Below are 56,351 nucleotides of genomic sequence, written 5' to 3'. Positions count from 1 at the left end.
TCGCCCGAATATCCGGGTTCGCCTCGAATTCCGACCGCGCAGCAGAAATGCGCTCATGCACGTCAAGTGACAGGCAATTGAATTTCTCGGGGCGGGCAAGTTCGATGATGCCGGTGTTGCCCTCGGAAGTGACGAGGATGGGGCCGCTCATTTGGCGGCTCCCTTCGCCTTCTTGTCATACTGCAGCGCCATGCGACCGACCTTCTCGCGGGCGATCACCAGCTTCTGGATCTGCGCGGTCCCGTCACCGATCTGCAAGCCGAGCACATCGTTGTAGCGCTGGTGGTGGGGCAGGTCGGTGGTGTAGCCGTAATGTCCGTGCAGGATCAGGCACTGGTGCAGGATCTCGCAGGCGGTTTTGGGCAGGTACCATTTGCACATGGCGGCCTGAGAGGTGTGGGGCAGGCCACGGTCGCGCAGGTCCAGCGTGTAATAGCAAAGCTGGCGCATCATGGTAAGTTGGGTCTCGGCCTCGGCCAAGGGAAAGCTGACACCCTGATACTGCACGATTGGGGCCCCGAATGCCTCGCGCTCCTGAACGTAGGCCCAGGTTTCATCCACCGACGCTTGCGCGGCCCCCAGGCACTCCAGCCCGATCAGTGCGCGGGAATAGTCGAAGCCCGCCATGATCGTGCCAAAGGCACGGTCCTGTTCCGCCATCATGTTTTCAGCCGGCACGAAAACATCGTCAAAGAAAACCGAGCCGCGCCCGACAGGCTTGGTGCCGATGTCGTCAAAATGGGTGCGCTTGATGCCTTCCTGGTTCAGATCGACGAAAAAGGCGCTGACCCCGCGTGAGCCGCCGTCAGGATCGCCGGTACGGGCAAAGACGACCGCCGCATCCGCCTGACTGGCAAAACTCATGGATGTCTTTTCACCGTTCAGCCGCCAGCCGTTGCCGGATTTCTCGGCCCTCAGAATCAGGTTCGCCGCATCCGAACCGCCGCGCGGCTCTGTCAGGCCCAGGCCAATGACAGCATCACCCGAAACAACCTTGGGCACCCATTCCGACGCGATGTCCTTGGAGGCATGTTTGGCAACCATTCCGCCCATGAGAGAGCCCAGAAGCTGCACGTAACTTGCGTTGAAATCAGCATAGGCGATCTCTTCGACGATCAGCCCTGACGTGACAGAGCTTTCGCCGAGTCCCCCGAATTCCTCGGGCAGATCGGCCCCGATCAGCCCCAGTGCGCCCATCTCCTTGATCAGCGCACGGTCGAATGTATGGCCGCTGGCGCGTTCTTGATATGTGGGCGCAAGTCTTTCAGTTGCGAAGCGCTTTGCGGTCTCGCGAAACGCCTTCTGATCGTCTGTAGGCTGGAATTGCATCGGTGCTCCTCCCCATGAGCGAAAATCTTCTTTCCAAAAAAATCTAACAAATGTTAGATTGTAGATCAAGTGCAGTTTTGAGGAGGAGAACCGAAGTGAAAAATAGACCAGATGGAAGCTTTGAAACCATGCTCTCGCCCATCCGCGCAGGCCAACATACATTGCGAAATCGTGTCATCATGGGGTCGATGCACACGCGGTTGGAAACCGAGCCTGACGGCATAGCCAAACAGATCGCGTTTTACGCCGAGCGTGCGCGGGGGGAGGCGGCGATTCTGGTCACCGGCGGGTTTTCGCCCAATGCCGAGGGCATATTCGATCCAGAAGGTCCGCGAATCGATGGCCCGGAAGAAGCGCTTGACCTGCGCCCGATCTGCGAGGCGGTGCAGGCCGAAGGCAGCCTGATCTGCGCGCAACTCCTCCACGCCGGGCGCTATGCCAAGATCGAAGGCTGTGTCGCCCCGTCGCCGATCCGCGCTCCGATCAACCGTTTCATCCCGCGTGAAATGACCGAAGCCGACATTCTCCGTACCATCGAGGATTTTGCCGTGGCGGCCGCCAATGCGCAGGCCGCAGGCTTTGATGGCGTCGAGATCATGGGGTCCGAGGGATACCTGATCAACGAATTCACCGTCACCCATACCAACAAGCGCCAAGACGACTGGGGCGGCAGCGCCGCGAACCGCCACCGATTCCCGGTCGAGATCGTGCGCGCGGTGCGCGAACGTTGCGGCCCCGACTTTCTGGTCATCTACCGGATTTCGGCGGCCGATCTGATCGAGGGCGGCGCGCCCGCCGATGAAATTGCCGCACTGGCCCGCAAGATCGAGGCCGCAGGTGCGGATATTCTGAACACCGGCATCGGCTGGCACGAGGCCCGCGTGCCGACGATCGCCTATCCGGTGCCGCGCGGTGCCTGGCGCAAGGCGGCAGCCAACGTGAAAGCGGCCGTGTCGATCCCGGTGGTCGCCTCGAACCGGATCAACACACCCCAGCTTGCCGAAGACATACTTGCCTCTGGCGATGCGGACATGATCTCGATGGCGCGCCCGTTTCTGGCCGATCCGCATTTCGTGAAAAAGGCGCGAGAGGGCCGCGCGGACGAGATCAACACCTGCATCGCCTGCAACCAGGCCTGTCTGGATTTCATCTTTTCTGACCGTCCGGTCGGATGTCTGGTCAATCCAAAGGCCGGGCGTGAAACGGAATTCCGGGATACGCCAGCCGACACGCCAAAGAAAGTGGCCGTCGTTGGCGGTGGTGCCGCGGGCATGGCCACAGCCGCCGAGGCGGCGCGGCTGGGCCATGCTGTCACGCTGTTCGAGGCGCAGGACAAGCTGGGCGGTCAGCTGAATCTGGCCCGCGCCGCACCGGGCAAGGACGAATTCGACGAAACCCTTCGGTATTATGCCGGTCAGATGCAAAAACACGGGGTCACGCAGCGTCTGCGGCAGCGTGCTGACGTGAGCGATCTTGAAGGCTTCGACCATGTGGTTATCGCCACCGGGGTCATGCCGCGCATTCCCGACCTGCCGGGTATCGACCATCACAGCGTCGCGACTTACGCCGAAATTCTGTCCGGCGACCGTCTGGCGGGCGACCGTGTCGTCGTGATGGGGGCAGGGGGCATCGGTCATGATGTGGCCGAGTTCTTGGTGACCGAACCCGCCAAGACTGCCAACTCCGACGTCTTTTGCGAAACCTGGGGTGTGGACCCCGAATTTGTATCGTCGGGTGCCCTGGCGGGCGACCCTCTGGCACCGAAACCGTCGCGCCGCAAGGTCGTTATGCTGCAACGCAAGACGGCCAAACCGGGCGCGGGGCTTGGTGTTTCGACAGGGTGGATCCTGCGCAACGCGCTGCGCAAACATGGGGTCGAGGCAATGGGCGGCGTGACCTATGAACGTATCGACGATGCGGGACTGCATATCGTCGCGGACGGAATGCCAAAGGTCATTGCGGCCGATACAATTGTGCTATGCACCGGTCAGGAACCGGAACGGACCCTGGCCCAAGAGCTTGCCGCGCGCGGCGTCCCGGTTACGATGATCGGCGGGGCAAAAGAGGCCGCTGAACTGGATGCGCTGCGCGCCATTGATGAGGGCGTGCGCCTGGCGCAGGGTCTCTGAACCGAAGGCCGGGCAAGGGGTAAACCATGCTGACCGACGTCATCCGCGCGGGGCGCGCTGATCTGTATTCGATCTTTCGAACCCGCGCGCAAGACTGCGCCCGCGCCCTGGCCATCGAGGACGGCAGCAGGAAATTGACCTATGCCGAGCTGCTGGAGCGGGTCGATCGTCTGGCTGCCGTGTTTCTGGCCAGGGGCGTTGCGCCGGGCGACAGGATTGCGATCCTGTCGCACAACCGCTCTGAATACCTGGAGGTCGAACTCGCCGCAGCGGGAATCGGCGCGATCGTCGCCTGTCTGAACTGGCGGCTTGCTTCCGATGAACTGCGGCACTGCATAGATCTGGTCGCGCCGGTTCTCGCGGTCGTCGAACCGGACCTTTCAGAAGCTTACCGGGCCGTCGCGGCAACGCCCTGTCTGATTATCGGGCCGGATTTGGAAACGGCCATTGCCGCGGCCGGACCGGACCCGCGCATCGGAACCATGGTCGACGATCCAGAGGCTGGTCTGACGATCCTTTATACCTCAGGGACCACGGGCCTGCCCAAGGGCGCGCTCATCAGCCACCGCGCGCATATCGCCAGATCCATGGCTTTTGCGGCGCAGCTGGCGCTGGACCCCGGCGACGGGTTTATCGCCTGGGCGCCAATGTTCCACATGGCGTCCACCGATCATGGGTTGGCGACGGTCCTGCGGGGCGGAACCGTGGTGATGGTTGACGGTTTGCAGCCTGCGGTCATCAACGAGGCTCTGTCGCGCCACCGGATCGGCTGGTTCGTGATGATGCCCGGTGCGCTGGACGCCTTTATCGCAGAACGACGCGCCAACCCTTTGCCGCTGAAGGGTATCAAAGTTTGCGGCGCCATGGCCGATCTGGTGCCGCCGCATCAGATCGCGGAACTGACAGCCCTTCTCCACACGCCCTATCTGAATTCCTTCGGCGCAACCGAAACCGGCCTGCCGCCGGGGTCCGCCGATCTAATTGCGCCAGGTGTGACTCCGGACCGCCTTTCCAAGCGCATCAGCGCACTTTGCGAGGTTCGGCTCGTCGATCCCGACGACCAAGAAGTGACGGATGGAACGCCAGGCGAAATGGCTGTGCGGGGTCCGACATTGTTTTCAGGGTACTGGAACGCGGACGACGCCAATGCCCATGACTTTCGCAACGGCTTTTTCCACATGGGCGACTTGTTCCGGCGCAATGCGGACGGAACCATCGACTTTGTGGACCGGGCCAAATACTTGATCAAGACCGGCGGCGAGAACGTCTATCCTGCGGAGATCGAGCGTGTTCTTCTATCTCATCCCGGGGTGGTCGATGCCGCAGTCGTACGGGCATTTGACGTGAAATGGGGCGAAAGTCCGGTGGCCTTTGTCGCCCGCGGCAAGGACGGGCCGGATGCCGAAGCGCTGATGAATTTGTGCCGCGACAACCTCGCAGGCTACAAACGGCCGCGCGAAATTCGCTTCATCGCGTTCGAGGATTTTCCCAGATCGACCAGCGGAAAGGTCCAGCGGCATGTCCTAGAAGCGCGGCTCGCAGATTAATTATTGCTCCGACCCGATCGTCACCCCGCCACGCCCGTTCGCCCCACTAGCGAAATAAGCGTTCCTGTCATCGTTGCGACGAGCTTCTCATCCCCGCCCTTTGGAGTAGCCCCCTGAAAGTGGTCCACCAACCGGGATAGATTGACCCGCGATTGACGTGCTGCCCTCTGTCGGACCACACGGCTGGAGTTTTCCCGGGGGTTTGAGCTCAGGCGGATTCTTCGATCCCTGAGCCATTCATCAGCGCGATCGGTGGTTTGTTCCCGGTTGCGCTGTGGGGGCAGCAGGTCACCCGGCGCTTCGCACGGACGGGCATGGAATGCCGGCAAGTGCCGGTTGGGGCTGCTGCGGGCCTTCAAGGGAAAGTCGGCGACTATCCGATGTGCGGGACAGAGCGGGTATTCACCAAGCGAACTCAAACGTCCGGTTCTGCACTGCGGCCCGACAGAACGATATCAAGTGATCGGCGATCAGCCGATTGCACCTGTGTAACAGTCTTCTTCGGCCCTCCTGTCTGCATGATCTGGGACAGGTAAGAATTGCGCCGTCTGATGAAGTCACGCAGAAGAGTCGGGTAGTCTTCACTGACGGCACTCTTCACAGAAACCCGACGCTCCAGTTCATATCGCCAGGCCCTTACACGGGCAAGCCCTGTGAAGACGCCAAACTCTCCGATGGCGTCAAAAACGTCGAAATAGCGGAAGACCGGGCCGAATACGACATCGACGAGGCTGAACTGGTGGCCGTCGAACCATGGTCCCTCCCCAAGCTCCGCGTCCAGCCGAAGGAATTTTGCGCGGAGCGCCGCGACTTTTGCTTCCAACGCTTTATCGTTCGGCGCCGAGTAGAACCCCGCAATGTCGTTCAAGACAGCAGATCCAAATTCAATCCAGGCACGGTGGCGGGCGCGATCGAGAGCGTCGTGCGGATGAAGTGCGTGGGGTTGTGTATCCTCAAGATATTCGAGGATAACCGCAGATTCGAAAATCGGCGTCCCGTTCACAACCAGGACAGGCGTCTTGCCCAGCGGAGATATGGCAAGAAACCAGTCGGGCTTGTTCGAAAGATCGATGTGAGTTCTCTCGAACGTGACACCTTTCTCAGTGAGCGAGATCGCTGCGCGCTGCACATATGGGCAGAGCGCATGGCTAATGAGGTGGAGGCTCATGTTGTCTCTCCCTCCATCTGCACGTTGCCGGGCGCGAAGGAGGGGCTGAGGGCGAAACGGCCGTCGCCCAGAAGTCCTTGCACGACGGCAAGCAGCGTCAGATAGGCCGGGTATTCCCACCCGCCGTTCTCGTATCCGAACATCCAGCCGTTTCCTGAGTGAGCCCAGGTTGCTCCGGCCAAGATGGGCACGGTCGCCGACGCGACCCACCGAGCCTGTACGCCGAGGACCAAAAGGGCACCGGCAATCGCCTCGACTGCAAAGATCATATAGGCAAACCAGCCGGGCAGCCCGATCGAAACGAAGAACTGCGCCGTTCCGGGAAGTGTGAAAATGAAGAGCTTGAGAAACAGGCTGTGCGCCAGGAACATGATACCGAGTGCTATACGGAGCAGGAATATCCCAAATTCTGTGAGGTGCGATTGTGACATGATATGATCCCATATGTCGATGCATTTGCATCTATATATAGCGCGTCACATGCGACGTCAAGGTTGATGCACTTACATGTATATGATATGTGCTGGATATGAACGAGATTGACCATGCTACTGAGGCCGCCTGGACAGCCCTCATGACTAAAAGCCGCGTTTTGCTTGAGGCTGTCGAATCGTCTCTGAAATCGGCAGGATACCCGCCACTTGCATGGTATGACGCGCTTCTCGAACTCGAGAAGGCAGGCCCGGACGGACTCCGTCCATTCGAACTCAAAGACCGGATTTTGTTACCCCAATACGGTACATCGCGGTTGCTGGACCGCATGGTGAAAGCAGGGCTGGTGGACCGACGGAACTGCTCGGAAGATGGGCGAGGTCAAAACATTTCTATCTCTGAAAAGGGTAAATCTGTCAGGAGGGCGATGTGGCCGATCTATGAACGGGTTCTGTCGGAAAGGATCGGCGCAAAGCTGAAACCCAAAGACGCCGCTCAATTGGCCACGCTACTCTCAAGGCTCTGAAGTCTCGGTCGACTGACGCGAAACCTGTCTGTGACTTTCCACGCTAAGTGGCCCTGATTTTTTTCACGTTAATTGGCCGACAGTTGCCTATGTCGGTGTGCGAAGGGTGTTTCGGGCTGTTCCGACGTCCTTTCGCATCCAACAGACTTCTGCGTGATCGTTGATAAATCCCATGGCCTGCATGAATGCATATACGGTGGTCGGTCCCACGAATTTGAAGCCAAGCTTTCGTAGATCTTTGGACAGGGTCTCGGACGCTGGTGATTTGGACCGCATTTGTGGCAGTGCGTCGTCCTTGGCAGGTTCATATAGCCAGATGAATGCAGCGAAGGAGCCTTCCTCTTGGACGACCTCGAAAGTACGGCGAGCGTTGTTGATCACGGCTTCGATCTTGCCTCGATAGCGAACAATTCCTTCATCGGCAAGTAGGCGCTCAATGTCGTTGTCGTCAAAGTTCGCAACTCCCGAAAGTCGAACCCGGCGAAGGCAGCACGAAAATTCTCGCGCTTGGCCAGAATGGTGCGCCAGCTCAGCCCTGACTGGAAACTCCGGCGTGACGGCAGCCCATCGGCACCGTGGGCGTCCATCCGTTCCAATTACGGTTGCAGCATCAGGCCGCTGCAGCATAAACTTGAACAGAAACCGAACCAGATCCTCCGTTACGATACAGTCTCAGCTCTCCGAAAAACCCTGACGACGGACAATCGGCGACCGCACTGCTAAAGGCTAACATTACCGCTTGGCAGGTCTGAACCTGCTGGCGGCGATCTGGATACCGCGCGAGCCTACGGGAAACGGTTGGCCGAGGTCGCGAGCCGCTGGAACAGCTGATCCAGCTGTCTGAATAATCGGCCCGGCCGCCCGGATCGGATGTGCTGCGGCCGGGTTGCGCTCAGTCCGCGACCCCCGCCCGCCCGATCAGCGCCATGAGCGTTCCGGTCATCGTTGCGACGAGCTTTTCATCCTGGCCCTTCACGGCATAGGCACGCGCCTCGCATATGGTCAGCGTCCTGCCTGGTTTCACCACGTCAGCGACGAAGCGAAACCGTGCGCCGTCCGCCGGGTTGAGTAGGTTGATCTTGAATTCGGCCGTCAACACTGCCGCGTCCGCTGGCATCAGCGAAAAGGCCGCGTATCCGCAGGCGCTGTCCAGCGCTGTCGACACGATTCCGGCATGCAAAAACCCATGCTGCTGGGTCAGTGCAACCTGATGTGCCATTTCCAGAACGATGCGGCCGGGTAACAACTCGGCAATGCTGATCCCCAACGTGTTCATTGCCTTCTGGCGATCGAAACTGTTGCGCACGCGTGCGTCATAGTCGGGGTTTTTCGGTTTGAATTGTGTCATGGCGGGTCTTCCTCTTCGATTTCATTCGTCAATGACCAATCTTAGGCGGTCTTTGAGGCGCGTATCTTGTAGCAAAAGGTCAAAACGACGCGGAATAGACAGAGCGCGCAACGCGCCGGGCGGTTTGCCGGCGAAGATCCGGCAAGCGGCGGACAAGTGAGATTGATCGTAATATCCGGCGTCCAGCGCCAGATCGCTCAGCGGCAGGGTCTTTGACGCAAGCTGCCCGAGAGCCCGGCGAAAGCGTCGCAAGGTCGCAAGCCGCCGCCGCGACACGCCGGTTTCCGCCCGCACCTTTCGACGTTTGGTCCGGTCGCTGTAAGCTCCGGTTGGTGCGGCAAAGCGCAGGTCTCTCGCAAGGCCGTCAAGCACCGCGATGAGCGCAGGCAGGTCATCGTCCCCGGTCTGAATCCGGGCCAGTTCTGAGGCCAGCATGTCCAGCCCTGTGGAGTCGGGAAATCGCTGCGGTCGTGACGACAGTCGCAGCCCGGCCACGACACCCTGGAATGGCCTTGGGCGGGGCGAAAAATAGGGGCGCGGTTCTGCCAGCGATACGCGCCCGCCGCCGCTGTCGTCGCGCGTTACCGAAAGGGTAAAGAGGTCGGTTGCGAACCGCCCGCGTCCACCACCGCTCAGCACACCGGTATCGCGGAACACGAACAAATGGTCGATCTGTTTGGCCGCTTCCTCAGTCGGCGCCAGTTCGAGATAAAGCGGCGGCGCCATCAGGTTACTTGACGAAAGCATCCCGGTTCTCGGCGACGAAATCGGCAAATCGGCGCGCCGGGCGTCCCATCACATCGCTGACCGTGGTCTCGATGCCGGCAAGGTAGCCCTTGGGCGCGATGGAAGCCAATTCGACCATGGCTCTGGCGACCTCGTCCTGCATTCCGCCAGCCACCATGCCCGCCTTGGCATTTTCGGCCGACAGGGGTGCGCAGGTGACAGTGCGCCCGGTCACCCTGGACAGGAGGGCGGCGATATCTTCTCCGGTAAGAGCTTCGGGCCCGGTCAGACCAAGAGCCTTGCCTTCGTACCCCGGAGCGGTCAGCGCCTCGGCGGCGACATCCGCGATGTCGCGGGCGTCGACCCAGGCCACAGGGCCGCCCAGATCGTCGTAATAGACCCCATCTTTTGCAATATTGCCGGCCTGCCAGAGCAGGTTCTGCATGAAATAGGTCGGCTGGACGAAGGTCCAGTCAAGGCCGCTTTGCTTCAGCAGTTCCTGGGTTTCGGAATGCCATTTCCCAAATGTCAGCCCCGCCTTGGGCGAGGCGCCAAGCCCGGTGGCCACGACAACATGGCGCACCCCCGCGGTCTTGGCCGCCGCGATCACATTCGCCTTCCACTGACGCATGTCCAGATGGGCAGGCGTGACCAGGTATATCTTTTCTGCCCCGTCACAGGCCCGCGCCAGCGCGGCAGGGTCCGTGAAATTCGCAACGACCGCCTCGCATCCTTTGGCTTTTAGCGCATCGAGCCTGGAAGGGTCGCTGGTGACAGCACGCACGGTCGCGCCTTTTGCCATAAGCGTATCGACAAGAGGGGCGCCGGTGGTGCCCGTGGCTCCGAAAACAGTGATCATGGCTTTTCCTTTTGCAGGTCTGCGATGGGTTGAATGGTTTCCGGGTTGCTGATCGACGACAGATCGCCCGGATCTTCGCCCAGGAAGGCCGCGCGCACGATCCGGCGCATGGTTTTCATGCTGCGGGTCTTGGGCAGGGCCTCGACAAAGTGGATCTCGCGCGGGCGGAAGGGTTTCGAGACGATCTCTCCGACCCGATCCTTGAGCCGCTCCACAAGCTCTGCGTCAGGCGTGACGCCCTGGGCTGCCACACAGACGCAGACGACGGCCACGCCTTTGATATCGTCGGGTGCAGCAATGGCAGCGGCGTCCACCACCTCTCCGGTTTCGGTCAGGGCCGCCTCAATCTCGGGCGGGCCGATGCGTTTGCCGGCGATGTTCAGCGTGTCGTCGGACCGGCCCAGGATATACCATGTCCCGTCCGGATCGCAGCGCACCCAATCTCCGTGTCGCCACATGCCCGGGAAGGTGGACCAATAGGTTTCAAGGTAGCGCTCGCGGTCGCCCCGGATGGCCGGGGTCAAACCCAAAGGCGGTTGAGTCACCACCAGTTCCCCCACCTCGCCCGGCGCGGCTTCACTGCCGTTTTCCCGCAGCACCTTGGCGCCGACGCCAAGTGCCTGGGCCGAAAATCCGCCGGGCTTGATCTCGTGTAGCACGGTCGAGGTCAGGATCGCGCCAAAAAGCTCGGTCCCGCCCGAGATGTTCAGCGGCACGGCGCGGCGGCGGCAGATATGATCGAGCTGCCAGAGCCAGGCGTCGTCGGTCCAAGGTTCACCGGTCGAGGCGACAATCCGCAGGGGCGACAGGTCGTAGCCCGACAAAGTTTCCGTATCCTGCGTCATGAACTGCCGTATCAGAGTCGGGGCCACGCCGAGATGTGTGACCTCCATTTCGGACGCAAGACGCAGCAGCCTGAAGGGATCGCCGGACATTGATGGTGCGCCCTCGGCCAGTACCAGAGTCGAACCGGCCAAGAGCACCGACAATAGGGTGAGCGGTCCCATGACCCACCCCATGTCGGTCATCCAGAGGTGCCGGTCGTCCCGTTTCATGTCGAGACAAAGCAGGATATCGGCCGTGGCCTTCGCCTGCACGCCCAAATGGGTATGCACGACGCCCTTGGGCCGCCCGGTGGTGCCCGAAGTATAGGCGATCAGAAAGGTGTCTTCGGCCTTGACCGGAACGGCGGCAAACTCCGGACTGGCGCGGCCTATGGTTTCGCTCCAGTCCAGATCGCGGACCGGATCGGCCACTGCACCGCCGAACCGTCGCAGGCTGATAACGGTATGAACCGATGGTACGTCGGTCAAAGCCTGGGCAAGGGTCGCCTCCATCCAGACCGGCTTGCCTCGTCGGGGTGTGGCATCCGCTGTCAACACCGCTACGGCATCCGCATCGCTCAGGCGCGATACGATGGCATGGGGCGCAAAGCCGGAGAACAGCGGTACCGCAACCGCGCCCAGCCGCGCGATACCCAGAAGCGCGGCCTCGATTTCGGGGATCATCGGCATATAAATGCCCACCGCCTGACCCGGCATTACACCGCGCGCGGCAAGGGCCGAGGCGACGCGGGAGGCTTCGGCGGCAAGGTCGAAGTAGGTCCAGCGACGGCGGCTTCCGTCTTCACCGACCCAGTCGATTGCGGTCTTGTCGCCCAGGCCATCGGCAATTCGGGCGTCAAGACAGGTTTCTGTCAGATTCAACGTGCCTCCCACGGCCCATCTGATCGATTCGGGCCCTGTGGAGATATCTCGCAACCGGGTGTAAGGCTGCGCGAACCGCATGCCGGCATGGTCGATGATCCGGCCCCAGAACCATTCGGGCTCTTCGTTCGATAGGCCGACGAGCTCCTCGTAGCTGTCAATCTCACAGTCATTCAGAAAAGCGGTCAGCGTGCTTGTTCGCTGGATTTCAGAGCTTGGCTGAAACATTCGCAACCTTTCTACAATAAAAAGGGGCCGCACATAAGGCGCGGCCAGTCGAGGAGTAACTCTTGGCACGGTTTGGCAGCAGCGCCTTGTCTCCGTCGCAGCTGTCAGCGTTTCAACCGTGCATGGACAAGCCGCCCGAAACCGAAATCACCTGACCGGTGATGAATCCCGCGTCGTCGGACGACAGAAAACAGATGATGCCCGGGTAATCTGACGGCTGCGCCAGGCGCTTCATCGGAATCGCCCGCTTGAGACCCTCAGCGATCTTTTGACCGGCCTCGCCTTCGGCAACCTGCGCGAACAGAGGCGTGTCGGTCGGTCCGGGGGCGACCGCGTTCAATTGAATGCCATTGCGTGCAAGTTCGCGCGCCACGGTCTTGGTAAACGAGATGATGCCACCTTTGCAGGCCGAATACACAGCCTCGCCGGATGATCCGACGCGTCCGGCGTCGGACGCGATATTGACCACGCGGCCGCTGCCGTTCTTGACCATGCCCGGAAGCACCGCGTGATGCATGTTGAGCGGGCCATAAAGATTGATGTCGATGACCTTTTTCCAAAGATCGGCATCGGTATCGAGGAACGGTTTGATCACGTCCCAGCCGGCGTTGTTCACCAGCACGTCAATCGGGCCTCCGGCCTCGAACGCGGCCACTGCCATGTCGACCTGAGAACGATCGGTGATGTCCGCTTTGAAGGCCTGGGCCTTTCCACCCGCGTCGATGATCAGTCGGACAGTTTCATCCGCCCCATCCTTGTTCAGATCGAAAACGGCAACTTCGGCGCCCTCTGCGCCGAACCGTTCGCAAACCGCTCGGCCGATGCCGCTCCCACCGCCGGTCACGACGACCCGTTTTCCACTCAATCCTCGCATGTGGAGGTCCTCCTCTTCCGATGCACCTTGAAAAGAGTTGATTCGACACTCTCTCGGATGTATTCTAACGTCTGTTAGATTTATTGCAATGGACAGCCACAGGGCCAACAAGTATCGACAATGGATGGCACGACAGAGTGAAGATACCAAGATAGTGTATGACGATCTAAGCAAGTCGGAGAGGACCCGCGAAGCCATACTCGCTGCGGCCGCGCGACTTTTTCGGTATCAAGGTTATCATGCAACGACGATGCGCGACATCGCGCAGGAAGCCCGCATTGAGGCCGGCAGCATTTATTACCATTTTCAATCCAAGGACCAAATTCTGAGCGAAGTTCTCGAAATTGGCGTCCGTCAACTATATCAGACGGTCAGTGAAATCGTTCGGCCGGCACCGACAAGTTCGGAGGATTTTCGCAAGACTTTCGGAACCCTGATTGAAACACACCTTACCTATCTGTTGACCGACAGTGACTTTACGTCAGCTAATATTCGGAACTATCCGATGTTGTCGGACGAAACACGCGCCCCGCATCGCGAATTGCGTGCATCATATGCAGGTGCCTGGGGCAAATTCCTGAATGACGCCAAACGCGCCGGCCACCTTCGAAGTGACATATCCACTGCTGTGATCCGCCAGTTCATCCTGAGTGCCATGAACTGGACCGTGGAATGGTACGATGTCGACAAGTATCCGGTGCGCATCCTCGCGGAACGAATGAGTAAGCTGATACTTGACGGAATGTGTTTGCATGACAGTGCTGATACAGAAGGCTTGAAGCTGTGTCCCGCCACTCCCGTCAAAACTCCGGACCCTGGCAGCAAGGCGGCTAAGACCCGTGCAGAAATACTAACGGCCGCAGCGCGCGTTCTGAGGGACAATGGCTACAAGGCGACGACTCTGAGAAAGGTCGCGGACAATGCTGGCTTGAAAGCGGGCAGCGTCTATTACCACTTCAATTCCAAGGACGCGATCGTTGACGAAGTGCTGAACGCCGGACTAAAGGACCTGCTATCAGGTGTCGAAGCCGCCGTTCGGCAATTCGATGCCCCCTACGATCATCACGCCAGGATAGCGACCGCAATCTGGACGCACCTGGATTTCCTCTTCAAGGCAAGCGAATTTACCTCGGCGAACATCCGAAGTTATGGAATGCTCCCCAATCATTTCAGGGAGAGGCACAGGGGTATTCGCCATGAGTATGGAAAACTCTGGGATTGGATACTCCGTGAAGCTCAGGACGACGGTGCCATACGGTCGGATATCAAGATCGTCCCCTTGCGCCAGGTGATGTTGGGTGCCTTAAACTGGACGGTGGAATGGTTCGACCCGAACAAGGCAGGAGTGGAAGGATATCTATCACTGCCTGAATTCTCCAGCATGCTCATCAATCTGTTACTGGAAGGCATTTGTAACCGGGAAGCGGCCCCGTCCACAGGACAAGGTAGCCCTGAAAGCGGTTGCCCCGGTCAGACCAGAAGGAAGTGATACAGCCCTTCGGCAACCGCCTTTTCCCGATCCGTCTGCCAGCTGAGCACGCTGACGCTTGCCATCCGCTTGCCTTTGCGCGTGACGTTAGCGCGGGCAAAAAGCGGTCCCTTCACACCGGGTCTGAGGTAATCGACGGTCAGGTTGATCGGCTTGGCCGGAACGTCGGCGAAATCGGGCTGTACCGCGATGGCGGCAGTGGCCTCCATAAAACTCGCGATTATGCCGCCATGGTAGTACTCCATGATCGGGTTACCGATATGGCGGTCATCAAAGGTCATTTCCGCCTCAGCATGGAGACTGTCTAGACTTCTGACCTCAAAGTTGAGAAATCGGAAGAACGGCACCCGGGATACATTGGCATTGACAGTTTGCACGTCCATCACGAGGTTTTTCCTTTTGTCATTGCGTCAAACAGGCTGGTTTCGCCGCGCGTCAATGCAAACGAGGCGGTTCCCCTGGCTATTTCAGCATCCTCATGGCCCGCGAACCAGACGCTGCCGGAATTGAAGGCGATGTGACGGGTCTTGCGAAAACAATGCGCTTGAACGATGACATCCGCGCGCGAACGGGCCGGGCGCAGGTAATCAACTCTGAGGTCAAGAGTGGCCATGGTACTGACGCCTTCGATGGCAACAAAGTTCGCCAGTCCAAAGACACTGTCCAGAAGTGCCGTCAGGATACCACCGTGGAGCAGTGATTGTTCCGCATCGACGCAAAAGTCCGGATTGAACGGCATCCGAACCCGAACACCTTCGGTCGAGACCTCTTCGATCTCAAGCGCCATATGCGTTATCAGACCCTTGCCGCGCGCATTCCACATCTGCGCGATTTGCTCCATCTTCTTTTGGGTGATGTCTGACATGCGATCTTTCCTTTAACGCCCCGTGAAATTGGGTTTTCGTTTTTCGACGAACGCAGCAACCGCCTCGTGGTGGTCTTCGGTCTGATGCATGAGCGCCTGATAGGCCGCCGCGGAATTCAGGAAATCCGGCAGGTCCATCCGTTCGGCATTGCGCATCAGACGCTTGGCGACCCGCACCGCGCGCGGTGGTTTCGCGGCGATGACAGCGGCCCGTTCGCGGGCCCGTTCCATCAATTTTTCATGAGGCACAAGTTCAAGCACCATACCAAGCTCCAGCGCTTCCTTGGCCTCGACCATGCGCCCTGAGAAGGTCAGATCGGCGGCCTTCTGGTGGCCCAGACGACGCAACAGGAACCAGCTGCCCGCATCGCCCGGAATGATTCCGAGATTCAGAAACACCTCGCCGAACCTTGCTTTTTCCGAAGCGATGCGCATGTCGCACATCATGGTCAGGTCGCACCCCGCGCCCACCGCCGGGCCGTTGACTGCGGCGATGGTCGGAATATCCATGTTGTAGAGCGCAAGCGGCAGCCGCTGCACCCCATCAACATAGCTCTGCGCCGCCGCCAGCGGCTCCTTGCGGAACACACTGTCGGGATCGTTCATCTCCTTGATGTCCCCGCCGGCACAAAAGGCCGGGTCGGCCCCGGTCAGAATCATCACGCTGACCTGCGGATCGGCCTGCACCTTGGCGAAGGTCTCCAGAAGGGCAGCGATCATGTCGTTCCCGGTAACCGGATTGCGACGCTCGGGGTCGTTCAGCGTTACCGTGGCGATCCTGTCGGAAATCTCCAGAAGGACTGGGTGTTTACTCATTCTTGCCATCTCCCCGTTCGCGTTTCTCGAACATCGCGGGGTTGATCATGTCCCGCGCGTCATGACCCATGTGCAGGGTCTCACCGCCGTCTACATAGATGTCCTCGCCGGTAATGAAACCGCCAAGTTTCGAAGCCAGGAATATGATCGTGCCTGCGATGTCCTCGGCCGCGCCCATCCGGTTCAGGACCGAACGGTTCAGCTTTTTCCACTGTTCCGGCGGAATGGGATAGCGGCCAAGCGCATCGGTCTTGATCGTGCCCGGTGCAACGCAGTTCAGCCGGATGCCGTACTCGCCCCATTCGGCGGCCAGCGTTTTCATCATGCCCGTCACACCGGCGCGGGCCGCGACGGTGTGTGTAAAGCCGGTGAGCGCGGTGCGCGCCGAGATGGCGGTGACAAACACAACCGATCCACCATTTTCGTACATGAAATGATCGGCAGCGGCGCGGGTCATTTGCCAAGACCCGATCAGGTTGTTGCGGATCACAGCTTCAAAGCCCTTGTTGGTGATATCGCGGGCGGCCGCGATATACTGACCGCCGGCATTGTTCACCAAAACATCCAACTGCCCATAGTGGTCCTTGATCCGCCCCATCGCAGTTTCGATACTGTCTTCGTCGCGGGTGTCTCCGGGCACGACAAAGGCCTCGCCCCCCGCCGCCCGGATCATTTCGGCGGTCTCTTCCAGCGGCTCTTCGCGGCGCGCGAACAGCGCAAGCCTGGCCCCGCAAGCGGCCATTTCGATCGCCGTCGCCCGGCCCATTCCAGATCCGGATCCCGTAACCAGGGCAACCTGGCCCGCCATGAGATCCGACGCGTAACGCCTTGATTTCGCTTCGCTCATGTTCCGCCCCTAGTTCTTCAGCAATTCGCCAGAGATGATGAGTTTGCGAACCTCTTGGGTGCCTGCGCCGACCTCAAGTACGCGACCGGTCCGGTACAGCCGGTTCACTTCTGTATCACGCATGTAACCCGAGCCGCCGTGAATCTGGACGGCCCTGTCGAGCACGAAGGATGTCGCCTCAGCGGCCTTGTAGATCGCCGCAGCGGTAAGCTTGTGGATTTCGCCGCGCCCGCCTTCGCCCTCTTCGAGGCCCTCACACATGGCTGCGGTGCGCAAGGACAGGCTGCGCGCGGCCTCGATCTGCGTATACATGTCGGCCAGCATCGCCTGAACCATCTGAAAACTGGCGATCGGTTTGCCGAATTGCTGGCGTGTCTTGGCATAATCGATGGAAATATCCAGCGCCCGCTGCGCAATGCCCAAGGCGTTGAAACAGACGATGGCACGTTCCAGATCAAGTCCGGACATGGTAACGGCAACCCCGCCATCCAGCTTGCCGACCATGTTTCTGGCCGGAACACGGCAATCTTCGAATACCAGTTCGCCCGTCGGCGAGCCGCGGAATCCCATCTTGTTGAGCTTCTGTGCCACCTTGAAACCGGGCGTGTCGGTTTCCACGATAAAGGCGGAAATGCCCTTGGCGCCCTTTTCCGGCGAAGTCTTCGCATAGACAAGGACCAGATCGGCAATCGGCCCATTGGTGATGTAGATCTTGGCGCCGTTCAGGATGTAGTCGTCACCATCTTGTTTGGCCGTGGTCCGCATCGAGCCAAGCGCATCAGACCCCGCGCCGGGTTCGGTCAGACCCAGGGCGCCGATCAGCGTGCCATTGCAAAGCCCCGGCAGATACTTGCGGCGCAGATCGTCATTGGCGTTGCGGTAGATATTGTTGACGCACAAGTTGTCATGGGCCACATGGGTCAGCCCGATGGCCGCGGAGGCGCGCGACAGCTCTTCGGTGATGATGCAGGCCGAGGTGAAATCCAGCCCCGCGCCGCCGAATTCCGGCGGCACGTTCAGGCCCAGATAGCCCATTTCGCCCAGCTTTGGAAAAACCGAAGGGGGTAAATCGTCGGTGTCGTCCATTTCCGCGTTCAGATGGTGGAACTCGGACATGAAGAACTTACCAGCCTGATCGGCCAGCGCCTGCTGTTCGTCCGTCATGAAATGGCTCGGCAGAGCGGTATCGTTGCGCAGTTGCTTGTTCATGGTCTCGTCTCCCTCAGGCGCGCAAAAGTTCTTCGGCAATGATGATCTTGCGGACTTCGCTTGTTCCAGCGCCGATCTCCAACAGCTTGTTGGCGCGGTAGAGCCGGTTGATTTCGGTGTCCTGCATGTAGCCGGAGCCACCATGTATATGGCAGGCTTCGGTGACCGCCTTGTTGAATGCCTCGCCTGCGTAAAGACAGGCCGCCGCGGTCAGCTTGTGGATTTCGCCACGGCCCCCGGCGCCTTTCGGCAGGCCCGTACAGGCGGCCAGCGCCCGATACCCGAAGGCGCGTGCCGTTTCGACCTCGGTGTAGATCTCGGCCAGTTTCGACTGCATCATCTGGAAACTTGCAATTGGCTTGCCGAACTGTTCGCGAATCTTGGCGTATTCCAGCCCCAGTTCCAGCGCGCGTTCGGCCATGCCGACACAGACCGATGCGACCATGGCGCGTTCCAGATCCAGTCCGCTCATTACCACCGAAACGCCGGTGTTTTCCTGTCCAACCATGGCGGATGCGGGTACGCGGCAATCCTCAAACACCAGTTCTCCGGTTGGCGAGCCGCGGAAGCCCATCTTGTCAAGCTTTTGCGCCACCTTGAAACCAGGATTGTCCGTCTCGATGATGAAAGCAGAAATGCCCTTGGCGCCCTTCGATTTGTCGGTCTTGGCATAAAGCAGGATCACATCGGCAATCGGCCCGTTGGTGATGTAGATCTTCGAGCCGTTGATGATATAGTCGTCGCCGTCGCGGCGCGCGGTGGTCGCCATGGACCCAAGCGCATCTGACCCCGCGCCCGGCTCTGTCAAACCCAGAGCACCAACCAAGTCGCCCGAGCATAGGCCGGGCACATATTTCTTGACCTGCTCCTCCGAGCCGTTGCGTAGAAGGTTGTTCAGGCACAGGTTGTCATGTGCGCCATGTGACAGTCCCACGGCAGGGTTCCATTTTGATATCACCTCAGAGACCAGCGCCTGGGTAAATTCATTCTGTCCGGAGCCACCCAGCTCCTCGGGCGCGGTGATGCCCAGAAGGCCCAGTTCGCCCATCTGCTTGAACAGATCGTCGGGCCACCACTCCTCTTCGTCCATGCGCGCCTGTAGCGGATGCAGCACCTCGCGCGATACTCGATCCACGTGATCGACAATCTGGCGCTGCTCATCGGTCAACGAATAGTTTGCCCTGATGGCCTTCAGATCAGCCGCGAGAGCCTCACTTTGAGTCGTCATATCATCCTCCCGAAAAATGTCGTCCGCCGTGTTGACCAAAATCAAACACATGTTAGAAAATAGATCAAGCCAAGCTTTTGACGACCTGACGTAAGAAAGCGCGGTGTCCTAAATACAGGGGGGAGCTTCGGAAATGACTGAGAGCGTTGTTCAATCGCAGGCGCTCGGCAAAGAAGTGCGTATCACGATTCGACGTCCTGATAATCGAAATGCCCTCAACCGTGAGGTCGCAGACGGGATCATTGCCGCCGTATGTGCTGCCGAGAGGGACAGCGATTGTCGCGTGATCGTTCTGACCGGCGAGGGCGAGCGCGCCTTCTGTGCCGGGGGCGACATCAAGGCGGGGGCGGATGGCGGCCCGTTTGTTCAGGATCCGGCGGACCCGGATCATTTTGCCGGAAGGTTGTTCGAGACGATACAGGCGTGCCGAAAGCCAACGATCGCGCGCATCAATGGCATCGCGATGGGGGCGGGGGCGGGCATCATCTGTGCCTGCGATCTGGCTGTGATGGTGGATCATGCCCGCATCGGAACGCCGGAAGTGAAGGTAGGTCTGTTTCCCATGACGATCGTGCCACCCATGATGCGCGTGCTGCCCCGGCGGAGGCTGATGGAGATGTTCATCACCGGCGTTCCTCTGACGGCCGAGGAAGCCCTGCAGTTCAATCTGGTCAACTATGTGACCGATGCCGCGGGGTTGGACGACAAGGTTGCAGAACTGGTTGCCCAGATTGCTGCGCAATCGCCGAGCGCGATCCGGCTGGGAAAATACGCCTGTCACGCGATGGAGGACATGACCTATCCGCAGCAGATGCGGTTTGCAGAAACACTGTTACCGCGAGTAGCACAGACCGAAGACGCGCGCGAAGGCTTTGATGCCTTTATTGAGAAGCGCAAACCTGAATGGACGGGCCGCTGATCAAACGGGGAGGAGAGGAATATGTCGGAACGAAAGCTGCGCATCGGATGCGCGTCGGGCTTCTGGGGCGATACGCCGGAAGCGATCGGTCAACTGGTCTCAAAGGCCGAGATCGACTATCTGGTGTTTGACTATCTGGCGGAGGTGACAATGTCGCTGATGGCGCGGGCCCGCGCCAAAGCGCCCGAGTCGGGCTATGCGCCGGACTTCGTCAAGGCGCTGGCACCCTGGTTGCCGGATATCAAGGCAAAAGGGATCAAGGTCGTTGCCAATGCAGGGGGCGTGAACCCGCGTGGCTGCCGCGATGCGCTTGCCAAAGCCGCCGCCCAGGCCGGAATCGATCTGTCCATCGGAGTCGTGCTAGGCGATGACCTGTTGCCCAGGGCCGATGAAATTCGCAAAAACGGTCAGACGGAAATGTTCTCGGGTGTCGCATTTCCAGATGATATCTGGAGCATGAATGCCTATCTGGGTGCCCGCCCCATCGCTGCCGCGCTGGATGCCGGGGCCGACATCGTGATCACCGGACGCTGCGCCGACAGCGCGGTCGCGCTTGGTCCCCTGATGCATGAATACGGCTGGGGCGACGATGACTGGGACAAGCTCAGCCAGGGATCGCTGGCCGGCCACCTGATCGAATGCGGCCCCCAGGGAACCGGCGGCAACTTCACCGACTGGCAGGACGTGCCGGGTTGGGACAATATGGGCATGCCCATCGTCGAGGTGTCCGAAGACGGCAGTTTCATCATGACCAAGACGCCTGACACCGGCGGGCTGGTCGTGCCCGGGTCAGTCGGAGAGCAGATGCTCTATGAAATCGGGGACCCGCGCGCCTACCTGTTGCCCGACGTGATCTGCGACTGGTCCGGGGTCACCCTGGAACAGGTCGGACCCGACCGGGTGCTGGTCAAGGGCGGCAGGGGGCTTGGGCGCACCGACAGCTACAAGGTGTCGGCGACCCATGCCGATGGCTGGCGCGCGGTCTCTACCCTGACACTGGCTGCGATTGACGCACCCGCCAAGGCCGAACGTGTGGCCGAGGCGATCCTGACCCGCTGTCGCCGGATTTTCCGCGACCGCAACATGGGAGATTTCCGGCAGGTCAGCGTCGAGGTGCTGGGGGCCGAGGCGGCCTATGGCGCAAATGCGCGCGCCCGGACCCGCGAGGTGGTGCTCAAGATCGGCGCGGTCCATGACGATCGCGCCGCGCTGAACATTTTTGCCGGCGAAATCGCACCGATGGCGATTTCGACCGCGCAGGGTCTGACCGGGTTCTTCGCCGGACGGCCAAAGGTGCAGCCGGTGGTCCGTCTATTTTCCTTCCTTCAGAGCAAGGCCGAAACCCCCGTCGCGGTCGAGGTCGACGGCAAGGATGTGCCCGTGAGCGTGGCCACTACGCCAGTCCACCTTGATCCGCCTGCCGCACCGCCCGCAGATAGCCGCGAGCCCGGTCCGGACGTTGTCAAGGTCCGCCTCGTCGATTTGGCCTGGGGCCGCTCGGGCGACAAGGGGGACATCGCCAATATCGGCATCCTCGCGCGCAAGCCGGACTACCTGCCATATATCCGCTCGGCTCTCAGCGAAGAGGTGGTGAAGGACTATTTCTCCCATGTCTGCGACGGCAGGGTAGAACGGTTCGACTTGCCTGGAAGCCATTCGCTGAATTTCCTGTTGCATGAATCGCTTGGCGGTGGCGGCATCGCCTCGGTCCGCATAGACCCGCAGGGCAAAGGGTTCGCGCAGATGCTGCTTGATATCGAAATTCCCGTGCCAGCCGATCTGGCCGCACGTGACGGACTGAATGCCGCGGCCCGGAACTAAGAGGACGACACCATGACCATTTCGAAACTCCTGGTCGCCAATCGGGGCGAGATCGCGGCGCGCGTGTTGCGCACCGCTAAGGCCCGCGGGCTTGCGACTGCCGTGTTGCGTCATGTCGCCGAGCAAGAGGGGCCGGCGCATCTGATCGCAGATGAGGTCGTGATGATCGAGGGCCCGACGCCCGTGGCCGCCTATCTCGATATTCCTCAGATCGTCGAAGCCGCCAAAGGGATCGGCGCGGACGCGGTTCATCCCGGCTATGGCTTTCTGTCAGAGAATGCCGGTTTTGTCGCGGCGCTGGAAAAAGCCGGAGTGACCTTTGTCGGCCCGACGTCCGAGGTCATCGACCTGATGGGGGACAAGGTCCGCGCCCGCGCCTTTGTCGAGGAACGCGGGTTTCCCGTCGCCCCCTCGGCCATCGAGGATGATGATCCGGCGAACTTTGTCGAACGCGCCCGCGCCGTTGGCTATCCGCTGCTCATCAAGCCCTCGGCCGGCGGTGGCGGCAAGGGCATGCGCGTCGTACGCGAGGACAGCACGCTGGAGACCGAAATCGAAACCGCACGCCGCGAAGGCGAGCGGTATTTCGGTGACGGGCGGCTGTTCGTCGAGCGCTATATTGAAAGTCCGCGCCATATCGAGGTGCAGGTGATGGGCGACGGGCAGGGTAAAGTGGTCCATTTCTGGGAACGCGAATGTTCGATCCAGCGCCGGTTCCAGAAGATTATCGAGGAAACGCCGTCACCGGCGCTGACTCCCGAACAACGGGACGAGATCTGCGAAACCGCCGCAGGTATTGCCAGCGCCGTCAACTATCGCGGGGCTGGGACCGTCGAATTCATCTATGCGCAGGACGGGACCTTTTACTTCCTGGAAATGAACACCCGCCTTCAGGTCGAACATCCGGTGACCGAGATGGTGACCGGCTTCGATCTGGTTGCTGAGCAACTGCGTGTCGCGGCGGGCGACGGGCTGAGCGCCGTGCAGGCGGATATTCCTCAAACCGGGCATTCGATCGAGCTGCGCATCTGTGCTGAGGATGCGACGGTCGATTTTCGCCCCGCGGTCGGCGATATCCTGCTGCTGGACGAACCCACTGGGCCCGGCGTGCGGGTGGACAGCGGCATTCTGGACGGTGGCAAGGTAACGACCGACTTTGATCCGATGTTGTCCAAGCTGATCGTGCATGGCCAGGATCGCGCGCAGGCGATCGCCCGTGCCCGGCAAGCGGTGCAAAACTATGTGGTCCTCGGGGTGACGACCAACACCGGTTACCTGGATGCGATCCTAGCTCATCCGGATTTCGCCTCGGGGGAAGTTTCAACCGGGTTCCTGGCGGAACAATCCGAAACGCTGACTGCAACGGGCGAAGATGTCACTGACCTGCTGATGGCGGCGGCAGCCCTATCGGACGAGCGGCTGGTGATTGAGGTCATGCAGATACCGGAAATGTACCGCAAGATGGGCGGGTGGAGAAACTGATGCAACGGATTTTTCAAATCGACGGAGAAGAGACAGATTGCTGGCTGGGTCATGATGGCAGCCGGTTCGTGCTTCATACCCCCACTCGCGCTGTTGCCTGCCAATTGGACCCGACGGGTCTGCCGGGCGGGTATACGTTGCGGGCCAAGGGTGTTGTGCGCGAACTGCGACTGGCAGTGGGGCCGGAAGCAACTTTTGTGCACATGAACGGCCGGACCTACGAAGTCGGACGGGTTGATCCCGCCGAACGCCTGGCCGGCAGCGACGGTGGCGCGAGCGACGACCGATTGGTGGCGCCCATGCCGGGTGTCGTGGTGTCGGTTGCGGTCAAACCCGGCGATGCGGTTAAGGAAGGCCAGCCGCTTTTGGTGATCGAAAGCATGAAGTTGGAAACCACACTGGTGGCGCCGCGCAGCGGGGTTGTTGCCGAAATGCCATTCGCCGTAGGCGACAGTTTTGGTCTGAAAGACATCCTAGCCCAATTGGCCCCGGAGGAGGAGTGACAATGCGCAGGATTGAAAGTCAGATCGACACCAATGCCGCCGACTACAAGGCAAATTATGCCGCCATGTCTGAACGGCTTAAGGAATTCCACGCCCGCCAGCACGCGGCGCGTTTCGAACGCCCCCAGCGCGATATCGACCGCCTTGCCCGCCAGAACAAGCTGGGCGTTCGCGAGCGACTGAAACTACTACTGGACCCCGGCACGCCCTTTTTGGAGTTTTCCACACTTGCCGCTTGTCGCGAATACGACGGCACCGTGCCCGGCGCCGCTGTGGTGACAGGCATCGGTATAGTGCAAGGTCGCGAGGTCGCCATCCACGCCAACGACGCCAGCGTCAAGGGCGGCGCCTGGTATCCCCATACCGTGAAAAAGATCGTGCGGCTTCTGGATGTCGCGCTGGAAAACCGACTGCCGGTCATCCATATTTGCGACAGCGCGGGTGGTTTCCTGCCGCTTCAGCACGGCGTCTTTCCCGACCGGTATCTGGGCGGACGGGTGTTCCGCAACCAAGTCAAGCTGAGCCAGGCCAATATCCCGCAGATTGCCGTGGTCGGCGGACACTGCACGGCTGGTGGCGCCTATGTGCCGACCCTGAGCGACTACAACATCATCATCGAAGGTACAGGGGCGATTTTCCTTGGCGGCCCTCCGCTGGTCAAAGCGGCCACCGGCGAGGAGGTCGGCGTTCAGGAACTGGGCGGGGCGGTCATGCACACCTCGGTTTCGGGCACGGGCGACTATCGCGCCGCGACCGAACAGCACGCCTTTTCACTGGCGCGCGAAATTGTCAGCCAGTGGAAACGTATGCCAAAAACAATCATCGAAACCGCGTCCTATGAAGAGCCTTTCTATGACCCGAAGGAACTTTACGGGATCATTCCAAAGGACCGGAAAACCCAGTTCGACATGCGCGAGGTTCTGGCCCGGATCGTGGACGGCTCACGCTTTCACGAATACCAGCCGGACTATGGCACCACGATGGTTTGCGGTTTTGCCCATATCTGGGGTTACAAGGTCGGCATCCTTGCCAACAATGGGGTTTTGTTCAACGACAGTTCGCTCAAGGCGGCGCATTTCATGCAGCTTTGCAATCAGAACCGGACGCCCCTGGTCTTCTTCCAGAACATCACCGGCTACATGGTCGGCCGCGAATATGAAGAGCGCGGCATCGCCAAGGACGGCGCCAAGATGCTGATGGCGCAGGGCGGCTCGGTCGTGCCGAAGTTCACAGTGATCGCCAATGCCTCTTACGGGGCCGGTAATTACGGCATGTGTGGGCGGGCCTGGGATGCGCGCACGCTGTTCATGTGGCCCCAGGCCGAAATCGGCGTGATGGGCGCGGATCAGGCCGCCAACACCATGGCGGACGTCAAGATCCGGCAGCTTCAGCGTGAAGGCAAAGAGCTGACCGAAGAGGAAATCGCCGCCATCCGAGAGCCTGTGCTGGAAAAGTACAAAAGGGATGTCGAGGCCTATACCTCGACCTCGGAATTGTGGGACGATGGCATTCTTGACCCGGCAGACACTCGCAACGCGCTTGGAATATCTATATCCGCCTCGCTAAATGCACCGATCGACGATCCGCACTACGGGATCTTCCGTCTGTAACGGCTTGAGGGGCTCGGGCGATACACCGGGAAACGGTCGTGTCGCCCGTTTTCAGATAGGTCCTGCCGCTTCGGGCCGCTTCTTAAACCCGCCCCGGTCCGGTGCCTGGAGAGGTCAGGACGATGTCCGCCGCGCCTCCTGAATGGAGACGACGTCAGAGGCCACCATCCCGGGCCGGTCTGCCTCGACCGTCTTCAGCGGCTCGACCGGCATCAATCCGGCCAGACAGTCGCGCGCAAGTTGCTGGTATTCCGCGGTGCCGCGTGTTTTCCACGCGACTTCTTTCTCGCTGACCTCCCGGATCACCTTTGCCGGCGAACCGACCACCATCGAACGGGGCGGAATCACAGTTTCGCCGCGCAAAAACGCCTGCGCGCCGACAATCGATTCCGCGCCAAGATCTACACCATCCATTATGACGGCATTCATCCCGACCAGAGCGTTCCGGCCAATTGTGCAGCCGTGCAGGATCGCGCCATGGCCGATGTGACCGTCGGTTTCCACGACGGCGTCGCGGCCGGGAAAGGAATGGATGATGCAGTTATCCTGTACATTGGCGCCGTCACCGATCACGATTCTGCCGAAATCGCCCCGCAGGCTTGCGCCGGGTCCGATGTAGCATCCATGACCCAAGATGACATTTCCGATCAGAACGGCCTGAGGATGGACATATGTATCATCGGGAACAACGGGTATAAACCCTTTGAATTCATAGCAATGCGCCATTTTTCTTGCCCTTTCGTAGTCTGTAAACCAATGGTCGCGAAATCCAGACATCCCAAATGCATCATTCGCTGTGTCAGGCCATGGTCAGACTCAGAGGTCTGGACCGAAAATTGCCCGGACTTCCGAGACAGGCAGCGCGAACAACCAAACATATGTTAGAAACTTCGACAAGCACCATACTCCACAGTGTGATCGTGTTGACAGGTCCGCGTGGCGTCATGTAAATTCTAACAAACGGTAGAAAATGCAATGGCACTTGTATAATGCAGGCCAGTCCAAACCTGAGAGAGAGAAATGTCAGATAAAGCCTATGTCGTCGGCGTCGGGATGGTCCCGTTCCAGAAGCCGGGGAAATCCGAGAGCTACGATGTGATGGCAACCGCGGCGACCCGTTCCGCTCTGGCCGACGCGGGTCTGGACTACGACAAAATCCAACAGGCCTATGTGGGCTATGTCTATGGCGACAGCACTTGCGGCCAGCGCGCCCTGTACCATGTTGGAATGACCGGCATCCCGGTTCTGAATGTGAACAACAACTGCTCGACGGGGTCGTCCGCCCTGTTCCTGGCGCGTCAGGCCGTGGAAAGCGGCGCGGTGGAATGTGCTCTGGCGCTTGGGTTCGAGCAGATGCAGCCCGGCGCAATCGGTGCGATGTTCCATGACCGGGTCAGCCCGTTTGCAGCTTTCGACGCAGAAACCGACGATCTGGTTGGCAGTGCCGAGATCCCGCTGGCACTGCGGTACTTCGGCGGTGCGGGCAAGGCGCATATGGATGAGTTCGGCACGCCCCTTGAGACCTTCGCAAAGATCCGCGCCAAGGCCAGCCGGCATGCGGCCAAAAATCCGGTGGCCCTGTTCCGGCAGGAAGTCACCGCCGAGGATGTCATGGCGGCCCAGGTCGTCTGGCCGGGCGTGATGACCAAGCTCATGGCCTGCCCGCCAACCTGTGGCGCAGCGGCGGCAATTATCTGTTCCAAGGAATTCGCCGACAAGCACGGACTCGACAGTTCCGTTCGGATCGCGGCGCAGGCAATGACAACGGACGGCCCGGAAACTTTCGGAGCCCATGACATGCGCGAAGTGGTCGGCTTTTCGATGGCCAAGCGCGCCGCCGATCAGGTCTACGAGGCCGCCGGCATCGGGCCCGAGGACGTGGATGTGGTCGAACTGCACGACTGTTTCGCTCACAACGAGCTTATCACCTATGAGGCGCTTGGCCTTTGCGGTCGCGGCGAAGCGGCGAAGTTTGTCGATGATGGCGACAACACCTATGGCGGCAAGTACGTGACCAACCCGTCTGGCGGTCTGTTGTCCAAAGGGCATCCTCTGGGCGCGACCGGACTTGCGCAATGCACTGAGCTTGTTCAGCAACTTCGCGGCCAGGCCGATGCTCGGCAGGTCGATGGCGCGCGACTGGCGCTTCAGCACAACCTTGGCCTCGGCGGGGCCTGCGTCGCCACGCTTTATGAAAAAGCCTGATAGCGCCCTTCGGGAGGAATTAATATGACTGGAAAACTCGACGGGCGCGTGGCGCTGGTCACGGGCTCGGGCCGGGGCATTGGCCGCGAAATCGCTCTCAAACTCGCGTCGGAAGGGGCCCGGCTGGTGATCAACGATCTGGACGCCGATCCGGCCAATGAAACCGCCGAGGCGTTGCGCGCAATGGGAGCTGAGGCCGTGGTCTGTGCCGGCAGCGTCACCGAAGACGGATTTGCCGAACGGTTCATCAAGACCGGTATGGACAGCTTTGGCGGGCTGGACATCATCGTGAACAATGCGGGCTATACCTGGGACAGCGTCGTTCAGAAAATGACCGACGAACAGTGGCAGGCGATCATCGACGTTCACCTGACGGCCCCCTTCAGGATCCTGCGCGCCGCGCAGCCGGTGATCAGCGCCAAGGCAAAGGAAGAGGCCGCCGCCGGACATGAAGTGTTCCGCAAGGTGGTCAACATCTCGTCAATCGCGGGCACTGGCGGGAATGCCGGCCAGATCAACTATTCCGCCGCCAAGGCCGGCATCCTGGGTGTCACCCGGACGATGGCCAAGGAATGGGGCCGCTACAAGGTCAACGTCAACGCCGTCGCCTTCGGCCCGATCCGCACCCGCCTGACTGAAGGTAGCGCTGATGGCAACAGCACAATCAAGGTCGACGAAAAAGAGATCAAGGTCGGCGTGAATCCCGATCTCCTGTCCCAGATGGAGCGCATGATCCCGCTGGGCCGGGTCGGCACTCCGGAAGAAGCTGCCGGTGCCGTCTATCTGTTCTGTGCGCCGGAATCGAACTTCATTTCGGGGCAGCACGTCATATGTGGCGGCGGTTTCGTGATCTAAAGCATTTGCCCGGAGCCGATAACGGGGTCCGGGCAAGCACATTGTTGTCTGGGCGGCCTCTTGGCGGTCGCCCATGCGGAATTTCCCGCAAACTCCAATCGGGCACGATTAAGACGATTGACTCACTTGCGCTATTGACCTAACAGGCGTTAGTTAGGCGCTGAGGCGAAACGAAGGTCTATGGCACAAAGCACTGCAAGCAAAGTCAACGAGACATCGCGCAGCGCGGTCGGACGGGACGGGGTGCTGGACATTGCCGCGCGGCTTTTCCGCGAACAAGGCTACGGGTCCGTTTCGCTCCGAAAAATTGCCGAGGCCGCCGGGATCAAGGCGGGTAGCATATACTATCATTTCGGTTCCAAGGACGAGATCGTCGCGGCCGTTCTTGATGCAGGGATTCGGGTCGTTCACGCGAGTATGAGAGACGCCATCACCGACCTGCCAGCCGATACCGATGGCGAAACGATCCTGCGCTCTGCGATCCGGGCGCATTTGCGCGCGCTTCTTGATGTGAGCGATTATACATCGGCGAATGTGCGTATTTTCGGGCAGGTGCCGCAATCCGTCCGGGATGCCAACTTGCCCACGCGCAGGGCCTATGAGGCAGAGTGGGACAGTCTTCTGTCCCAGCTTAAGAAAGATGGCACGCTGAAGCAAGACGTCGATATCCGTCGCCTGCGCCTGATGCTGATCGGTACATTGAACGCCACGCTCGATTGGTTCGACCCGGACCGCGGTAGCGCCGATGCGTTGTCACGCACCTATGCCGATGTGTTCCTCAACGGGATACTCCAAAGACAGGATACCTGACTTCATGGCACGTCTTGAAACAGCGGTGCTGACCGCATCAGAGACCTACACCCGCAACCACGCCGCACAAAGCGAGCGCGTCGAAACGCTGCGCGCGCGGATCGCCGAAGCAACGGCTGGCGGCCGCCCCGACATGGTCGCGCGGCATCGCAAGCGCAGCAAGCTGTTGGTTCGCGAACGGATCGACCTGCTGGTGGATACGGGCACTGCGTTTCTTGAGCTGTCGTCGCTTGCCGCCTACGGTCAATACGGGGGCGAGGTGCCCGGTGCGGGAATCGTGACCGGTATCGGGATCGTCCACGGGCTTCCCTGCGTTGTGATCGCCAACGATGCGACAGTGAAGGGTGGGTCTTTCTATCACGAAACCGTGCAGAAACACATCCGCGCCCAGGAAATCGCAGCCGAGAACCGGCTGCCCTGCCTCTATCTGGTGGATTGCGGCGGTGCCTATCTGCCAGAGCAGGACCGGGTTTTCCCCGATGCCCGCCATTTCGGCAATTCCTTTTATCGTCAAACCAACATGTCCGCGAGCGGCCTGCCGCAGATCTCGGCGGTCTTTGGAGGCTGCACGGCCGGTGGGGCCTATATCCCGGCCCTGTCGGACGAAGTCATCATGGTACGCGGCAACGCACGCATCCATCTGGGCGGCCCCTCGATCGTCAAGGTGGCGATCAACGAAGAGGTTGATGGAGAAACATTGGGGGGGGCCGAGATGCATTCGCGCGTCTCCGGTGTGTCTGACCATCTGGCCGAGGACGAGTATCATGCGCTTGCTCTGATGCGCGACATCGTATCCGAACTGGGCCTGTCGCGCCCGATGGGTCCCGATGCAACCTGCGCGCCGCCGGCGCGCAACCCAGAGGAACTGCTTGGCGTCATCAGCGCCGATCGCAAACAGCCCTATGACATGCGCGAGGTTCTGCTGCGCATGATCGACGCCGGCGAATTCCGCGAATTCAAGCCCGGATGGGGTGAGACGCTGGTCTGCGGCACCGCGCGGATTCACGGCTATCGAGTGGGCATTCTCGCAAATAATGGGGCGCTTGTGTCCGACAGTTCGCTCAAGGGCGCGCAATTCGTGTCGATGTGCGATCAACGCAACATACCGCTTTTGTTCCTCCACAACATCTCGGGCTTCATGGTCGGCACCGAAGCCGAGCGCGGCGGCATTGCCAAAGACAGTGCCAAGCTGGTCTATGCCATGTCGGTTGCCAAGGTGCCGCGCCTGTCGGTCCTCTTGGGCGGCTCATACGGGGCAGGCAACTACGGCATGTGCGGACGTGGTTTCGCCCCGAATTTTCTCTTTGCCTGGCCCACGGCGGAACTGGCCACCATGTCTGCCGACATCGCCACAAATGTGATGCTGGAACTGCGCCGCCAGAAAGGGGGCGACCCGGGCAAGATGGAGGCCGACATGAAGCTGATCGAGGAGCAGGTTCGGGCCCAGTATGGTGAACAGTCCGATCCCTATTATGCCACCTCGCGGCTTTGGGATGACGGGCTGATCGAACCCGCGCAAACCCGCGATATCCTTGGCCTGTGCCTGGCCATCGTGACATCGGTGCCCGAAGCCGGTCGCCATACGCCTGTATTCAGAATGTGAGGCTTCAAGTTGACCAATACCTACAACACGATCCTTGTCGAAACTGATGCGCGCGGCGTCGCCACGCTGACGCTCAACCGCCCCGACAAACACAACGCGCTGAATGGCGAATTGATCGCAGAGCTATACGATGCCGCAGAAAAGCTGGCTGCAGATGACGATGTGCGTATTGTGGTCCTGACCGGCGCGGGCAAGAGCTTCTGCGCGGGCGGCGATTTCAACTGGTTCGCCTCTAACGTCGAGAAAACCCGTAGTGAAAGGGTCGCACAAAGCGCCACGCTGGCGCTGCTGTTGCGCCGTCTTGACACGCTGCCTAAGCCCTTGATCGGGCGGATCAACGGCCCGGCCTACGGTGGCGGTGTCGGCATGATCTCCGTCTGCGACTACACCATCGGCGCCGAAGACGCGCGCTTCGGTCTGACCGAGGTCAAACTGGGCCTTCTGCCCGCGAATATATCGCCTTATGTGGTGGCCCGCATCGGCAAGGTGCATTCGCGTGAAACCATGCTGTCAGGGGCGTTGTTCGACACGGTCCGCGCCGAGCGGATCGGTCTGTTGACCGAAGTTGTCGCGCCGACCGACCTGGACGCCACGGTGAACCGGTTGGTGCATGATCACCTTCAGGCCGCGCCGGGTGCCGTGGCCGATACCAAGGCGCTGATCGCCTATGTCGCGTCCCACGATCTGGAGACCAATATGATCTACACCGCCGACCGGCTGGCCGATGCGTGGGAGACGGAGGAAGGTATCGAAGGCATCAACAGCTTCATCAACAAGGGCGTTCCGTCATGGCGGGTGAAATGAGCTTCACCCGCGTTTTGATCGCCAACCGGGGCGAGATTGCCCGGCGCATCCAGCGCGGGTGCCGCAAACTGGGGCTGGAAAACGTAGCGGTGTTCTCAGAGGCGGACCGCGACGCGCCCTTCGTGGCCGAGGCCGATCATGCCGTCTGCATCGGCGGAGCCGCCCCGTCGGACAGTTATTTGAACGTCGAGGCCATCCTTGAGGCCGCGCGGGCGACGGGCGCGGGTGCGGTGCACCCGGGCTATGGTTTTCTGTCTGAGAATGCCGGTTTCGCGGCGGCGGTCGAGGCGGCGGGCCTTGTGTTCATCGGGCCGGAACCCGACGCTATCGCGCGGATGGGCTCCAAGATCGAGGCCAAGGCTGCCGCCGAAGCCGCAGGCGTGCCCGTCCTGCCCGGCTATCGCGGCGAGGATCAGTCCGACGCGCGCCTGCTGCAAGAGGCCGAGGCGCTTGGCACCCCCTTTCTGGTCAAGGCCAGCGCCGGCGGCGGCGGACGCGGGATGCGGCTTGTCTCCGATCTGGGCGACGCACCCGAAGCGATTGCATCTGCCCGGGCCGAAGCGCAGAGCGCCTTCGGCGATCCGGCGGTGTTCCTCGAACGCTATGCGCCCCGTGCCCGCCACGTCGAAGTGCAGGTTCTGGGCGACACTCACGGCACCGTGCTGCATCTGGGCGACCGCGATTGTTCGCTGCAACGCAACCACCAAAAGCTGATCGAAGAAGCCCCCGCCGCCGATCTTCCCGAGGCTGTGCGCGACCGCATGCGTGCTGCAGCGGTGCGGTTGGCGCTGGCGATCGGCTATCGCTCCGCCGGGACGGTGGAATACCTCTATGACCCCGGGCGCGGTGAATACTACTTTCTGGAAATGAACACCCGCTTGCAGGTCGAACACCCCGTGACTGAGGCAATCACCGGCATCGACCTTGTTGAATGGCAGTTGCGCATCGCGCGGGGCGAGCCGCTGACACTGGCGCAATCGGATGTGAAATTCGACGGGCACGCGATTGAAATCCGCATCGCCGCCGAAAACCCGGCCGAGAATTTCCGCCCCGAAACGGGCGAGATCAGCCTTTGGGCTCCGCCCGCCGGCGTGCGGCTCGATACCGGGGTCGAGGCAGGCTCGGTCGTCAGCCACCATTACGATTCGATGATTGCCAAGCTGATCGTCCACGCGCCGGACCGGGCCGGTGCGATCCGTCAGGCGGTCGTCGCAATGGATGCCTTTGCCGTCGGTGGCGTCGGTCTGAACCTGGCCTATCAGCGCGCGTTGCTGACACACCCGGATTTTGAGGCGTTCCGTCACCATACCTCGGGCCTGCCCGAGATGTTTCCAGGCGGCTGGACTGAACCGTCCGCTGATCCCCGGGACATGGCCTTTGCCGCGATGGCGCTGCATCTGCGTCTCGTGCCGGCGGGCGCGTCGCCCTGGGAAAGCCTGGGGTCATGGCGACTCACAGCCCCTGCGAGACAGTCCGGCGCGGCCTTCTATTGGGACACAACCAAAGACGAACCGATCCGCATGAACGGCTCCGGGTCGGGGTTGACTGCCATTCAGCCGGACGGCCAGACCATCACGGTCGAGAGTGCCGCTTTAACAGGATGCCGACTGAGCGGACGCATCGATGGGGTTCCGTTTTCGCGCATCGCTTACGTCGTGCGCGCGCCGAGTCACTGGCGAGTGCACCTGCAAACCCCTGCTGGAATGACCGCGACAGACCTGCGTACGCTGGAAGACCAGCATCTGCAACGTGCCACCGGCGGGTCTGGCGTCGCTGACCTGTTGTCCGCACCCATGCCCGGCGCCGTGGCCGAGGTGCGCGTCGCACTCGGCGACCGCGTCAAAGCCGGTGACACCCTGGTGGTGCTTGAGGCCATGAAGCTGTTGCAAAGCCTGCCCGCGCCGGTCGCGGGCGTGGTGACTGAAATCTATTGTGCACCCGGCGATACGGTCGCCGGGCACGCCCCACTTATCAAACTCGATCCAGAGGAAAACACATGACCAGACAAGACAGCATTACTCAGGTCACCGGCCCGTTCAACGAAGACCTCGAGTTGATCCGCAACCAGTTGCGCCGGTTCATTGAAGCCGAGGTGATCGCCAAGGCCGAGCCTTGGGAGGAGGAGGGCAAGGTACCCCGCGACGTGCTGCGCCGGATGGGTGATCTCGGCGTGCTGGGGATGCGCTATGACGAACAGTATGGCGGCGCGGGGCTGGACGTGATGTCCAGCGTGGTTTTGGCCGAAGAGGTCGGGCGATCCACTTTCGGCGGGTTCTCGGCCACGGTTCTGGTCCACACCGACATGGCCTCGCCGCATCTGGAAAACGCCGGCACGCCCGAACAGAAGGCGCGCTGGATGCCGTCGATCGTCTCGGGCGAAATGATCACCGCCGTTGCTGTGACTGAACCGGGCGCGGGCTCGGACGTGGCCGGCATGCGCACCCGCGCGGTGCGGGACGGGTCGGACTGGGTGCTGAACGGCACCAAGATGTTCATCACCAACGGCGTGCATGGCGATCTCTACTTTGTCGGTGCCAAGACCGATCCCGATGCCAAGGGGTCGCGCGGGATCACCATGTTCGCGGTCGAAAAGGGCACGCCGGGCTTTTCGGTGGGCCGGGCGTTGAATAAGACCGGCTGGCTGTGCTCGGACACTGCCGAACTGATCTTCGAAGAAGTCCGCATCCCGACCGAAAACGTTTTGGGCGAGGTCAACCACGGCTTCTATTCGGTAATGAAGAACTTCCAGAACGAACGCATCGTGCTGGGTGCGATGGCCTGTGCCGAGGCGCAAACCGCGCTGGACATAACTGTGGATTACGTCAAGCAGCGCAAGGCCTTTGGCGGCGCTCTTTGGGACAAGCAGGCCGTGCGCCAGCGACTGGCCGACTGTCAGACGCGGATCGTGGCAGGGCGTCAGCTGGTCTATCACGCCGCCGGTTTGGATGCCGCGGGCCGTGACTGCGTGAAAGAGGTCTCGATGGTCAAAGCCTATTGCGGCGAACTGGTGAACAGCGTGCTCTATGACTGCGTCCAGTTTCATGGCGGTATGGGCTATATGCGCGAAACACCGGTGGAACGCATGTCACGCGATGCCCGTGTGCAGGCCATCGGCGGCGGGGCGAGCGAAGTCATGTTGGAAGAAGTCGCCAAGCGCATGTGAGCTTACTATCCAAAAAAGTAACAATCTACAGAAACAAGGACGAAAAAGATGAATCTGGAAACCACTCAAAGCCGATCAGTCGCAAGACTGACCCGAGAGATCTCGATAATACTCGTCGGCACAATTCTTCTGACAATATCCGCCAAAATCGTGGTGCCGTTCTACCCCGTACCTATGTCTACACAGACCTTGGTTGTCTTGGGTCTGGGTCTTTTCCTGGGGCCGGTGCGTAGTAGTCTTGTTGTTGTGACATACCTTTTTGAAGGTCTGCTTGGCCTGCCGGTCTTCGCAGGCACGCCTCCGGCTCCGGCAGGACTGGCATATATCGCGGGTCCCACAGGCGGATACCTGGTAGGCTTCGCACTTGCAGCGGCGGCTGCCGGTTGGGTTGTTCAAGCACTGCAAGGACTTTGGCCTTCATTCAGAGCATCTGTCGCGGTCTTTTCGGGCTCGATACTCATGTATTGCGCAGGGCTGTTCTGGTTGGGTGGCTTTGTCGGTTATGGCGAGGAATTGCTGAACGCCGGGCTTTACCCATTCCTGATCGGGGATCTGACGAAGGCGACAATTGCTGTAGTTCTGTATTCTGCTTACCATAATCGCCGCGCTGTGTGACTGCCAGCCCAAGACCGTATCAGACTGTTTTAGTCTCATACGGTCTTAGTCCGATATAAGTTGAAATGGTCCGATGCCAGATTTGGTAGGCACCGGACGCCAGCCTGAGGTTTCCGGCGCCATGCGAGAGCAACGCACAAAACTGTGCGAACCGGATTGTTCGCAATCAATAACTGGTCGCACACAATGAAAAGAAGCAGCATGTTTTTCTCAGAGCCGGAGCCTTGCCGCGCGAAGGGAGTCGAATTGGCCCCTGGAATTCTGAGGATCGTCGCGAACAATCCCGGAAAGATGACCTACCACGGGACAAATAGCTACATCATTGATACGCCTGATGGTCGGTTCATAATCGACCCCGGCCCAGCAGAAGACAGTACACATTTCGAGGCAATCATCGAAAATTTGGGGGCCAAACCATCCGGGATTCTGCTCACACACCACCATTCTGATCATTTTGGAGTCGTCCCAGCCCTGCGAGCACGGACAGACGCACCTGTTTATGCCTCACGGGCATTCCCTGACGATGCATTTCGACCTGACCGGTTTCTGGAGGACGGACAGGTCATTGCCGGTCTTACCGTCCTGCACACACCTGGTCACGCGAGCGACCACCTTTGTTTCGCGAGACCTGACGGAGTGCTCTTCACGGGCGACCACGTTATGAGCTGGAACAGTTCGATCGTCAGCCCCCCTGACGGAAACATGCACGACTACTGCGCGCAGCTACAGCGGCTGATTGAGCGCGACGATAGGATCTACTGTCCGGGGCACGGACCTATACTCCGGGATCCGCAACCTTACGTCAAACGGTTGCTTTCCAACCGCATGCGTCGCGAGGCGGAGATCCTCGCCCACCTCTCAAACACCCCGGGTTCGGTCCAGAATATCGCCGCTTCCGTCTACCAGAAAACCGACCCACATATCGCAATGGCCGCAGAACGAAACGTTGCGGCGCATCTGGAGAAGCTGTTGTCTGAGTCGCGGGTGGTACAAGATGGCGGAGTCTGGAAATTAACATAAGACGCGTTATGCGACTAGCAACAAAACATTGAAATCATTTGAATTTCGCCCTCTACCTCCTCCCTGTGGGCGAACCTCTGGCGGCATCGGCTTTGCCGATGCCGCCTCTTTCACCGGGCTAGGATCGGATACGGCCGGTGCGTAGCGAGACGCTCTTGCAGCCAATCAATCCTTAAGAAAAAATGAAGGTACACAAGAACCAGTGAGTGTTAACAAGGAAGAAGCGGCTCCGGTCGCTCGACTGATCTGTAGTCGCATCAACCGGACGGTTGGCTGGGTTTATCGGTGGAACACGTCCGAGCTGTCGATCCTCTGGATCGGCGCCGCCCGCACCGCAGACCACATCGATCCACCTCTGCGCCCGGACATGCTTGCAGCTGCACAGGCCGTTACTTCGGATGAGGTAACACGCTTCCTGGAAAAGCTGTCGCGCGGGTGAACGATCTCATAATAGTCGCTCCATGTGCGATCGGCGGAATAATAGCGACAGACAAATTGACCCCCAAACAATAGTATATTATTGCAGGGTGCAGATTCGACCGTCAGCCGACTGAGTTCCTCGTCATGCGCAGTTTTCTTCGTCATTTTGCCTTCGCAACGATTGTGAGCACGGCTTCCCTCTTCGGCGCCTCGACCAATGCGTCGGCCCAGACCTACCCGATCGATTGCGCCATCCTACTCTGCCTCTCCGGCGGCTGGCCGGCATCAGAGCCCTGCTCCCGGGCGCGTGCAGAGTTCATCCGCCGGATCACGCCGTGGCCTGTCGAGCCCCCGCTGCAGATCTGGCGTTGCCCCATGGGGGCCTCCTTCAAACCTGAAGACGGTCCCGGTCGCACTCCGCGTGTCTTTGACATCCTCTTCTCCAACGCTGCTCCTCTGCCTCAGAGCCTTGCGGAATCTGACCCCGAGAAAGCTGACACCCTCTTGCCCGTCGTCCTGCGGTCGCAAGGTGTCCACCCCCTACCCCATCCTGACGGGTTCGCATTGCATCTGATCCAGGACCGCGCAGACATCGACATTAGTGGACCGGACTTCAATTTCGTCCGTTCTATCCGTGTCTACGATGTGCGTTACGCACGCCAAAACGAGTCCCGTGACAGCGATTGCAGCCGTTACGAATCCGTCCTTATCGGCACCTATGGAATCCAGGGCGATTTTTCCTGGTCTCGTTCGTCCGTCGCGGCGTTGCCCGAGGCCCATGTCGGCTTGGAACGTTGGGGCGATCATTGTCCCTCCATCTATCACCGCTCGGTCTTCGTCGACTGGCGCGACTACGAGGGCAATTACGGGTTCGAGCAGGTGAATTACTGAGCCGTTTGCCTCTGCGCCAAACCTGTACCAAAGACCGTGCATCGCAGCGCCCCATAACAATTCGTTTTTATCATTGCCCTTCGGTCCCACCGGGGCTTGATCTCGTCATACCGTCCGAGGCGACAAGCCAATCGCCTCGTCCTAAATCCGGTGATCGAGTTCCGTCGCCGCCTCGGCTGCCGCCAATAGCGTAACCGCATCGATCTGCAGAGCACGAGCGAGTACGATCAACTCAACCACGTCGACCCTACGCTCTCCGCTTTCCAGACGGGCGACGAAGGACTGGTGACATCTCAGACGCAAAGCGAGCTCCGCCTGCGTTAAACCAGCCACCTTCCGCGCCGCAATCAAAGCGTCGCGAAGTGCCTCATGTCCCGAACTCCTGATCGTTTTCGCCACGTGTCACAAACCTCTTGTGACAGGGCTAATCTACTTTATAGATTATCTAAAAAGTGAATAATGGGTATTTACTTGATGATAGAGACTCCGAATTGCTCGCCGCCGATACGGACGGTTATCACAAGACGGCGGCCCTTCGAAAAGGTCGCGGCCAATTCACTCGTCCATCAACTCCAGGAAACGCCCGTAGTCCTGGCTCACCTCCCGCGCCTCTTCGAACGCCCGGGCGCGCTCAACTTCAAGGCACCGAAAGTAGCTTTGGATGTCCTGGATGTAGAGTTCAAAGTCGCTGCGGATGAGATCGGCATAGTCCCGCGCGACTTCGGAATCGCTCGGCACGAACGGCCTGGGCGGCGGCAAACAGGACGTGGCGAAGGCTTCGCCCGCAAGGCACGCGACCATAAGTATAGCTTGTGTCATGGCCGACACGCACAACCTGAGGGCGTCTAAACCCCATATTTTCTTGATCAAATGCATGGGAACTGTCTATTCGTTAATTGAGCAAGAATACGCTTGTCGCATCAAAAGTTTATCTTGTGCGTCAATACTATATCATCGTATGACTTGGCTTCAACACCTGAAGCCCGGTCATTCGCCCTATTGGAGAACGTGATCCGGGTGATGGACCTAGAAAAAGAAGCCCCGAATGTGGTCACCGAACCCAGATTCCGCGATCTGGTCGCCAGCGGCTATCGCGTCGAAGTTGTCTGCAAGGAAGACGCCTTCAAGAAAGGCCCCAACTGGCATGGGGTCTGGATCATGCGCGCCGTCAGCGACGACGGAATCGAGAAACTTCTGGTTACGGCCAGGACCCGGACCTCGCGCAACGACATCAAGATCCGCGAAATCAAGACCGTCACCGGGGTCATCTCCTTCCTGCAAGGAATCGGTTTCTCACACGCCGACGTGCCCTTGGAAGAGGGCAAGCGGACGGTTCACAAGCTCTCCAGCGAAGAGATGGCTGCCAGCCGGGCTTAGCCTCCTTTTCTTTTCCTCCCTGGGCTTCCCGGCATCGGCAGACATGGTCCTGGTGATGGCGGGGGACGGCTCTCTTTCGCCGTCACGCCCCCAGGAACGGTTCGCGCGCAACTACAATGACGGGGTCGGCGTTGGCTCGACCTCAGACGGGTTGCGCATCTTGGGCGAAGAAAGCCGCTCCGAGGGACGTGAAGGGGTGCGCATCGCGGCCTTGGCCCCTCGCGCGCTCACACCACGCCCGGATATCCTCGCCGCGATCGAGGAGACCGGACTGCGCTACGCGAGCCACCCTGGGCTCCGTGCAGCCGATATCACAGTCACGGACTGGCTCCACCTCTATCGCGCCAATATAGAGATCGAGAGTGCGTACAATCCGAACGCCGTCTCCCATGTCGGGGCGGTCGGTCTCGGGCAGTTGATGCCTGACACCGCCCGTGCGCTTGGCGTTGATCCCAACAACTGGCGGCAGAACCTCGATGGCTCCGCGCGCTACCTCGCCCTGATGTTGACGGAGTTCGGCGATGCTCGTCTTGCGCTGGCCGCCTACAATGCTGGGCCCGACGCCGTGCGCGAGCATTCCGGCATTCCCCCTTACCGAGAAACCCAAAACCACGTCCAGCGGGTGCTGGCCGTCTTCAACCGGCTGGAAGGAGCGTCCCCATGAAGCCATTGACGAAATCCCTGATCACCCTTGCCGCTCTCCTCATCGTTGCGGCAGAACCGGCCCTGGCCCAGAGCATCGACCTCTCACCGATTCAGAGCTTGCTTCAGGGCATCGTGGACGCGCTGACCGGACCGCTTGGAGTCGTCATCGCCACCCTCGCGGTCCTCGGCGTGTTCCTCAGCTGGTTCTTCAACATCATCGATCTGCGCCAAGCCCTCTGGGTGCTGGTGGGCATCGCGGGTGTTGCGGCCGCGCCGACCATCGTTGCCGCCGTCTTCGGGTCGTGAGAGGAGGCGAACGTGGCCGAACGATCGCCGCTCTTTCTGGGCCTCGTACGCCCGCCGAAGCTCCTCGGCCTGCCGATCATGTATGCCATGGTCTGGCTCTTCGGCTCTGTGCTGCTGTTCGTCTGGGTGCAGCACCTGGTTGTCCTGGGCATCGCGGCGGTGCTCTATCCGGTTCTCTGGAAAGCGGCTGACTGGGATCCGCGTTTCATCGACGTGATGATGACGGCGTTGCAGGAGACGCCGCCGACGCGGAACCGGTCCATCCACGGGGGCGACAGCTATGCGCCATAGTGAAGCCCTGGACGAGACCGTCGATGAACGCACCCTCATGCCAGACTGGTATGCCCGCGAGAAACGCCTCGCGCATATGCTGCCCTATGTCAGCCTGGTCGACGACCATACGGTCCGGACCCGGGTCAACGAACTCTTACAATGCGTTCGGCTGAGCGGGGTCAACAGCTACACGACGGACGATGCCTATCTCGACAAGGTGACGGCGCTCTTCGCCCGGATCATCGCGCAGCTGGGACCCGAGTTCAGCTACTACGTGCACAAGGTCTCGAAGTCGATCACCCCGGACCTGCTCCCGGTCAAGGGGGACGGCTTCGCGGCGGCGGTGGATGATGCCTGGCGCGCAAAGCTGGCCTCGGCAGGTCTCCGGGACAAGACCCTCACACTCACAATCATCCAGCGCCCACCGCCCAGAAGCTTCCTCGGCTTCGTGAACCGTTCCGCACCGGAGCGATTCAAGGAAGAGACCGCGAAACGGCTCAGACGCCTCAAGGAGGCGGTCGGGGTCTTCAACTCCGGCCTGGCGGAACTCAAGCCCCGCATCCTCACGGCGACCTCTGGCGAGTTGGTCGGGTTCCTCGGTGCGCTCAACACCGGCCGCGAACTGCCGCTCTATCCCGCAAACCGCTACGGGTTTCTGGCCTACAACGTTGCCAATACTCGCGTGACGTTTCTGGAAGATCATTTCGAGCTCTCTGACGGCGTGGTCGGCCATCGCTTCGGTAAGAGCTTCACCATCGGCGAATATGCCGAAGGTACCACCTGCACCATGTTCGACATGCTGAACCTGCCGGTCGACATGATCGTCACCCATTCCTTCACACCGATCAATTCGAACCTGATGGCGGGCCGGATCAAACGCCAGAAGCGCCAGATGCAAGCCTCGCAAGACGCCGCTCTGTCGCTCCTAGAGGCACTCGACATCGCGCATGATGATCTTGAGGCCAAACGCCAGAGCTTCGGTGAGCACCACATGGTGGTGACCGTCTTCTGCGACAGCCTCGACGAGTTGCAAACCCTCGGGGCCGAGATCGTGAACGCCGCGGCCGCCGAAGGCGTGAAGATGATCGGCGAGCGGATGGCCGCGAAATCGCATTACTTCAGCCAGCATCCGGGCAACCAGCCGAAGCGGGTGCGCGCCAGCGCCGTTACCAACCGCAACTTCGCGGATTTCGCAGCACTTCATCGCACCCAGCTCGGCAAGGAGAAACACCAGCTGCCCTGGGGCCAGGAGATCACGCTCTTCCCGACGCCGGAACAGAGCGCATATCGTTTCTCTTATCACGAACAGGGCTCGCCAGAGAAAGAACCGACCAGCGGGCATACCCTGATCCTGGGCCGTCCCGGTTCTGGTAAATCGGTCCTCTCGGCCTTTCTGATGACTCAGGCCCGGCGCGTCGGCGCCCGCATCTTCGTTTTTGACTATCGGCTCGGGATGGAGATGGCCGTCCGCGCCAATGGTGGGCGCTACGCCTCGATCAAGGCGGGACAGACGACCGGTCTCAACCCGCTCTGGACCGAAATCGATGAGCGCGGCACCGCCTGGCTCTCGGATTGGCTCGCCTCGCTCCTCTATCGCTCTGACAAGCCCCTGACCCCGGCCCAGACCAACCGCATCCAGGAGGTGGTCCGCCAGAACGCCACAGCCACCAACCCGGCCTTGCGGAACTGGAAGGACTTCGCCTCGCTCTTTGTCTCGACCGACGACAATGGCGACCTGCACCAACGGCTCCTCGAATGGACGGAGGATGGCCGCTACGGCTGGATCTTCGGCCAGAGCCTCGAGGACACCTTCTCCCTTGATGGCGATGTCGTGGGGTTTGACCTGACCGGTATTCTTGACAGCGAGAGCGAAAAGGAACGCATGGCGGTACTCTCCTATCTCTTCCGCCGGATCGAGCGAGAGATCGAGGACCGTCGCCCCACCATCATCGTGATCGACGAGGCATGGAAGGCGCTCGACAACCCATACTTTGCCGAACGGCTCTCGAACTGGCTGGTGACCGCCCGAAAACAGAACACCGTCGCGGTGATGATGACGCAATATGCGAGCCAGCTCGAACGCACGCGGACCGGCAAGACCATCGTCGAGGCGGTGCCAACCCAGATCCTGCTCCCCAACATCCGGGCCCATGCCTCGGACTACGCGATGCTGAACCTCTTCGAGAAAGAGCTCGACGTGCTCCTGAACACCGGCAGCGACAGCCGTCTCGCCCTCATCCGCGACGACAGCGGCTCCGTGGTGGTCGACGCCGACTTCTCCGCCCTCGGCCCCCTCCTCACCATCCTCGGCGGCATGGAGAAGGGCGAGGCCCTCACCGGCCCCGACTACCGCGACAGACCTGATTTCTGGAGGCTCTCATGATCCGACCCCTTATCCTCCTCGCCGCGCTCGGCGTTCTCTCTTCCTGCGCCGAATATCGCGAACCCAAGGCCAACTGTTTCGCCTTCCGCGCCTCGCTCTACCGCGCCGAGCCGGATTGCATCTTCACACCCATCGGAAACGCGGAAGACGGCGTTGAGGTCTAGGGTCGCACATATTCTCCTGGCGGCTCTCCTGTCGGCAGCCGCGCTCGCCCAGGGCGTTCCCACCAACGATTCCGGGCTGACGGCCCGCGATATCGTCGAGACGGGCGACCGGGACGCCGACCTCGCCGTCCAGCGTGAGAAACTCATCGTCGAAGAGTTGCTGACCGAGATCGAACGGGAACAGCTCGCCACGCTGCGCGCCATCCTCGACGCGCAGACGAGCTTCGGTGGCCAGGGGCTGCCGGGCATGGTCGCAGACCTCGAGGGTGGCGGCAGCGATCCGGACCGGTCCGCGGAGGCGGTCTATGGCTCCGGCGATGTCGATCCCAATCCGGGCGGCGCGGGTATGTTCGGGGATGCGGCCGAAAACATCGAGCAGCTGATCATCCGGGTCGCCCAGGAGACCCACGGGCAACCCGGGGTCGGGCGGGCCGGTCTTTCCGTCGTGCAATGGCGCGCCCTCCTGCAGGCGCTCATCTGGCAGGAAAGCCGGTTCTCCATCGGCGCACGCTCGCCTGTGGGCGCCTTCGGCCTCACCCAGATCATGCCGGGCACCGCGAGCGATCTCGGTATCAACCCGGAATACTATGAAAGCCCCTACCTGCAGGTGACAGGCGGCGCGCGCTACCTCGCGGCGCAGCTCGCCACCTTTGACGGCAACATCGTCAACGCGCTCGCGGCCTATAACGCCGGTCCGGGCCGGGTGTTCGAATATGGCGGCGTACCGCCCTTCAAGGAGACCCGGCACTACGTCAGGGTCATCCCCGAACGCTACAATCTCTACCTCGCGCGGATCGGTGGCATCGAGGCGCTCGGCACGATCGACCCTGCGCTTCTCGCCAATGCCCATCTCTCGCTCAGCGGATTCGGGGCCGCCTTTTACGGCAGCAATTCCCCCACCGCCATCCGGCAAGCCGCCTTGCGCGTCCAGGACATCGTCACCCGGATCGGCGGCACCGAGGACCTCCAGGAGAGCATGGCGCTCAATACCTATGCCCGCGCCGAACTAGTCCGGCTGATGGCCGCACGCATTCGCCTGAAAGCCGCACGGACCCGGCCGCTCAGTGCCGCGCAACTGGCCCAGGCCGCGGCCCGCATGGTCGAGAACGAATTCATGGAGTTCACATTGGAGGATCTGGATTGATGCCCCGCAGAATGTTCATTTCAGCACCACTTCGCACGTTGACCCTGGCCAGCGTCTTGGCGCTTTGCTCGCCTTTCGTGACCAATCCCCCCGTCCTGGCCCAGGGCGTGCCGGTCGTGGACACCCAGAACATCGCCCAAAACATCCAGCAGCTCCGGCAGATGATCGAGGACGAGATCCTGCAAAACGAGCAACTCGTGCAGCTCCGCGAACAGCTTGCCACGCTTACGGAGCAGCTCGCCGAGCTACAACGAACGTATGAGGCGCTGACCCGTCTGGCAGAGCTGCCCGAGATCATCCGGACACAGATGGAGGACGAATTGAACGGTCTCCTGGACCAGGAGTTCGGCGATATCATCGCCACCATTGAGGCGATCAAGACGGGGGATTTCTCCGGGCTCACCGGATCCGGTGCCAGCGAGATCGAAACCCAGATGGACCGGGTGCTGGCCGATCTCGGCTTCGACGAGGACACGCTCTCGGAAATGGCGCGCAGCGGCAATCCCGGGGCCGAGCGCGTGGCGACACAGGCCACGACCGGCGCGCTGGTCTCGGCCGCCGCCCAGAACAGCTACGAGGATGCCGGGCAATCGCTCGAACGTGTCGACCGGCTCGTCGGGCTTATCGATGACATGGATGAGCTCAAGGAGAGCGTCGATCTCAACACGCGGGTGACGGCAGAGCTCGCCATCGCGCTCGTCGCCATGTGGCAGCTCGAAGCGATCCAGACCGTAGGAGATGGCACCGGCGGCGTGATCGATGCCGCCACCATCGCCGAAGAACAACGCTTCATGGAGTTCACACTCCCGGAACTGAATGCGGATTGAGGACTGATTGTTGGACGAAGAAACCGCCATCATCGAGGAGGAACTGGTCTACGGCGCGCTGAGACGGGAACGGCTCTGGCAGCGCCTGGGACTTTTCGGCCTCGGCTTTGGCATCCTGGGCTGCCTCAGCGCGGCCGCCGTGTCCATCCTCGATGTCGATCCGCCCCCTGTAGTGGTACCTTACGATCCCGCCACCGGCTTCGCCCTCCCCGAAGCCACCGTCGGGGCCACCACCGTCACCGAGAACCGCGCCATTATCGAGGCGGAGGTCTTCCGCTACGTGACCGACCGCGAGGTTTACAACCAGCTCGACAATGACGTGCGTATCCGCAGCGTGTTGCGCCGTTCGGACCGTGCCGCAGGGGCCTCACTGCGCCAGATCTGGAATTCGGCCAATGCCGACTATCCCCCGACCGTCTATGGACCCAACGCCCGCCTCGACGTGGAGATTCTCAGCATCAACCTGATCGGCAACAACCGGGCCACGGTGCGGCTTCGCAAGCGCCTGACGTCGATTCAGGGGGTTCAGGCGGGCCTCTTCACCGCGACGCTCCTCTTCGAGTTCCGCCCGGAAGAGAGCCGCTCCATCGACCAGGTCTGGACTAACCCGTTTGGCTTCACGGTCGTCGAATACGCGATCCGTTCGGACAGATTGGAGAACCAGTAAGTGCGTTTCACCAAAAAGAATTCAGAGAACGCCTTGCCAGCGTCCCACATACGTCAGAAGCGGCAGGGCAATAACAATGCGAAACACACCGCACACGCCCGGGCGTTCGTCGCGGCCTTTTTGATGGTCTCGCTGTTTACGCCCCACGCGTCAGCCGAGGCGATCCCGCGCGGGGGACCCAACGACCACCGCGTGCGGGTCGCGTCCTACCAGGAAGGCCAGGTCTACAGGCTGAACGTTTCCCTGACCCATGTCACGACCATCGAGTTCGGGACAGGCGAGAGCATCCGCTCAATCATCGCCGGCGACACGGAAGGATTTGAGATCGACGGCGTCCCAGGTGGTCGCGCCTTTGCGATCAAACCTGTCGCCCGCGGCGTCCATACCAACGTGACCGTCTACACCAACAGACGGAGTTACTATTTCAACGTGAACGAGGTCTCGAGCCCAACCTTCTATGTCGTGCAATTCCGCTACCCGCAAGACAATCGCCGCTCGGCCGACGCCATCGCACGCGCCGCGCCAAACACCAATTACGGGGCCAGCGCACGGACGGAGTTCACGCCGACCCGGGTCTGGGACGACGGCACCTTCACCTATTTCGCCTTCCCACGGAACGCACCCGTCCCGGCGATCTTCCGTTACACGAACGGGCGCGAGCGCACGGTGAACACAGGCGCGGTCGAAGACGGTGTGATCCGTGTCTCGGGCGTGGGGCGCCAATGGGTGCTGCGTCTGGGCGAGGACGTGGTGTGTATCGAGGCGACGCCGCCCGCGGAGGCCGCCTCATGAGTGACAACAACCCGGATCTCGAACAGCGTCTTGCTGCGCTCGAACGGGGCAACCCGCGCCACGGACCCGCCCCGAAACACCGCTTACCGCTCCTCGCCCTCCTCCTCGCAGGGCTCATCCTGGCGGGCGGCTTGGTCCTCTTGCTGTTTTCGGGCCCGGGGGAAGAGGTCGCCCTGCCGACGGCCACCCCGGACGAGTTCCAAACCGAGGGTGACGGGTTCGGAGAGATCGAACCCTTCGTGCCGCCGCCCGCCCCGGAACCCGAGATCGTTCTCGTCGAACCAGAACCCAACGCCGAACTTCTGGCGCAGATCGCCGCACTCCAGGCCCAGATCGAGGAACTGCGCGACGCGCCGGACACCGACGCCGGGGCGGACAGCGCGGCAGCGGAGGCGATCGATGCCCTGACCGCACGGATCGCAGCCCTACAGGACGCCTCCGAGAATGCTCAGGAACAATTCCAGACCGAACTCGCCGCACGAGATCGGGAGCTGCAACAGCTGCGTATGGACCTGGACCTCGCGCGGCTGGAGGCCAACAAGCCGGCACCCGCCCCGCTCGGACCCACCGACGAAGAGTTGCGCGCCCGCGAAGATGAGCGGATGCGACGTGAGGAAGAGGCGCGGCGGCTGGCCGAGCTGCAACGCCGGGCCGAGGAGGAGCGTGCCTTCCAGGAACGGCGGATTTCCTCCCCCGTTATCGCCTTCGGCGGAACGGGCGGCGCCAATGCGGGCGAGACAGAACTCACCGAACGCACCTTCGGCGAGGTGACAGACTTCGTGCTGAACGGCGCGTTGCCGAGCGCCATCACACAAGCCGAAGTCATCGCAAATCCCTCGAACACGGTCATTCAGGGCACGATGATCCAGGCCGTGATGGAGACCGCACTCGACAGCTCGCTCCCCGGACAGACCCGTGCCATCATCTCCGAAGACGTCTTCAGCTATGACGGCTCACGGCTCCTGATCCCGCGCGGCTCGCGCCTTATTGGACGCTACCGCTCCGGCATCGAGATAGCCCAGAAGCGCGTCACCATCGCCTGGGACCGGATCATTCTACCAAACAACCAGACCGTCCAGATCAGCTCCTTCGGGGGAGACGCGTTGGGCCGTTCGGGTGTCACCGGTTTTGTTGATACCCGCTTTGACGAGCGGTTCGGCTCCGCCGCGCTGATTTCCATCATTTCGGCCGCCCCGAGTGTGGCCGCCGCCCAGGTCGAGGATGAGACCACCGCAGACGTACTTGAAGATGTGGGCGATGACCTGGCGGACGCCACCGATTCCGTGATCGGCGAATATCTCGCCATCGGGCCCGTCATCTACGTCGACCAAGGCGCACGCGTCACCGTCATGGTCGACCGGGATCTGGAGATTTTCTGAGATGACGCTCTCCTATCTGCAGACCTCACTCGACAAGCTCGCGGACGCCGGTCGCGACGACGTCATCGAGATATGCATCAACCCCGACGGCTCTTGCTGGGGTGAGTTCCAAGGGGATCACTTCATGCGCGCGCTGGACCAGCGCCTGAGCGTCACCGAGCTGCGCGATCTCGGCAACCAGATCGCGTCGTCGGCCAATACGACGATGAGCAAGGACAAGCCCATCGTCTCGGTCTCTATCACCTATCGGGGCCGACCGATCCGTGCCCAGGTCGTGACCCCGCCCGCCGTCCTCGCGGGCATGTCGATCTCGCTGCGATTCTTCTCCAACCTGCCGCTCGACCGGATCGAACTCAGCTTCCTCTACGGCGAAGAACGCAAGCTCGAGGAACTGCGCCAGGAGAAGAACCGCGCGCTGCGCGAGGTCGTCGCCTCCGGTGACATCTACGCGGCCATCCGCTTCTGCGTCGAAAACAAGCTCAACATGATCGTCTCCGGCGGCACCTCGACCGGCAAGACCGTCGCGGCGCGCAAGATCCTCTCCTACGTTCCCGACGAGGAACGTATCGTCACCATCGAAGAGGCGGCGGAACTGCTGCCCGCCCAGCCCAATGCCGTAACGCTCATCGCCAACCGCGACGCGGAGTTCCAGTCCGCCGACGTGCTCCTGACCGCGACGCTGCGCATGCGGCCCGACCGCATCATCCTCGGCGAGGTGCGCGGCAAAGAGGCCATGACCTTCCTCGAGGCGATCAACACCGGCCATGGCGGCTCGATGACAACACTCCACGCCGAGACCCCACAACTCGCCGTCCAGCGGCTGGCCATCGCAGCGCTCAAGACCGAGATCCCAATGACCTACCAGGACATGATCCAATACATCGAGAGCTCGATCGACGTGATTATCCAGGCCGGCCGCGAGGACGGCGAACGCGGCATCACCGAATTCTATCTCCCTGGAACCGAATTGCAGGAAAGGCACAATGCATGAAGCAGTTTGAGTACGACATCCTGTTCTGCAAGGTGAAGAAGCAGAAGGACTATGAAGAGATGCGGCGCGCCCTGAACGAACGGGGCGCCGAAGGCTGGGAGGTGATCTCGGCCGAGGCGGGCGATTACGGCTATACCGCGTTCCTCAAGCGTGAGGTCGCGGACCGGCTGACGGAGACTGCGACATGACACGCGTCACCATTCTCGTCTGCTCATTCCTTCTTTTTTCGGGCAGTATCGCATCGGCCGAGCGCGACCTAGTCCCGACGCTCGACAATCAACCCGATGTCTGCCCCGATCAGCCGCCCGAGCCGGAGTGGATGCGAAACACAGAGGCGCGCGACGCCTACAAGCGGCTCCTGGTCCAGCAAATCTACCGGTTTCAGAGCATGGAACGCATCGTCGACGCGCAGAGCTGCACCTGCGCCACCCGGTATCCGCCTTGGGAGGCAACTGAGGCGGTCTATTTTGATCTCTATTCCTCAACTGACTATTGGAGCGTGGTCGAGGCGACGTCAGACTATCGCCGACGGGCGAACGATCTCCGAAAGCAGGCCATGCCGATCTGCGACGCGGCCGGCAACTGGTAGCGGGTCATGAGCGTCGTCGCGTATTTCGTGGAAACGGCCGAAGGCTATCTGGACTCAGCGGCGGAAACCCAGTTCGGGGCCGTGGCCGCCACGGTCGGAACGATGCTGGTCCTCGGGACGACGCTCGTGGTCATCCTCGTCTGTCTCAACATGATCTACCAATACCGTTCCATGGACGGCCGGACCGCCTTCTGGCTCGCCGTGAAGATCGGCCTGATTGGCATATTCGCGACCAACTGGGTCCAGTTCAACGCACTCGCATCCGCGATCCTGAACGGGATAGACAGCATCGCCGGATCGCTGGTCGCGTCGGTCGGCGGCGGGATGCCAGGTCCGTCTGGAACCTTCGCCGAGGAGTTCGATCAGCTCATCGCGGCGCTTGGGGATTACCTGAACGCAGCAGGCTCCGAGTTGAACTGGATGGCCGGCGCGCTTCTCGACACGCTCGGCGTTCTCCTGCTCTCGATCCTCGGAGGGCTGGCGGCCTTCATTGTCGTCGCCTCCAGGCTCATGATCACGCTGTTGATCGGGATCGCGCCGGTGATGATCTTCCTGACCCTCTTCGAGGTGACCAAGGACTATTTCGCGCGATGGCTCTCGGCGCTGATTTCCTTCGCGATCTACCCCATCGTCATCGCCGGCGTTTTCGCGACCATCACCGGGGTCTCGCGCGCATTGCTCGCCGAACTTGGTGATCCGGAGGGGGCTTCGAACATCGGCGCCCTCCTGCCCTTCTTCATGATGGTCCTCATGGCCAAGGGGTTCATCATCGCCACGCCCTTCATCGTCCGGTCGGTCTCCGGAAACATCATGATGCCGGCGCTTTCGGCGGGCTTTGGCGGAAGCTACGCCTTCGCCCGAGGCTTGGCAGGAAGTCAGCAAGTCTATAACCGATACGCCATCGGAGGCGCGACAGGCGCCGAATATGCCGCGCTTCGGGCCAGGCAGTTTCTCGGCGTACAGGCGCTCCCGACCCGCCCTAATGCCGCGGGTGGTGCGCCGGCTGCACCTTCAGGCGACTCATCTAGCACCGGTGCCCGCATGCTTGCGCAACTGGCACGGCTGAACAGGCTGGGCCGACGGTAGAGTTGACCGGAGGTGGCACGACTAGCCGGAACAGGCTGTTCGCAGGTCAAACCTTTGCTGCCTGCTGGGATCATGACAGACAGCATGAATGGTTTTGCGTTGGTGGCATCGTGCCGCGTCTGGGGACGGCACACTGCTACAGGATCAGACGCAACGGCATCCGCGCCGGTGTTTCTGTCTGGGACGTCCGTCCTGTATCCCGTTCTCACATCAAAGCATTTGACGGCAAGCTTCCTATGGGAAATTGCCGGTAGCGGACAGTAAATTGCAGCGACGTTTTGCTGAGCTATTAACTTGTCACTTGACAATTTAAGAAAGTGGGGTATCTAGGGTGCCAAGGAAGAAGCACACGTCAAAGGAAATCGAGGCCGTCATCCAGGAGCTCGAAGAGCTGGGATGGGACCTTATTGAGGGCAAGGGGCACGCGTGGGGGATCCTCCGATGCCCGGCCAACGATAAGGATTGCCGCTGTGGCGAGTTTTGTCAGATGTCTGTCTGGTCGACCCCGAAGAATCCACAGCAGTTCGCGAAAAAGATCCGACAGAAGGCCCTGGCCTGCGTGAAGCTTCAGAAGAACGACGAAGGTAATGCCAATGGCTGAAGAATTCGAATTCGAACTGGTCTTTGCACTCCCCGACGGAGAGCACGATGCGTTTTCGCTCTCTGACGCGATCTTCGAGGCGGGTTTTGAAGATGCGCTCGTGGGCACCGGTCACGCCGGTCTTCTGGGTGTAGAACTGGAACTTGAAGGGGATGAGGCCGAGAGCGCGATCCTTGAAGCGGCGCGGGCTCTGATCAAGGCGCTGCCGCAAGGCACAGTCCTGCGCGAGGTCCGTCCCGACCTGGTGTCTCTCGCGGATGTCGCCGAGAAGCTCGAGATAAAGCGACAGGCGCTCCAGCAGCGCAAGATGCCCCTCCCCGTTGCGGGTGGCCTCTACCGCATCGATGAAATGATCGAGGTTCTGATGGAGGCCGCAAACCCGGCAAAGGGGCAGCGTCGTCCGCGCTTTAACCTGGCTTCCGCCGCGAAGTGGTTTCGTGCGGGCCCCGCGGCCCGCAGGGTGAACGCCCAGTTGACGATGCGTGAGATCGACCCTGCGACGATTGAGCGAGCCCCTCGACCAGAGCGCGACGACCCTGGCTTTCTTCACCCGTGACAATGGTCGGCTCAAGGCCGTGGCCACAAGACACCATCGCGACATTCTTTCGTGTCGCCCGCATGGCGGCTCAGCCAAGCCCGAATTTCTCGCCCGTCTCGCTGACGTTTGCTTCCGAACCGGACATCTCCGCCTCCAACCGCTCGAGATCACTCACGGCGTCCTGAACTCGGGCGACGTCGTTTTCGGACGCAGCCTCCACCTCCAGATCTGCCTGCCGCCCGAACTCCATCTCCATCTGCCGCTGATCATCCGCAAGAACAGCGGCGCGGCCGCGCCGAGGCGCTTGAGCCGGACCGGACTCAAGGGGTGCAATCCCTCCGCCTTCTGTTAGCCCCATCCTGGCCTCGAAATCACGTTCCGTGAGACCTGACCCCCGCGGCGCCGTGGGCATCGCCCTGACGCTCAGGGGCAATTCCCCCATCGGAGGGACCGGCCCCGTCGGGAAGGGTAGCTCCCCCTCCTGGGCGGCATGGATGCCCTTGAAGAATGGGTCCTCGAAATACACCACGCGCTTGGCCCGGACCGGCATCTGGGCGTCCACGACGACGACGATCTCGTCGAGCGGCAGGCGCCGCGCCTCATCCTCGGGCAGGAGCGACACCTCCTCCGTCCGCTCCGATTGGCTGCGGCCCTCGAACGGGTTCTTCCCGACCGCGCGGGACCGCGTGACGACGGTTTTCGTGGTCTTGCCGACCGCCTTGCTCAGCTCCTCGACGGTCTTCTCGTCGGAGGGCGTCAGGTAGAGCTTGATCCCGGCGTTGCCCTGCAAGGCGCGCCGCGTGTTCTCGCCGTAGATCTCGTCGATGGCCGGGATGGTCTGGGTCACCACCGCGAGATGCCCGCGATAGGCGCGCAGCACCTCGATGCTCTCGGCCACGATCGGCATCTTTCCGAGCCGGTTGAACTCGTCGAGCATGATCATAACCGGCCAGGGCTCGTCCGGACCCGGTTCCTTGTCCTGAAGCGCCGACAGCAGGTCCGAGAAGAAGAGCCGGATCAGAGGTGCGAGGGGTTTCACCATGAGGGGCTGGACGACGAGGTAGACGCTGAAGGGTTTCTTGCGGATCGTCCGGAAGTCGAAGTCCGAGGTCGCCGTCGCATCGTCGATCGCCGGGTTCTGCCATTGATCGAGGCCCGAGGTCATCAGGAGCGAGACATAGGATGTCAGCGTATCGTTGTTGGTGGACGCCAGCCGTGTGAAGATCAGCCGCGCCGCGGCGTTTTGGACCTCATGGGCGCGCGCGAGATATTCCTTCTGCTTCTGCCCGCCCGAGGCGGCGATGCGGTATATCTCGCCGAGCGTCGGCCTGCGGCGTTGGAACGCGAGTAGCCCGGCCGCGACGAAGAGATCGATCCCCCCTTTGAGAAGCCCCTGAACACGGTCGTTGTCGTTCTGCAGGAAGAGTGTGGCCAGGAGCTGCAACTCCATCTGCTGGCGGGCCGGGTCTTTGAGCTCATAGATGCGCAGAAGTGGGTTGTAGCGATGCGTCCGCCTGTCCTCCCAATCCGTGGGCGCGAAGCGGAACACTTCGTCACCCTGCGCCGCCCGGTGGCGGGCCGAGGCCTCGAAGCATTCTCCCTTTACGTCGAGCACCACCGCTGAGCCCTGCCAGGTCAGGAGGTTCGGAATGACGAAGCCGGTGGTCTTGCCGCGCCCGGTCGGCGCTACGATCAACGCATGGGGAAAGGTCTTGGAACACAGGAACGGCGCACGCGAGCTTGGCTTTCCAAGCTTGCCGATCACAAAGCCCGTGCCCGGCGCGCCGAAGAAGCCGTTCCGCTTCATCTCGCGGCGGGTCTGCCAATGGGTATAGCCGAACCGGGTGAGCGCCGAGCCCGACATCGCAAGGCTCATCATGAGGCCCGCCACCCCGGCCCCGCCCATGATCAGGTTGATCAGGCGGAAGTCGTCGGGACGGGCGGCCCCGATGGCGCGGTAGTTCTGCACGATATAGAAGAAGTCGATCTCGGCCCGGAAACCCAGGTCCCGGAAACTGATCACGGCCGAGGCGATGACATAGCCGATCGCGATAGCGACCAGTGTGACCAGCGCGACGCCGAGGGCGAGGCGGCCCTTCCCTACCCCTCCCATCAGTGCGTCTCCCCGCGCTCGGTCTCGCCATCGACAAGATCGGCGCGGTGGAGCTCGAACTCGCGGTCGGCGATCTCCTCGACCACGGCGCGGGTCGCCTCGCTGTTGGCGGTGGCCGCGTCCGACTGCAGGTAGGTCTTCGCGGCGTAGAGCCGATCGAGACGGTCTTCGATCTGGGTCTTCAGCACGTCGACATCCCCGTCCCGCAGCCGGTCGATCTGCGCCGCGTCGAGCTCGCGCTCGACGGCGTCGCGGTAGGTCAGTCGCTGACCGTCGTCCTGGAACGGCGACTGCAGATTGCCGGCCCGTTCATGGTCGACGACCCGCCGGATGTCCGGATCGGCGATCGGTGCCCCCTCGACAGCGTCCCCCTCGCGCGCGTCCGAAAGCCGCCCGTCGCGCAGGTCGAGCGCCACCTCCCGCAACTCGTTGTCGCGGCGGACCTGGTTGAGGGCCTCGGTGTCGCGCAGATCGGTGACGGAAGCATAGGTCGCGCCAAGCCCGCGGGCGAGATGCGACGGCATATCGGGATAGCGCGCGCGGAACTCGTCCGTGACGGCATCCGCAACGGGGGTCCGCGCGTCGCGACCTTCCATGATCCGGTCGACTTCGCGGGTGATCTCGCGGGCCCGGGCCTCGTCGGTGATGCGCTCCCGGTAGGGCTCGGACCGGTCGATCACGTCGCCCGGGCGCGCGAGCAGTTCGGGATGCGCATCGAGGTAGCTGCGTTGCTCTTCTTCGATACGCCGCTCCGCGCGGGAGACGATCTCCCACTCCCGCGCCTCGATCTGGTCTTCGGTCAGACCTTCCGAACGCATGTCCTGGCGGATGGCGCGCTCCATGTCCTCAGTGGCGTCCCGATGATAATGGACCCTCTCCGTCACGGTGCGATCTTCCACGACACCGTCCTCACGCAAGACCCCTGCCCGCTCCAGCGCGACGCCGAGCTGGACATGGGCCCGGTTGAGGGTCTCGCGCGCCGTCTCCAGATCCGCGCGGCGCTCGAGGTTGAGACCGTCCCTCTCGGCCACCCGCGCCAGATCGTCAGCGATCCATTGCCGCTCGAGCGCGGCGTTCTGCGCGCCGGTTTCCATCCGGGCGACCACCACGGACGAACTGATCCCGGTCCCGCGCAGCGCGGTGTCGACCTGCGCCCGCACCTCGGGGTCTCGCAACCGGTCGAGCCGGGCCGCATCGATATTGGTCTCGGAATAGACCCCGCCCTCCGAGGGCTTTTCGGTCAATGTCACGGATCTGAGCCCTAGCGGCTGCATATGCGCGAGCCGCGACTGGATCTCGTTGAGGCTGCGCTCGAGCCGCGGCCGTTCGGCCTCCGGCTTCGCATCGATCATGCCCTGGACGCGCGCGACCTGATCGGCATAACGGGTCCTCAGATCCTCGAACGATTGCTCCTCTGCCATGTAGACGCCTCCTTCCAAAGTCAGCTTGCCGCCCTTGGCCAGAAGCTCTCCCGAGCGGAACAGGGCATCGGCGATGTCCTCGCGGTTGTCCGCAGAGGCCTCAGCGGCAAGCGAGTGATAGATGATCCGGGTGTTTGCGATCTCTTCGAGGGCGCGATCAAGATCGGCCCCGACCCGTGGCCGTGGCTCCGCGGCCCGCCCCTCAACCTTGGCCGCATAGACCTCGCGGGTGCGCGGCGGGTAGTGCACGACACCCCGATCGAGCCGCCGCGTGGCCTCCAGACGCACGCCGAACCGCTCGGCCTCTTCCACCATGGCGAGGCGGAAATCGTCGTAGTTGAACCGGTGATCGCGACCCAGGAAGAAGAACTCACCCTCCTGCGACCGGCGATTCAAAACTATATGTGCGTGGGGGTGATCGCGATCCTCATGCACCGCGATGATGTAGTCGAAATGTCCCTCTTCGGACTGAAAGAACCGCTCGGCGACATTGGCGGTGATGTCGCGCACGTCCTCGCCCCGGGTGCCGATCGGATAGGACATCAGCATATGCGTCGTCTGTCCGAGCTTGGGCTTGAACCCCGCACTCCAGCGCTTGGCGAACCGCTCCGTCAGGTCCTTGATCTCCGATCCCTCAAGCCTCGTCTTCCCATCCAGGAACCCGCTGCTGTCCACGATATGCGAGGACTTGGTGGTGAGGTAATCAAGCTGGTTCATGAGCTGGGATTTGGAATGCGTGCCCCCGCCCCGGATCGCCTTGAAGACCGCCGCACGATGCCCCGCAGCGGCGCGCACGAGCTGCCTCTGCCGGGACGCCTGCAGCCCTTGCATCGAGCCCCGTATCCGGCTCCAGCCATCCCGGAAGATCTCTCCGGTGACGTCATGGACGGCATCATTCAGCCGCATGGGCGAACTCCCTCAGAGCGGCAGTGGCGGAGAGCCGCATCCCATCCCGACGACGGCGCAAAAGCAGGTCGATCTCGTCAGCGGAATCGAGGATGAACCGCG

59 protein-coding genes (2 of these 59 cut by a window edge) are annotated in these 56,351 nt (G+C 61.3%); 37 read left to right on the top strand and 22 right to left on the bottom strand.

Annotated features, from left to right (window positions below; translation table 11 throughout):
* Positions 1-151, bottom strand: the 5' end (the start) of a protein-coding gene (locus CDO87_RS24220; RefSeq protein ID WP_088652159.1) for an enoyl-CoA hydratase/isomerase family protein. The gene continues 629 nt to the left of window position 1, outside the view; only the first 151 of its 780 coding nucleotides appear in the window; it begins with the start codon at positions 149-151; its stop codon lies beyond the left edge, outside the window.
* A complete protein-coding gene (locus CDO87_RS24215; protein ID WP_028093906.1) occupies positions 148-1,329 on the bottom strand; it encodes an acyl-CoA dehydrogenase family protein in 1,182 nt (393 codons plus the stop codon). Before CDO87_RS24215 ends, CDO87_RS24220 begins: the two co-directional genes overlap by 4 nt.
* A gap of 128 nt (positions 1,330-1,457) precedes the next feature.
* Here CDO87_RS24215 and CDO87_RS24210 point away from each other — a divergent pair, with 128 nt between their 5' ends.
* Entirely contained in the window at positions 1,458-3,458 is a 2,001-nt protein-coding gene (locus CDO87_RS24210) for an FAD-dependent oxidoreductase (protein WP_088652158.1), read from the top strand.
* Between the two features lie 26 nt (positions 3,459-3,484).
* Complete coding sequence (locus CDO87_RS24205) at positions 3,485-5,005, top strand: class I adenylate-forming enzyme family protein (RefSeq protein WP_088652157.1); 1,521 nt, start codon at positions 3,485-3,487, stop codon at positions 5,003-5,005.
* A gap of 415 nt (positions 5,006-5,420) precedes the next feature.
* Here the strand turns inward: CDO87_RS24205 and CDO87_RS24195 are convergent, their stop codons facing one another.
* Together CDO87_RS24195 and CDO87_RS24190 are read right to left on the bottom strand one after the other, a co-directional pair.
* Positions 5,421-6,173 carry a glutathione S-transferase family protein gene (locus tag CDO87_RS24195; protein WP_088652156.1) on the bottom strand — a complete coding sequence of 251 codons (753 nt, stop codon included), beginning with the start codon at positions 6,171-6,173 and terminating at the stop codon, positions 5,421-5,423.
* The gene (locus CDO87_RS24190) at positions 6,170-6,604 is read right to left on the bottom strand and encodes a DoxX family protein (protein ID WP_040608736.1); all 435 of its coding nucleotides are present in this window, start codon (positions 6,602-6,604) and stop codon (positions 6,170-6,172) included. The genes CDO87_RS24195 and CDO87_RS24190 overlap by 4 nt, the downstream gene beginning before the upstream one ends.
* Before the next feature lie 98 nt (positions 6,605-6,702).
* On the opposite strand from CDO87_RS24190, the gene CDO87_RS24185 reads away from it, so the two are divergent.
* Positions 6,703-7,131: a MarR family winged helix-turn-helix transcriptional regulator gene (locus CDO87_RS24185; RefSeq protein ID WP_084658444.1), complete on the top strand. Its 429-nt coding sequence runs from the start codon at positions 6,703-6,705 to the stop codon at positions 7,129-7,131.
* A gap of 87 nt (positions 7,132-7,218) precedes the next feature.
* On the opposite strand, the gene CDO87_RS24180 is transcribed toward CDO87_RS24185, so the two are convergent.
* The 6 genes from CDO87_RS24180 to CDO87_RS24155 form a co-directional block, all read right to left on the bottom strand.
* Positions 7,219-7,659 carry a DNA-3-methyladenine glycosylase I gene (locus CDO87_RS24180; RefSeq protein ID WP_368045175.1) on the bottom strand — a complete coding sequence of 147 codons (441 nt, stop codon included), beginning with the start codon at positions 7,657-7,659 and terminating at the stop codon, positions 7,219-7,221.
* Positions 7,660-8,023: 364 nt separating this feature from the next.
* The gene (locus tag CDO87_RS24175) at positions 8,024-8,479 is read right to left on the bottom strand and encodes a PaaI family thioesterase (protein ID WP_088652155.1); all 456 of its coding nucleotides are present in this window, start codon (positions 8,477-8,479) and stop codon (positions 8,024-8,026) included.
* A gap of 21 nt (positions 8,480-8,500) precedes the next feature.
* Positions 8,501-9,205: an AraC family transcriptional regulator gene (locus tag CDO87_RS24170; RefSeq protein WP_254698509.1), complete on the bottom strand. Its 705-nt coding sequence runs from the start codon at positions 9,203-9,205 to the stop codon at positions 8,501-8,503.
* Between the two features lie 4 nt (positions 9,206-9,209).
* The gene (locus tag CDO87_RS24165) at positions 9,210-10,064 is read right to left on the bottom strand and encodes an SDR family oxidoreductase (protein WP_088652153.1); all 855 of its coding nucleotides are present in this window, start codon (positions 10,062-10,064) and stop codon (positions 9,210-9,212) included.
* Positions 10,061-11,998: an AMP-binding protein gene (locus tag CDO87_RS24160; protein WP_100931406.1), complete on the bottom strand. Its 1,938-nt coding sequence runs from the start codon at positions 11,996-11,998 to the stop codon at positions 10,061-10,063. Before CDO87_RS24160 ends, CDO87_RS24165 begins: the two co-directional genes overlap by 4 nt.
* Positions 11,999-12,110: 112 nt before the next feature.
* Positions 12,111-12,872, bottom strand: coding sequence for a glucose 1-dehydrogenase (locus CDO87_RS24155; protein ID WP_088652151.1), 762 nt, complete (start codon positions 12,870-12,872; stop codon positions 12,111-12,113).
* Between the two features lie 154 nt (positions 12,873-13,026).
* Here CDO87_RS24155 and CDO87_RS24150 point away from each other — a divergent pair, with 154 nt between their 5' ends.
* Positions 13,027-14,361 carry a TetR/AcrR family transcriptional regulator gene (locus CDO87_RS24150; RefSeq protein ID WP_254698508.1) on the top strand — a complete coding sequence of 445 codons (1,335 nt, stop codon included), beginning with the start codon at positions 13,027-13,029 and terminating at the stop codon, positions 14,359-14,361.
* Here the strand turns inward: CDO87_RS24150 and CDO87_RS24145 are convergent.
* From CDO87_RS24145 to CDO87_RS24120, 6 genes are read right to left on the bottom strand one after another with little or no spacing between them, the layout of a single operon-like run.
* Positions 14,343-14,744: a PaaI family thioesterase gene (locus CDO87_RS24145; RefSeq protein WP_028093915.1), complete on the bottom strand. Its 402-nt coding sequence runs from the start codon at positions 14,742-14,744 to the stop codon at positions 14,343-14,345. The genes CDO87_RS24150 and CDO87_RS24145 overlap by 19 nt on opposite strands.
* Positions 14,744-15,226 carry a PaaI family thioesterase gene (locus CDO87_RS24140; RefSeq protein ID WP_027264417.1) on the bottom strand — a complete coding sequence of 161 codons (483 nt, stop codon included), beginning with the start codon at positions 15,224-15,226 and terminating at the stop codon, positions 14,744-14,746. The genes CDO87_RS24145 and CDO87_RS24140 overlap by 1 nt, the downstream gene beginning before the upstream one ends.
* 12 nt (positions 15,227-15,238) lie before the next feature.
* The gene (locus CDO87_RS24135) at positions 15,239-16,042 is read right to left on the bottom strand and encodes an enoyl-CoA hydratase-related protein (protein ID WP_088652149.1); all 804 of its coding nucleotides are present in this window, start codon (positions 16,040-16,042) and stop codon (positions 15,239-15,241) included.
* Positions 16,035-16,889: an SDR family NAD(P)-dependent oxidoreductase gene (locus tag CDO87_RS24130; protein ID WP_088652148.1), complete on the bottom strand. Its 855-nt coding sequence runs from the start codon at positions 16,887-16,889 to the stop codon at positions 16,035-16,037. Before CDO87_RS24130 ends, CDO87_RS24135 begins: the two co-directional genes overlap by 8 nt.
* A 9-nt stretch (positions 16,890-16,898) precedes the next feature.
* Entirely contained in the window at positions 16,899-18,098 is a 1,200-nt protein-coding gene (locus tag CDO87_RS24125; RefSeq protein ID WP_088652147.1) for an acyl-CoA dehydrogenase family protein, read from the bottom strand.
* 13 nt (positions 18,099-18,111) lie between these two features.
* Positions 18,112-19,326 (bottom strand): acyl-CoA dehydrogenase family protein, encoded by a 1,215-nt coding sequence (locus tag CDO87_RS24120; protein ID WP_088652188.1) that lies wholly within the window; start codon positions 19,324-19,326, stop codon positions 18,112-18,114.
* Positions 19,327-19,459: 133 nt separating this feature from the next.
* Here CDO87_RS24120 and CDO87_RS24115 point away from each other — a divergent pair, with 133 nt between their 5' ends.
* Genes CDO87_RS24115 through CDO87_RS24095 form a run of 5 tightly spaced genes read left to right on the top strand, consistent with a single transcriptional unit; the run spans position 19,460 to position 25,661 of the window.
* Entirely contained in the window at positions 19,460-20,245 is a 786-nt protein-coding gene (locus CDO87_RS24115; protein ID WP_100931404.1) for an enoyl-CoA hydratase-related protein, read from the top strand.
* A gap of 21 nt (positions 20,246-20,266) precedes the next feature.
* On the top strand, positions 20,267-22,066 hold the full coding sequence (locus tag CDO87_RS24110) for an acyclic terpene utilization AtuA family protein (protein WP_088652145.1): 1,800 nt from the start codon (positions 20,267-20,269) through the stop codon (positions 22,064-22,066).
* A 12-nt stretch (positions 22,067-22,078) separates the two neighbouring features.
* Positions 22,079-23,548, top strand: a complete 1,470-nt coding sequence (locus CDO87_RS24105) for an acetyl/propionyl/methylcrotonyl-CoA carboxylase subunit alpha (protein WP_088652144.1) — start codon at positions 22,079-22,081, stop codon at positions 23,546-23,548.
* A complete protein-coding gene (locus CDO87_RS24100; RefSeq protein WP_233152268.1) occupies positions 23,548-24,051 on the top strand; it encodes an acetyl-CoA carboxylase biotin carboxyl carrier protein subunit in 504 nt (167 codons plus the stop codon). The genes CDO87_RS24105 and CDO87_RS24100 overlap by 1 nt, the downstream gene beginning before the upstream one ends.
* A gap of 2 nt (positions 24,052-24,053) precedes the next feature.
* A complete protein-coding gene (locus CDO87_RS24095) occupies positions 24,054-25,661 on the top strand; it encodes an acyl-CoA carboxylase subunit beta (RefSeq protein WP_088652142.1) in 1,608 nt (535 codons plus the stop codon).
* 114 nt (positions 25,662-25,775) lie between these two features.
* Here CDO87_RS24095 and CDO87_RS24090 read toward each other — a convergent pair whose 3' ends face one another.
* Positions 25,776-26,387 (bottom strand): transferase hexapeptide repeat family protein, encoded by a 612-nt coding sequence (locus CDO87_RS24090; protein ID WP_088652141.1) that lies wholly within the window; start codon positions 26,385-26,387, stop codon positions 25,776-25,778.
* Positions 26,388-26,681: 294 nt separating this feature from the next.
* On the opposite strand from CDO87_RS24090, the gene CDO87_RS24085 reads away from it, so the two are divergent.
* The 11 genes from CDO87_RS24085 (at position 26,682) to CDO87_RS24040 (ending at position 38,047) form a co-directional block, all read left to right on the top strand.
* Positions 26,682-27,866, top strand: coding sequence for a lipid-transfer protein (locus tag CDO87_RS24085; protein WP_100931403.1), 1,185 nt, complete (start codon positions 26,682-26,684; stop codon positions 27,864-27,866).
* A gap of 24 nt (positions 27,867-27,890) precedes the next feature.
* Entirely contained in the window at positions 27,891-28,721 is an 831-nt protein-coding gene (locus tag CDO87_RS24080) for an SDR family NAD(P)-dependent oxidoreductase (protein WP_088652139.1), read from the top strand.
* 180 nt (positions 28,722-28,901) lie between these two features.
* Positions 28,902-29,531 carry a TetR/AcrR family transcriptional regulator gene (locus CDO87_RS24075; protein ID WP_028093929.1) on the top strand — a complete coding sequence of 210 codons (630 nt, stop codon included), beginning with the start codon at positions 28,902-28,904 and terminating at the stop codon, positions 29,529-29,531.
* A 4-nt stretch (positions 29,532-29,535) separates the two neighbouring features.
* Positions 29,536-31,134: an acyl-CoA carboxylase subunit beta gene (locus tag CDO87_RS24070; protein WP_088652138.1), complete on the top strand. Its 1,599-nt coding sequence runs from the start codon at positions 29,536-29,538 to the stop codon at positions 31,132-31,134.
* Positions 31,135-31,143: 9 nt separating this feature from the next.
* Complete coding sequence (locus CDO87_RS24065) at positions 31,144-31,938, top strand: crotonase/enoyl-CoA hydratase family protein (RefSeq protein ID WP_088652137.1); 795 nt, start codon at positions 31,144-31,146, stop codon at positions 31,936-31,938.
* Positions 31,935-33,938, top strand: coding sequence for a biotin carboxylase N-terminal domain-containing protein (locus CDO87_RS24060; protein ID WP_233152265.1), 2,004 nt, complete (start codon positions 31,935-31,937; stop codon positions 33,936-33,938). The genes CDO87_RS24065 and CDO87_RS24060 overlap by 4 nt, the downstream gene beginning before the upstream one ends.
* A complete protein-coding gene (locus tag CDO87_RS24055; protein ID WP_035366643.1) occupies positions 33,935-35,101 on the top strand; it encodes an acyl-CoA dehydrogenase family protein in 1,167 nt (388 codons plus the stop codon). Before CDO87_RS24060 ends, CDO87_RS24055 begins: the two co-directional genes overlap by 4 nt.
* A gap of 48 nt (positions 35,102-35,149) precedes the next feature.
* Complete coding sequence (locus CDO87_RS24050; protein ID WP_035366645.1) at positions 35,150-35,716, top strand: biotin transporter BioY; 567 nt, start codon at positions 35,150-35,152, stop codon at positions 35,714-35,716.
* 201 nt (positions 35,717-35,917) lie between these two features.
* Positions 35,918-36,736, top strand: coding sequence for an MBL fold metallo-hydrolase (locus CDO87_RS24045; RefSeq protein WP_028093934.1), 819 nt, complete (start codon positions 35,918-35,920; stop codon positions 36,734-36,736).
* Between the two features lie 202 nt (positions 36,737-36,938).
* Positions 36,939-37,175, top strand: a complete 237-nt coding sequence (locus tag CDO87_RS26945) for a hypothetical protein (RefSeq protein ID WP_154664377.1) — start codon at positions 36,939-36,941, stop codon at positions 37,173-37,175.
* Between the two features lie 125 nt (positions 37,176-37,300).
* Positions 37,301-38,047, top strand: a complete 747-nt coding sequence (locus CDO87_RS24040; protein ID WP_189658333.1) for a hypothetical protein — start codon at positions 37,301-37,303, stop codon at positions 38,045-38,047.
* 141 nt (positions 38,048-38,188) lie between these two features.
* On the opposite strand, the gene CDO87_RS24035 is transcribed toward CDO87_RS24040, so the two are convergent.
* Positions 38,189-38,446, bottom strand: coding sequence for a helix-turn-helix transcriptional regulator (locus tag CDO87_RS24035; RefSeq protein WP_028093936.1), 258 nt, complete (start codon positions 38,444-38,446; stop codon positions 38,189-38,191).
* Positions 38,447-38,602: 156 nt separating this feature from the next.
* A complete protein-coding gene (locus tag CDO87_RS24030; protein ID WP_233152354.1) occupies positions 38,603-38,923 on the bottom strand; it encodes a hypothetical protein in 321 nt (106 codons plus the stop codon).
* A 144-nt stretch (positions 38,924-39,067) separates the two neighbouring features.
* On the opposite strand from CDO87_RS24030, the gene CDO87_RS24025 reads away from it, so the two are divergent.
* From CDO87_RS24025 to CDO87_RS23950, 17 genes are all read left to right on the top strand, one after another.
* Complete coding sequence (locus CDO87_RS24025; RefSeq protein ID WP_028093938.1) at positions 39,068-39,424, top strand: hypothetical protein; 357 nt, start codon at positions 39,068-39,070, stop codon at positions 39,422-39,424.
* 43 nt (positions 39,425-39,467) lie between these two features.
* Positions 39,468-40,088: a lytic transglycosylase domain-containing protein gene (locus CDO87_RS24020; protein ID WP_088652953.1), complete on the top strand. Its 621-nt coding sequence runs from the start codon at positions 39,468-39,470 to the stop codon at positions 40,086-40,088.
* Positions 40,085-40,375 (top strand): TrbC/VirB2 family protein, encoded by a 291-nt coding sequence (locus tag CDO87_RS24015; protein ID WP_009803468.1) that lies wholly within the window; start codon positions 40,085-40,087, stop codon positions 40,373-40,375. Before CDO87_RS24020 ends, CDO87_RS24015 begins: the two co-directional genes overlap by 4 nt.
* A gap of 12 nt (positions 40,376-40,387) precedes the next feature.
* The gene (locus CDO87_RS24010; RefSeq protein ID WP_088652952.1) at positions 40,388-40,666 is read left to right on the top strand and encodes a type IV secretion system protein VirB3; all 279 of its coding nucleotides are present in this window, start codon (positions 40,388-40,390) and stop codon (positions 40,664-40,666) included.
* A complete protein-coding gene (locus CDO87_RS24005; RefSeq protein ID WP_088652951.1) occupies positions 40,656-43,031 on the top strand; it encodes a type IV secretion system protein B4 in 2,376 nt (791 codons plus the stop codon). The genes CDO87_RS24010 and CDO87_RS24005 overlap by 11 nt, the downstream gene beginning before the upstream one ends.
* Positions 43,028-43,195, top strand: a complete 168-nt coding sequence (locus CDO87_RS27115) for a hypothetical protein (protein WP_169730257.1) — start codon at positions 43,028-43,030, stop codon at positions 43,193-43,195. The genes CDO87_RS24005 and CDO87_RS27115 overlap by 4 nt, the downstream gene beginning before the upstream one ends.
* A gap of 10 nt (positions 43,196-43,205) precedes the next feature.
* The gene (locus CDO87_RS24000; protein WP_394444260.1) at positions 43,206-44,339 is read left to right on the top strand and encodes a lytic transglycosylase domain-containing protein; all 1,134 of its coding nucleotides are present in this window, start codon (positions 43,206-43,208) and stop codon (positions 44,337-44,339) included.
* A complete protein-coding gene (locus CDO87_RS23995) occupies positions 44,339-45,166 on the top strand; it encodes a type IV secretion system protein (RefSeq protein WP_223228094.1) in 828 nt (275 codons plus the stop codon). Before CDO87_RS24000 ends, CDO87_RS23995 begins: the two co-directional genes overlap by 1 nt.
* Positions 45,167-45,176: 10 nt before the next feature.
* Positions 45,177-45,833, top strand: a complete 657-nt coding sequence (locus CDO87_RS23990) for a virB8 family protein (protein ID WP_088626511.1) — start codon at positions 45,177-45,179, stop codon at positions 45,831-45,833.
* 123 nt (positions 45,834-45,956) lie between these two features.
* Positions 45,957-46,625, top strand: coding sequence for a TrbG/VirB9 family P-type conjugative transfer protein (locus CDO87_RS23985; protein ID WP_036051669.1), 669 nt, complete (start codon positions 45,957-45,959; stop codon positions 46,623-46,625).
* Entirely contained in the window at positions 46,622-48,004 is a 1,383-nt protein-coding gene (locus tag CDO87_RS23980) for a TrbI/VirB10 family protein (RefSeq protein ID WP_027264448.1), read from the top strand. The genes CDO87_RS23985 and CDO87_RS23980 overlap by 4 nt, the downstream gene beginning before the upstream one ends.
* A gap of 1 nt (position 48,005) precedes the next feature.
* The gene (locus tag CDO87_RS23975; protein WP_027264449.1) at positions 48,006-48,995 is read left to right on the top strand and encodes an ATPase, T2SS/T4P/T4SS family; all 990 of its coding nucleotides are present in this window, start codon (positions 48,006-48,008) and stop codon (positions 48,993-48,995) included.
* A complete protein-coding gene (locus tag CDO87_RS23970) occupies positions 48,992-49,183 on the top strand; it encodes a hypothetical protein (protein ID WP_027264450.1) in 192 nt (63 codons plus the stop codon). The genes CDO87_RS23975 and CDO87_RS23970 overlap by 4 nt, the downstream gene beginning before the upstream one ends.
* Positions 49,180-49,584 (top strand): hypothetical protein, encoded by a 405-nt coding sequence (locus tag CDO87_RS23965; protein ID WP_027264451.1) that lies wholly within the window; start codon positions 49,180-49,182, stop codon positions 49,582-49,584. Before CDO87_RS23970 ends, CDO87_RS23965 begins: the two co-directional genes overlap by 4 nt.
* 6 nt (positions 49,585-49,590) lie before the next feature.
* The gene (locus tag CDO87_RS23960) at positions 49,591-50,670 is read left to right on the top strand and encodes a type IV secretion system protein (protein ID WP_027264452.1); all 1,080 of its coding nucleotides are present in this window, start codon (positions 49,591-49,593) and stop codon (positions 50,668-50,670) included.
* Positions 50,671-51,001: 331 nt separating this feature from the next.
* Positions 51,002-51,271: a hypothetical protein gene (locus CDO87_RS23955; protein ID WP_036051617.1), complete on the top strand. Its 270-nt coding sequence runs from the start codon at positions 51,002-51,004 to the stop codon at positions 51,269-51,271.
* Positions 51,264-51,827 carry a hypothetical protein gene (locus tag CDO87_RS23950; protein WP_017467933.1) on the top strand — a complete coding sequence of 188 codons (564 nt, stop codon included), beginning with the start codon at positions 51,264-51,266 and terminating at the stop codon, positions 51,825-51,827. The genes CDO87_RS23955 and CDO87_RS23950 overlap by 8 nt, the downstream gene beginning before the upstream one ends.
* Before the next feature lie 70 nt (positions 51,828-51,897).
* On the opposite strand, the gene CDO87_RS23945 is transcribed toward CDO87_RS23950, so the two are convergent.
* The 3 genes in view from CDO87_RS23945 to CDO87_RS23935 are tightly spaced (each overlapping or abutting the next) and all read right to left on the bottom strand, a layout consistent with a single transcriptional unit that may run on beyond the window.
* Entirely contained in the window at positions 51,898-53,922 is a 2,025-nt protein-coding gene (locus tag CDO87_RS23945) for a type IV secretory system conjugative DNA transfer family protein (RefSeq protein ID WP_027264453.1), read from the bottom strand.
* Positions 53,922-56,249 (bottom strand): relaxase/mobilization nuclease domain-containing protein, encoded by a 2,328-nt coding sequence (locus CDO87_RS23940; RefSeq protein WP_027264454.1) that lies wholly within the window; start codon positions 56,247-56,249, stop codon positions 53,922-53,924. Before CDO87_RS23940 ends, CDO87_RS23945 begins: the two co-directional genes overlap by 1 nt.
* Positions 56,236-56,351, bottom strand: partial view of a helix-turn-helix domain-containing protein gene (locus CDO87_RS23935; protein ID WP_027264455.1) — the end only. 478 nt of this gene lie beyond the right edge of the window; 116 of the gene's 594 nt are visible here — the last part of the coding sequence; its start codon lies off the right edge, out of view; the stop codon is at positions 56,236-56,238. Before CDO87_RS23935 ends, CDO87_RS23940 begins: the two co-directional genes overlap by 14 nt.

This window comes from Sagittula sp. P11, from assembly GCF_002814095.1.
Classification (GTDB): Bacteria; Pseudomonadota; Alphaproteobacteria; order Rhodobacterales; family Rhodobacteraceae; genus Sagittula.
The sequence above is the reverse complement of the archived record's forward strand: the minus strand, read 5'-3'. Positions and strand labels throughout refer to the sequence as shown.

Coding starts and splice junctions, on each gene's coding strand:
- CDO87_RS24015 (WP_009803468.1), top strand. CDS start 40,085: ATGAAGCCATTGACGAAATCCCTGATCACCCTTGCCGCTCTCCTCATC.
- CDO87_RS24115 (WP_100931404.1), top strand. CDS start 19,460: ATGACTGAGAGCGTTGTTCAATCGCAGGCGCTCGGCAAAGAAGTGCGT.
- CDO87_RS24080 (WP_088652139.1), top strand. CDS start 27,891: ATGACTGGAAAACTCGACGGGCGCGTGGCGCTGGTCACGGGCTCGGGC.
- CDO87_RS24130 (WP_088652148.1), bottom strand. CDS start 16,889: ATGAGCGAAGCGAAATCAAGGCGTTACGCGTCGGATCTCATGGCGGGC.
- CDO87_RS23945 (WP_027264453.1), bottom strand. CDS start 53,922: ATGGGAGGGGTAGGGAAGGGCCGCCTCGCCCTCGGCGTCGCGCTGGTC.
- CDO87_RS24170 (WP_254698509.1), bottom strand. CDS start 9,205: ATGGCGCCGCCGCTTTATCTCGAACTGGCGCCGACTGAGGAAGCGGCC.
- CDO87_RS24020 (WP_088652953.1), top strand. CDS start 39,468: ATGGTCCTGGTGATGGCGGGGGACGGCTCTCTTTCGCCGTCACGCCCC.
- CDO87_RS24190 (WP_040608736.1), bottom strand. CDS start 6,604: ATGTCACAATCGCACCTCACAGAATTTGGGATATTCCTGCTCCGTATA.
- CDO87_RS24050 (WP_035366645.1), top strand. CDS start 35,150: ATGAATCTGGAAACCACTCAAAGCCGATCAGTCGCAAGACTGACCCGA.
- CDO87_RS24155 (WP_088652151.1), bottom strand. CDS start 12,872: ATGCGAGGATTGAGTGGAAAACGGGTCGTCGTGACCGGCGGTGGGAGC.
- CDO87_RS23970 (WP_027264450.1), top strand. CDS start 48,992: ATGAAGCAGTTTGAGTACGACATCCTGTTCTGCAAGGTGAAGAAGCAG.
- CDO87_RS23975 (WP_027264449.1), top strand. CDS start 48,006: ATGACGCTCTCCTATCTGCAGACCTCACTCGACAAGCTCGCGGACGCC.
- CDO87_RS24125 (WP_088652147.1), bottom strand. CDS start 18,098: ATGAACAAGCAACTGCGCAACGATACCGCTCTGCCGAGCCATTTCATG.
- CDO87_RS27115 (WP_169730257.1), top strand. CDS start 43,028: ATGATCCGACCCCTTATCCTCCTCGCCGCGCTCGGCGTTCTCTCTTCC.
- CDO87_RS24175 (WP_088652155.1), bottom strand. CDS start 8,479: ATGACACAATTCAAACCGAAAAACCCCGACTATGACGCACGCGTGCGC.
- CDO87_RS24005 (WP_088652951.1), top strand. CDS start 40,656: ATGCGCCATAGTGAAGCCCTGGACGAGACCGTCGATGAACGCACCCTC.
- CDO87_RS24025 (WP_028093938.1), top strand. CDS start 39,068: ATGGACCTAGAAAAAGAAGCCCCGAATGTGGTCACCGAACCCAGATTC.
- CDO87_RS23965 (WP_027264451.1), top strand. CDS start 49,180: ATGACACGCGTCACCATTCTCGTCTGCTCATTCCTTCTTTTTTCGGGC.
- CDO87_RS23950 (WP_017467933.1), top strand. CDS start 51,264: ATGGCTGAAGAATTCGAATTCGAACTGGTCTTTGCACTCCCCGACGGA.
- CDO87_RS24105 (WP_088652144.1), top strand. CDS start 22,079: ATGACCATTTCGAAACTCCTGGTCGCCAATCGGGGCGAGATCGCGGCG.
- CDO87_RS24085 (WP_100931403.1), top strand. CDS start 26,682: ATGTCAGATAAAGCCTATGTCGTCGGCGTCGGGATGGTCCCGTTCCAG.
- CDO87_RS24185 (WP_084658444.1), top strand. CDS start 6,703: ATGAACGAGATTGACCATGCTACTGAGGCCGCCTGGACAGCCCTCATG.
- CDO87_RS24140 (WP_027264417.1), bottom strand. CDS start 15,226: ATGTCAGACATCACCCAAAAGAAGATGGAGCAAATCGCGCAGATGTGG.
- CDO87_RS24110 (WP_088652145.1), top strand. CDS start 20,267: ATGTCGGAACGAAAGCTGCGCATCGGATGCGCGTCGGGCTTCTGGGGC.
- CDO87_RS23985 (WP_036051669.1), top strand. CDS start 45,957: ATGGTCTCGCTGTTTACGCCCCACGCGTCAGCCGAGGCGATCCCGCGC.
- CDO87_RS24090 (WP_088652141.1), bottom strand. CDS start 26,387: ATGGCGCATTGCTATGAATTCAAAGGGTTTATACCCGTTGTTCCCGAT.
- CDO87_RS24195 (WP_088652156.1), bottom strand. CDS start 6,173: ATGAGCCTCCACCTCATTAGCCATGCGCTCTGCCCATATGTGCAGCGC.
- CDO87_RS24070 (WP_088652138.1), top strand. CDS start 29,536: ATGGCACGTCTTGAAACAGCGGTGCTGACCGCATCAGAGACCTACACC.
- CDO87_RS24120 (WP_088652188.1), bottom strand. CDS start 19,326: ATGACGACTCAAAGTGAGGCTCTCGCGGCTGATCTGAAGGCCATCAGG.
- CDO87_RS24210 (WP_088652158.1), top strand. CDS start 1,458: ATGCTCTCGCCCATCCGCGCAGGCCAACATACATTGCGAAATCGTGTC.
- CDO87_RS23980 (WP_027264448.1), top strand. CDS start 46,622: ATGAGTGACAACAACCCGGATCTCGAACAGCGTCTTGCTGCGCTCGAA.
- CDO87_RS23940 (WP_027264454.1), bottom strand. CDS start 56,249: ATGCGGCTGAATGATGCCGTCCATGACGTCACCGGAGAGATCTTCCGG.
- CDO87_RS24030 (WP_233152354.1), bottom strand. CDS start 38,923: ATGCATTTGATCAAGAAAATATGGGGTTTAGACGCCCTCAGGTTGTGC.
- CDO87_RS24055 (WP_035366643.1), top strand. CDS start 33,935: ATGACCAGACAAGACAGCATTACTCAGGTCACCGGCCCGTTCAACGAA.
- CDO87_RS24095 (WP_088652142.1), top strand. CDS start 24,054: ATGCGCAGGATTGAAAGTCAGATCGACACCAATGCCGCCGACTACAAG.
- CDO87_RS24075 (WP_028093929.1), top strand. CDS start 28,902: ATGGCACAAAGCACTGCAAGCAAAGTCAACGAGACATCGCGCAGCGCG.
- CDO87_RS24100 (WP_233152268.1), top strand. CDS start 23,548: ATGCAACGGATTTTTCAAATCGACGGAGAAGAGACAGATTGCTGGCTG.
- CDO87_RS23960 (WP_027264452.1), top strand. CDS start 49,591: ATGAGCGTCGTCGCGTATTTCGTGGAAACGGCCGAAGGCTATCTGGAC.
- CDO87_RS24145 (WP_028093915.1), bottom strand. CDS start 14,744: ATGGACGTGCAAACTGTCAATGCCAATGTATCCCGGGTGCCGTTCTTC.
- CDO87_RS24060 (WP_233152265.1), top strand. CDS start 31,935: ATGAGCTTCACCCGCGTTTTGATCGCCAACCGGGGCGAGATTGCCCGG.
- CDO87_RS24165 (WP_088652153.1), bottom strand. CDS start 10,064: ATGATCACTGTTTTCGGAGCCACGGGCACCACCGGCGCCCCTCTTGTC.
- CDO87_RS23995 (WP_223228094.1), top strand. CDS start 44,339: ATGCCCCGCAGAATGTTCATTTCAGCACCACTTCGCACGTTGACCCTG.
- CDO87_RS24215 (WP_028093906.1), bottom strand. CDS start 1,329: ATGCAATTCCAGCCTACAGACGATCAGAAGGCGTTTCGCGAGACCGCA.
- CDO87_RS24045 (WP_028093934.1), top strand. CDS start 35,918: ATGTTTTTCTCAGAGCCGGAGCCTTGCCGCGCGAAGGGAGTCGAATTG.
- CDO87_RS24135 (WP_088652149.1), bottom strand. CDS start 16,042: ATGAGTAAACACCCAGTCCTTCTGGAGATTTCCGACAGGATCGCCACG.
- CDO87_RS24205 (WP_088652157.1), top strand. CDS start 3,485: ATGCTGACCGACGTCATCCGCGCGGGGCGCGCTGATCTGTATTCGATC.
- CDO87_RS24160 (WP_100931406.1), bottom strand. CDS start 11,998: ATGTTTCAGCCAAGCTCTGAAATCCAGCGAACAAGCACGCTGACCGCT.
- CDO87_RS24040 (WP_189658333.1), top strand. CDS start 37,301: ATGCGCAGTTTTCTTCGTCATTTTGCCTTCGCAACGATTGTGAGCACG.